The organism is Gracilinema caldarium, from assembly GCF_029265695.1.
GTDB classification, from domain to species: Bacteria; Spirochaetota; Spirochaetia; order Treponematales; family Breznakiellaceae; genus Gracilinema; species Gracilinema caldarium_A.
This window is the reverse complement of the sequence record NZ_JAJUHW010000001.1, coordinates 1-57,671: the sequence shown is the minus strand read 5'-3', so window position 1 is coordinate 57,671 and position 57,671 is coordinate 1. Positions and strand designations below refer to the sequence as shown.

Below are 57,671 nucleotides of genomic sequence, written 5' to 3'. Positions count from 1 at the left end.
TGAGCGTGATGCGGGGTGGGCCTTTGAATACCAAAACATTGCGGGGTGGGAACCATTCCGCAAGACCCTCTCCCGTTATGCGGCAGAAACGCTGCAGATTCAGGCTGATCCTTCCACTATCTGGGTCGTATCCGGTGCCCAACAGGGTATAGATCTCACCGCCAAGGCACTTTTGCATCCTGGAGATCGGGTCATTGTAGAACAGCCCACCTATCGGGGTGCCCTCGGGGCATTCTGGTCCCGCGCTGCGGATACTATTTCCTTAGAAATCCACGAAGAGGGCATGGATATGGAAGTCCTGGAACAACGACTGATACATACAAGGCCGCGGCTTTTGTATATACAGAGCCGTTTCCAGACCCCCACGACCTATAGCTGGAGTGCAGAAAGACTGCATCGGCTACTTGAATTGGCAGATCAATACGATTTTTATATTTTAGAAGATGACCTCCTATCGGATCTCTATTTTCATCAGCCTCCTCAGCCGATTACCCTCAAATCGATAGATAAAAATAACCGGGTACTCTATGTCCGAGGTTTTTCCAAGGTTTTATTCCCCGGGCTCAGGCTTGGGCTTCTGATTATTCCCCCAGCCTTGCAGTCCCTGTATGAACAGGCAAAACGCAGTTCCGACATTGCCACCGATGGCTTTATGCAGCGGACGGTGGATCTCTATTTGCAGCGGAATTACCACAAAAGCCGCATGGAAGAATTGCGTGTACATTTCCGAGACTTGCATAATATTATGTACCAGGCGGTGCAAACACACCTGGAACCCTTAGGCTGTACCGCCCATTTCTGCGACGGAGGACTGCACCTCTGGGTAAGACTCCCTCCAGAATTTAAAAGCACCGCATTATATTACAAAGCCCTGGAACAGGGGATCCGGATCACAAGCGGAGAGGCTTTTCATGATGAGTCCCACATCCGCCTGAGCTATGTCTGTATTGAACCGCGCTCTATCGATGAATCAATCTACCGGCTTTCTTTGATTATGAAAGGTATTGCAGGAGAAAAGTAAACTTGGCCTTTCAGTGGGCATTAGGTTTTTATATTGCTCTATTGCGGCCCTTAGCCCCAACTGGTACAGTAGAGCCCAAGGAGTACTTACATGCCAGAGATTCTGCCCAAAAACTATAAACCCTTATTAAGTCTTAAACAGACCGAACAGGCAATTAAGCTTGTAAAAGATTTTTTTGAACGCAACCTTTCCGCGGAACTGCAGCTATCCCGGGTAACCTCTCCCCTCTTTGTACCCCGTGGTTCGGGTATCAATGATGACCTCAATGGTATAGAACGACCGGTGCGATTCCCTGTTAAAAACCTTGGAGACAAGGAGATGGAAGTTGTCCAGTCTCTCGCAAAATGGAAACGCATGGCGCTGGCTGATTACGGCTACAAGGAAGGAACCGGCCTATATACAGACATGAATGCCCTGCGTCCCGATGATGACATTGATGCAATCCATTCCATATACGTTGATCAGTGGGACTGGGAACTGGTGATGAAACAAGGCCAGCGGAACCGGGCGTTTCTAAAAAAGATAGTAGAAAAAATCTACGAAGTGCTAAAACGTACCGAATTTGTAGTCAGTGAGCACTACGAAGAAATAACGCCGGTCCTTCCTGAACATATTACCTTTATTCACTCAGAAGAAGCCCTCCGCCGGTACCCCAAACTGAGTCCCCAGGAGCGGGAACGGGAACTGGCACGGGAATACGGCGCCATTTTTATCATCGGTATCGGCGGCAAGCTATCCGATGGGACCATACATGGAGGCCGGGCTCCCGACTATGATGACTGGACTACCATCGCCGAAGATGGGACTGCGGGCTTAAACGGTGATATTATAGTCTGGGATCCGGTGCGTCAGGATTCGCTTGAACTTTCATCCATGGGTATCCGGGTAGATGCGGAAAGCATGAAACGCCAGCTTGCACTGACAAACACAGAAGACCGTACTAAACTGTACTGGCACAGCCGGCTCTTAGCGGGCGAATTCCCCCAGACGATCGGTGGCGGAATCGGCCAATCCCGGCTCTGTATGTTCTTTTTGCGCAAGGCCCATATCGGAGAAGTACAGGCTTCGGTCTGGCCCCAGGAAACTTTAGATCTCTGCAAAAAACAGGGTGTACACCTCATGTAAAATAAAAGGGGGATGTCCGTGTATGGTTCTTGGTCATCCCCCTGCTTAATTCAAACTCACCGGAGCTTATGCTACGTAACTTTCCAGATACTGTTTCCGTGCAGGATGCTGGAGCCTTTTAAGGGCTTTTTTTTCAATCTGCCGAATCCTTTCTTTAGTAAGATGAAACCTTTCCCCGATTTCTTTGAGGGACATGGGAGCCGTTCCGTTAAGACCAAAGCGGTACCGAATGATTTCCGCTTCCTTTTCTGAAAGGGTCTGAAGCACCATTTCAATGTCTTCCCGTAATGCAGACTCGATCGCCGCATCTTCCGGAGCTTTGTAGGTCGTATCTTCCAGGAAATCGCCCAAAATAGAAGAATCTTTTTCGGTATACACTGGACTTTCTAAGGACACCAGGTCACGGCTTATATTGATGAGATCCGCCACATGTGAAGGATCCATATCAAGCAGCCGGGCAACCTCGTTAATTTCCGCATCGCTTGATGCCCCGCCCTGGAGTACCTTGCGGGTCTTTTCAATCTGTACAAGTTCATTGGCCCGATTTAGGGGCAGCCGGATCATACGGGATTTTTCGCAAATCGCTTTAAGGATTGCCTGCCTTATCCACCATACCGCATAGGATATAAAGTGATACCCCTTATCCACATCGTACCGTTCAATGGCATTCAAAAGCCCAATATTGCCTTCGCTGATTAAATCCGAAAGAGATAGGCCCTGATTCTGATACTTTTTAGCCACATTAACCACAAAGCGCAGATTGGCAGCGGCAAGCTTGTCCCTGGCAGCCTTGTCGCCCTTAGCTGCAGCACGGGCTATTGCATCTTCCTCTTCTCTGGTCAAGAGGGGAATCTTGTTTATTTCTTTGAGGTATATGGAAAGAACATTTTCATCGTTCATGGTTTCCTTTTTTGACTGTTTTGAAAGAGCTGTTTTTTTTGTAGCGGTCATATTGTACCTCCTGAATAGGTACATATATTTAGCAATTATCATGCCAAGCAATAAGAAACAAAAAGCATCAAAAATATTTTAAATATCTATTTATATGATAAATACTTAAATGAATGCAGATTTCGGTGCACAACAGAAATGGATAGCATTATTTGCAACGGCATGCAAAAATGTGGGTCTAAATGATACAGGGCCTGAAATTTCGTAAATTATTGGTTCCTAATGACACATTTTTAGACATCTAGTGCCTTGGGTTGGCATACTCCTGTTCTGTACACGAATAGAGCCTTCCGCAGCACATTCTGCGGGGCAGCCCTGAACCGCAGGAACAGGGATCGTCATCGGTTAAGCGAACAGAAGAGACTGAATGTTTTTGCCTAAAATTACCTATTACAGGATCACAATCGGTTTGGAAAACATCTTCTATGTACAGGTAGGGAAAATCTAACTTAGCTTTCCTAAAAATTGCTAATTTTTCAGTACACGAAAGGGAATAAAGCACCTTACTTTTCGATATAAGTTTCCAGGCATCGTCTATTACTGCATAGACTACATCCCGTTCAGCTTCGGAGCAAAATCGTCCTGATCCCCGTTTACTTAAATATCTGAAGACCTGTACAGACTGAAACGCCCGGTAATCATCCAAGATTGGTTTTTCGCTTTTCCGCATGCCATAGCCGTTAATCCACCGTGAATACAAAGACACAAAGGGACCAGAACGAACGAGCTTTCTGGCATTTACCCAGCTTTTCGTCGCCAGGCCTGGCTGACCAGAACGGTCCAATGCGAGTCCAAGGTAATAAAGGATTCGAGCCAACTCTTTAGATGCCCGGACCGGACAGAGTTCTGCAGCTTTCTTGAATTCCTTAATTGCATAGGCTGTTTTATGTTTTGCCAGGGCTTTTCGGCCCCGTTCAAAGGGTCCAAACCAGTCTTTCATACTCACCACAAGGATAAGATACCAATAATTTTCTTAATAAGCAAATTCAAGTTACCGCCGATTTTTGTTGACCTTTGCTGGTCTTTTTCCGTATATTTAAATCGTAATATCCATTACTACAACAATATCTGTACCTCAGGAGGAATTATATGACTGTAAAACCCTTAGACGACCGTGTCATGGTAAAGCTTGAAAAAACCGAATCCAAAACTGCTGGGGGTATCATTATTCCCGATACTGCCCAAGAAAAGACCCAGACCGGTGTCGTTACCGCTATTGGTGATAACAAGGATATTATCAAAGTAGCTGTGGGGCAGAAGGTCATGTATGACAAATATGCCGGCACCCAGATTAAGGTTGATGGTGTTGAATACCTTATTCTGAAAATGTCCGATATCATTGCCATTATCGAATAGTAAGCAACTGACTTTTAAAAGTGGTACTACGGAGGGATGTCCATAAAGTTAAGGACATCCCCTTTTTTTATCAATAAATCAGCATCAGCGCGGATTTATCATGCGAGCATTCAGCTGCTGGAGTGCAAATACGGCTTCCATATTACCAGGATTCAGCTGGATCGCATATTCATAACTTCTGCGGGCTTCAGACAATTTATCCAATGAAAGGAAACAATCTCCAATCTGATGATACAGGCGGGATTCAATTTTTGTATCTTGAGCTAATGAAGCGGCTAATTGATACATCTCAATGGCGTTTAAGATTCTGTAGGTTTTTTGGTACAGCTTCCCCAGGTTAGCGGGAATATACCACTCCGTACCTGGAAATGAAGAAAGCAGCTGCTGGCCTGTTTCAAGCTTGCCCTGTTCCAGAGCACGCAAAGCGGGATATAAGACAAGGGATGGATGCTGTATTCCCTTTTCTTTAGCCATGGCAAGCAGTTTCTCAAGCTCCTCTATATTTCCTATAGTGTAAAGATACCATGCTCCCCAGTGATAGAGCCGTTCATCCTGAGAAAATCTGTTCAGTAAGATCCACAAAGATCCGGGTACAAAGGGCCGGTGTGCTCCAGAATATTCATACCTGAGTGCTTCGAGCTGCAAGAGAGCATGGGTTTTGTAGATCGGTAAGGAGCGCAAAAAGCTCAGGGCTTCTGTTTCAGGCAAGAGCCTAGCGTACTGCAAAACACCATATTCATGGAATTTATCAATGTTTAATAAACGCAAAAAATAGTATTTCCGTTCAGCAGGATCAGCGCTCGTGGATCCTTGGTTATACAGCACCGTAAGCAATGCTGGACCGGAAAGGTTCGGTTCAAGTTCTTTCCAGACACCGCGGGCTTTTTGAATATCTCCACTTTTTATAAAAGCATCCGCTTCATGAAGCAGGTACTTGTAGTTTCCGTCCTGCTCATAGAGTTGACGGAATAAAAGGGCAGCTTCTTCCGGGGAACCAAAATCATACAAGAGATTGGAATAGAGGGCATCAAAACTCATCGTTTTTCCTACCGCACCTTTTCCTGCGGCGAGAGCAGCCTGAATATTTCCGGAAAGTATGAGCGCCACAACTACATTGTTTGTAAAAATCGATGAACGAGGAGGGTCTGCATTAACCAGCAGCTGGTTCAGCAATTCTATTCCATAGGGAATCTGCAAAAACCGCTGAGGAGTATCTATAAAATGGGCTTTATGCAGCACGAGCAGGAGGAGCGAAGCATTTTCAGGCGAAAGATCCCGGGGATCCAGATGGAGTAAAAACTCTATCTCAGCTTGCGACAATTCATGGGGCACAAGAAGGCAGCTATCCAGAAATAAAGACAAGATTGCATCTTGTTTGGGATATTTCTCGGAAAAATCCCGGGCTTTCGCAGTATAGACATCGTATCGGAGACCTTTAAGAGCTAAAAGTCGGTACCGTTTGAGAAGGGACAATGCGGTAGCTGATCCAATCTGTTCTTTTTCATAGCTCTGAAGGGTTTTTAAAATCTTATCAGGGCTGGACACGCCATCCCAGGCATCTATTTGGCTATCCAGATAGGTAAAATCGAGTTTATTAGTGAGGCTTTGGGGGCGTTTTATGATAAAAGTAAGAAGAGCGGCCAGGACCGCAGCGCAGCCGAGGCCGATAATAAGAAGCCGAGGATTGACAGCGAACCGAATAGGGAACCGGTTCTTGCTCGTCATACTCCTAAACCACCCTGAATATCCTTTTTAATTGCATCCAATACACCGTTAATAAAACGGAACGAATCGTCGGTACCATATTCTTTTGCAATATCTATGGCTTCGTCTATTACTATGGAGGCTGGAATATCCTCTTGGTATTTGAGTGAATAGACACTCATACGCATAATTGCCAAATCGACCCTATTAAGACGATCAAAGTTCCAGTTCTTTAAATGAGCCTTAATAAGGCTGTCGATGGTTTCAATGTTTTCTATAGTTCCCGCAATCAACAACCGTGCGAATACAGCGGTTCCTTCATCAAGGGCATCTCGTTTTTCCTGGTCTAACCAGGAAAAACTGACCAGTTCCTGAACACTTGCCCCCGAGGCTTCCCAGGAAAAGAGGGCCTGGAAAGCCAATATACGCGCTTTTCGTCTCGATGCCATAATTAATATGCTATGTTCTTTTCAAAAATCTGGAAAGATTTGCCGCCAGCGCGGAGTTCATCAACAAGCTCTTTACTTGCCTTATCAAAAATGGCCTGCTGATTCTGCTGATAAAGGAGATTGCCAATATACTCCCGCACGGTAATCTTGTTGCCCAACTGATAAATATCATCCAGGTCCAGGTTTTTTTGACTGTAGGCTTCGGTAATTTTGATTATCTGGTACCCTTTTGTATTTTCGATGAGCCGGGAGACTTCTCCCTGTTTGAGAGAAAAGGCTACGTTCATGAAATCAGGGCCAACAATACTCTGGGCTTCTGCGGTTTTCGGCAGATAGCCGCCGTCGCCGGCCTGATAGCCCGCAGATGGGGACTGACCCCGGAGGACCGCTTCATCAAATTTGGATGGGCTTGTCCCAATGTCTTTCACAAGCTTATCTGCCAGTTCTTTGGCCTTGGCCTTGGAAGCTGCATCGCTGCCATAGGGGACGAAAATCATGGAAAACCGCACCGTATCGGGCCGCACCAGTTTTGCCTTATTGAGCTCGTAAAAGTTTTTAATTTCGTTCTCGGTCGGCTTTTTAATAGAATTTATAAGGTCTTGCTTTTTTGTCATGAGGTATTTCTGAACCGTCACGAGCCGTTTCATCTGTTCCTTATATGAGGCCAGGTCCATGCCGGTTTGCTGCTTAATAGCCGCTTCGAACTCAGCATCTGTAGGCTGCCGGCCCAGGCTCTGGGCCATTGCAGTTCTGGCTTGCTGCAGCTGCTGGTTTATTTCAGCATCGCTTACCGTTACTTTGTCCCGTTCTGCAGCCTGCAGGGCAAGCCGCTCATTAATCATCACATCAAGAACCTGTTTCCGTTCATCAATGGTAAGGGCTTTTCCGGTCTGGGCTTCGATTTTTTGAACCTCTGCCTTAAGCTGTTTAACCGTAATTGGCTCTGTTTTGGTTAACTTTACCAGAGCTACGGACTGTAAATCGGCCTGGGCACTAACGAGGGCTGCCACAGCAAGGGTAAAAAGCATCACAAGTACATTGCGTTTCATATGTATCCTTCTTAAAAATAGAATATATCAGATGCTCAAAGGTTACGGAATATTCCCTACTCCAGTACAGCCCTGATCCGGCGTACACCGGCGGAGGAAGATTGTTCCTTCTGTATCTTAAAGGTGCCAAGCTTGCCAGTCCGGTCTACATGGGGTCCGCCACAGACTTCTTTAGAAAAGTCTCCAATGGTGTACACCTTGACCTGGGATTCGTACTTTTCGCCAAACAGGGCGATTGCCCCTGCAGCCTTGGCATCCTCTAATGACATAATTTCCATAGTGACCGGCAAATCCCGCTTAATCTGCTCGTTCACGATTGCTTCAACCTTTGCAATCTCTTCGGCAGTCATTGGGGAAGGATGGGAAAAGTCAAACCGCATCCGTTCTGCAGTAATGTTGGAACCCTTTTGGGCAACATGCTCACCCAAAACCATCCTGAGGGCCTTATGGAGCAGATGCGTAGCCGTATGGTATTTAACAGCCTGTTCTCCGTGGTCCGCCAGGCCTCCCTTAAAGACCTGTTCGCTGCCAGCCCGGGAGAGTTCCTGGTGCTTTTTAAAGGCCTCATCAAATTCTTCCCGGTTAATGGTCATGCCATGCTCAGCTGCCAGTTCTTCCGTAAGTTCGATGGGAAAACCGTAGGTGTCGTAAAGCTTAAAGGCCAGGCGGCCAGATATAATTTTCCGTGGATCCTTAAGCAGGTTGGGAAGCAGTTTTTCGAACTCATGTTCCCCTTTCTGCAAGGTCTCCAGGAACTTCTGTTCTTCCTGCTGGAGCTCTTCCATGATCCGGCTGCGGTTTTCCGCCAGCTCCGGATAGGGGGCTGAAAATTTTTCGACCACCGCTTCGGCAATTTCGGTAAGGAACAGTGTTTCGATACCGAGCTTACGGCCATGCCGAACCGCACGGCGTATGAGCCTGCGGAGCACATAGCCTGCTCCCACGTTGGAGGGGCTCACACCTTTGGGATCCCCTAGAATAAAGGTAGCAGCCCTGCCATGATCGCAAATAATCCGGACCGACTTGTCTTTTTCAGAATCGGTACCGTAGGTATATCCAGAAATCCGTTCCACCGCCGCAATAAGGGGCGCAAAAATTTCCGTATCATAGACAGACTTCTTACCATTCAGAATGGTAACGGTCCGCTCGATGCCCATACCCGTATCCACGCACTTTCTTGCCAGGGGCTCATAGGTACCCTCTGCGGTCTTGTTATACTGCATGAACACGTCGTTCCAAATCTCGAGCCATTTTCCGCATTTACAGCCCGGCCCGCAATCGGGACCGCAGGAGGGCCGCCCCGTATCGATAAACATTTCCGTATCGGGACCGCAGGGGCCAGTGGTACCTGCAGGTCCCCACCAGTTGTCCTCCCGGGGGAGGAACCGGATCCGTTCTTCCGGGATACCAAGCCGTTTCCAAATTGCCGCCGATTCTTCATCCCGGGGAATGCCTTCTTCACCAGCAAAGACTGTAACACCAATTTTTTCCAGGGGTATTCCAAGCCATTTCGGATCCGTTAGGAACTCGAAACTCATGGTTATAGCCCCTTCCTTAAAATAGTCTCCCAAAGACCAGTTTCCAAGCATTTCAAAACAGGTCAAATGGCTGGGATCCCCTACCGCATCAATATCGCCGGTGCGGATACACTTTTGATAGTCCGTTAATCTGTTGCCTGCAGGATGGGGTTCTCCTAAAAGGTAGGGCACCAGGGGGTGCATTCCGGCGGTGGTAAACAGAACTGTGGGGTCATTATCGGGGATCAGGGATTTCCCCTGGATCTGGGCATGACCCTTGGATTTAAAAAATTCGATATATTTCGATCTTAATTCATTAGCGTCCATGGTGAACCATAGTAGGGGACTGTAAGAAGCTCGTCAAGAGACCCGGACAGGGAACAGTGAGAAGCCTCATAAAAAAAGCTGGCGAAAGCTAAGTCCGCCAGCCTTTTATTTTAAGTGTCTATCAACTTTTTATCGCTTGCCCGCGTCGTAAATCTCGCCAGCCGCCTTGGGACCCACCGCCTTGCCCGAGAAGAGAATCAGGGCAATGATGGTCAGCACATAGGGAAAGAGATAAAAGAATTCCAAGGGCCAGGAAGCCATAAAGGGTATATCCTTGGCATAATAAGAAAGGGCCTGGGAAAATCCGAAAAACAGCCCCGCGCCGAGCACTCCCCAGGGACTCCATTTTCCGAAGATGAGAGAACCCAGGGCAATAAAGCCCGTACCATGAATGGAAGTCAGGGTATACTGAATATCCTGGGTCAATACCATAACACCCCCCGCGAGTCCTGCCAAAATCCCCGATGCCATGACTCCCATATAGCGCATGCGGTACACGTTTATACCCATAGAGGCCGCCGCCTGAGGATGCTCTCCGCAGGCCCTGAGCCGCAATCCAAAGGGTGTCTTATACACCAGGAACCAGGTAAGCAATACCAAAGCAAGGGCAACATAAAAGGTAGGATACACATGGTCAAAGAGGGTTGGCCCAAGAATCGGAATATCCTTGAGACACGGAATGGTGATTTTAGCAAGACCTGTGGTAAAAGCCTTGGTCCGCTGCTGGCGAAAAATGATTTGGGCCAGATACACCGTAAGTCCTCCAGCTAAAATATTGAGGGCAGTACCGGACACCACCTGATCGGCCTTAAAGTTCACAGAAGCCAGGGCATGAAGAAGTGAAAAGGCCATTCCAGAGACAACACCTACCAGCATGCCTATCCAGGGAGCCCAACCGGGTAGTACCGGTTCCAGCATAACTGTGACAGTGGCGGCCGCAAAACCGCCCACCATCATAATACCCTCCAAAGCCACGTTAACGATGCCAGAACGCTCGCTGAAAAGCCCGCCTAAGGCCGCGATAATAATGGGGGCAGAAAACATCAATGCGATGGGAAACATGTTGATGAGCAAATTCATTTGTTGCCTCCGGTTTTTCGTATGCCAGCCTTGCGGCCTCCATTGCTCCGGCTCATATAATTCAGAGCGGCTTCTATACCCAGCTTCATCGCGACAAAGAGGACAATAGAAGCCTGAATAATGGAAGCAATTTCTCTCGGTATTCCCTGGGATTGCATGAGCGGCTGGGCTGCCTTAAGCAAACCAAAAAGCAGGCCCGATAGGAAAACACCCAGCGCATGGTTGCCGCCGACCAGGGCAACCGCAATGCCGTCCATGCCGTAGCCTTCGAAAGAAGGAAGCACCCGGCCAAAATTAAAGGTCCCCAGGGTAATAACCGCCCCTGCAAGCCCCGCAAAAGCGCCGGATATCATCATGGAAAGGACGATGTTCTGTTCTACCTTCATACCCGCATACCGGGCGGCATCCTTATTAAAGCCCACGGCCCGCAGCCGGTATCCGAAGGTGGTCTTTTCTACCACAAACCAAAACACGATAACCGCAAGGATAACCGGTATGATGCCCCAGTTAAGCCGGGAACCATTGGTAAGCTGGGCAAGGAATTCGCTTTTCAGTGTAGCAGATGGGGGAAACTCGGGGGTCTTAACCCTGTCTACGGAACCAAACTGGAGTAAACTCCAGTTTACAAAATGAAGGGCCGTATAGTTCATCATAATCGATACAACCACTTCATGGACATTAAAGCGGGCTTTGAGAATACCCGGAATGGAAGCCCAAAGGGCCCCTGCCGCCATGGCGGCGAGTATTCCCAAGATAGGATGAACAAAGGGCGGCGCTTTAACCAAGAGGGCAACCGCCACGGCTGCCAAAGAGCCCACCATAAGCTGCCCTTCAGCACCGATGTTAAAAAGCCCAGTCCTGAAGGCAAAAGCAACCGCGAGGCCTGTCAGGGTAATGGGCAGAGCTTGCAGGATAAACTCGCCCACATAACGCAAGTTAATGTCTGTGCGGCCGGTAAAATCGATACCCGTCAAGGTTCGGCCGAGGGCTAAAAACATTCCTCCCGGCGATTTTCCGGTAATGACAATAATAATCGAACCGAGAACAAAACCGAGCAGAACCGCAATGAGGGGTACAATGAGCTGAAGCCGTTGGCTGCTTTTCACTTTTACACCGCCTTCCGTACCGAACCGGCCATATAAAGCCCCAGTTCGTTTTCATTTGTTTTATCAGCATCCACTTCCGCTACGATTTCGCCGTTAAAAATAACGGCGATACGGTCGGAAAGGTCCAGAATTTCATCCAACTCAAGGGAGACGAGCAGTATGGCTTTACCCTTGTCCCGCTCTTCCACAATTCGCTGATGAATATACTCTATGGCGCCTACATCGAGGCCTCGGGTTGGCTGGGCTACGATCAGCACTTCAGGTGACCGGTCAATTTCGCGAGCCACGATAGCCTTTTGCTGGTTACCGCCTGAGAGGCTGCGGGACGGGGTAGCTGGACCTTCTCCTGAGCGAACATCGAACTCTTTTATGAGCCGTTCGGCGTTTGAGCGAATAGAGTTATAGTTCAGAACGCCAAATTTAGAAAAGGGCCGTTTTTGGAAATTGTGTACCACCATATTTTCGTCCAGGCGGAAGTCCAGAACAAGGCCGTGCTTGTGCCGGTCTTCAGGAATATGGCCGAGCCCCGCCTCAAGGCGTTCACGAACCGGCAGGTGGGTTATATCCTTACCGTCCAGGATGATTTTACCCCCTTCCACCGGGGCGAGGCCAGTGAGGGCATAGACGAGTTCGGTCTGGCCGTTGCCGTCGATGCCACAGAGGCCAAGAATTTCACCCCGCCGCACTTTAAGGGACACGCCTTTAACGCCTAGAACCCCTTTCGAATTCTTTACCTTAAGGTCCTGGATGTCTAAAAGGACCTCGCCGGGAACCGCAGGTTTCTTGTCCACGGAAAAACTGACCGCCCGGCCGACCATCATTTCTGCGAGCTGGGCTTCGGTGGCAGTCTTGACCGGAACGGTTCCGACAAGGCGACCCCGCCGCAGGACGGTACAAACATCCGCTACGGCTTTAATTTCCTTAAGTTTGTGGGTTATGAGCAACACCGTCTTTCCTTCTTTAGTAAGGCGGCGCATAATTTCCATAAGTTCGTTGATTTCCTGCGGCGTAAGCACCGCTGTGGGTTCATCAAAAATAAGTATATCCGCATTCCGGTACAGCATTTTAAGGATTTCTACCCGCTGCTGCATACCGACCGTAATATCTTCAATCTTTGCCTTGGGATCTACCTCAAGGCCATAACGCTTTGAAATGTCGGCGACCCGTTTTTCCGCACTGGCAATATCGATCAGGGGGCCCTTCCGAGGCTCCAGCCCCAGTACGATGTTTTCGGCCACTGTAAAATTATGCACCAGTTTAAAATGCTGATGCACCATACCGATCCCCAAATCATTGGCCGCATTCGGATCGGTTATGCGCACCTCTTTTCCGCGCACCTTAATAACACCAGAGTCGGGCTGATACAAACCAAAAAGAATGCTCATTAAGGTGGATTTGCCCGCGCCATTTTCGCCCAACAGCGCATGAATAGAACCCTCTTCTACCTGGAGGGTAACATCATCGTTTGCACGAATACCCGGGAAGGTTTTTACAATATTAAGCATTTCGATGATATAAGCCATCGACTTCCCCTTTATAAAAAAATTAGCCCCCTGTCATTCATGCAGCTACCGGGGGTAAGGAGCTCAAGAACAAAACGGGGTGTTCCGGAACGAAATAATCCAGAACACCCCGTCTGTTTGCATCCTACACGAACTTATTTTGCAGGAGTTTCAGAAACCTTGAGCTCGCCGGAAGCGATCTTGGCTTCGAATTCTTTTACTTTAGCGACAATGTCGTCGGACAGGTTAGGATTGGTCTCGGGGATGCCAACACCCTGGTTAGCTACAGAGAAGACCAGGGTCTGTCCGCCGGGGAATTTGCCTTCCATGGTCATTTTGGCTACGTCATGGGCAGCAACGTCAACCCGCTTCATCATGGAAGTGAGAACCGCGGACTTCTTGTTGGCTTCGTCATAGATACCATCGGCATACTGATCCTTATCAACACCGATAGCCCAGCGAACATCGCCCTTAGCGGTCCGTTCCTTAGCTTCTTTGATCATACCGTTTCCGGTGCCGCCAGCGGCATGGAAAATGATATAGGCGCCCGCATTGAACTGTTTCTGGGCGATAGCCTGGCCCTTATCGGGAGCGCCGAAATCACCGGCATAGTCCACGAGGATCTTGCATTCGGGATATACGGCCTTAACACCCTGTTCAAAACCGGCCTGGAATTTTTCGATCAGGGGGAACTGCATACCACCCAGGAAGCCGACGATCTTCTTGCCGTCAGCCTTTGCCTTGAGACCCGCAGCAACACCGACCAGGAAGGAGCCTTCATGCTCAGCAAACACAGCGGAGGCAACATTCGGCTTGGCGACTACAGAGTCGATAATCAGGTATTTGTTGTTCGGATACTTGTCGGCCACTTCGGTCATGGATTTTTCGAAGAGGAAGCCGGGAGCGGCGATAAGATCGAGTTTCTCGTCAGAGAAGGTGGACAGGTTGGGGATATAGTCGGCTTCTGCAGCGGACTGGAGATACTTGTAATCCCCTTCCTTAAGCCCTGCTTCTTTTGCAAAGCGGACAATACCTTCCCAGGTGCCCTGGTTAAAGGACTTGTCATCGATACCGCCGATGTCGGTTACGAGGCCAACCCGGAAGGCAGGAGCGGCAGCAGCAGCGGGCTTCTTCTGTGTACAGGACACAAAAGCCATAGAAATCACAGCGAGGGTTGCAATAGCAGCAACGAGTACACGTTTCATAGTTCCTCCTAAAAAACTTGTAGGGCTTTTTTGAGCCGGACTAGTATTATACGCGCTTTAAATAAGTGCGTCAAGAAAATTGTATACAATCTGGTATAATCAGTTAAGTGCGGACTATACCAGAAACAGCCAATTATTCCGGAAGTTCCGCAACGATAGCCACACCGGAGGATGTTCCGATACGGTCAGCCCCCGCTTCGAGCATGGCAATCGCATCGTGGTAGGACCGTACGCCGCCAGAGGCCTTCACCTTCATGGTATCCCCCACGGTTTTCCGCATGAGCTTAACATCCTCAACCGTCGCACCGCCGGTACCAAAACCGGTAGAGGTTTTTACAAAGTGGGCGCCGGCCTTCATAGCCGCTTCGCAGGCTATCCGTTTTTCATCGTTGGAAAGGAAGCAGGTTTCGATTATTACCTTAACCGTTGCTTTGCCGGCGGCCTTAACCACCGCCCGGATATCTTCTTCCACCGCTTTATAGTCACCGCCCTTCATGGCACCCAGATCAATGACCATGTCCACTTCCTGGGCCCCATTTTTAACAGCCCATTTGGTCTCTTCCACTTTTATATCCGTTGGATTGGCACCCAGGGGAAAACCGATGACGGTACACACCAGCACATCGCTGTTGTTCAGTTCCTTGGCAACCAGGGGAACCCACCGGGGATTTACGCAGACCGAGGCAAAATGGTTTGCCCGGGCTTCCGCACACAGTTCGCGGATCTGCTCTGCAGTAGCGGTAGATTTTAAGAGGGTATGATCAATAGTCTTGGCTATTGAAGCTTTCGTCCATTCTTTCGACATAATTTACTCCTTCCTCTTGTAGGGGCTACTATCATATACAATAGCAAAGGCTTTGCCAACTCTGAACGCCTGCGGTACTATTCCCGTTCGCCGATAAGGGACTTAAGCTCTCGGATATCCCGCACGAGCTTGGTCCGGTCCAGGTTCTGAAACCGCTTAGGAACCATTTCTTTGGAGGTGCATTCCAGCACCGCCACCAGGTTTTGCAGTTCTATTTCGTAGGGGTACGCGGGAGGCACAAAGTCCGCCATGGCCTCTTCCAGGTCTTCCCGGGTAACGAAGGACCGTTCGTCCATAGCGGCCCTGAACTTGGCCCGGATGAGGACAGCCTCCAGGTCTGCCCCGGAAAATTCGTATTTAAATCGCCGCAACACATCGGTAATAGGAAATTTCCGGATGGAAAGATCCAGCTTGCGTACCAGGGTATCAAAGAGGGCAATCTTTTCTGCCTCCGTTTCAGGATAAAACAGCGCAAGGTGCTCTTCTGCCCGGCCCTGCCGCTTAAGGTCAATAGGAATCAGGTCCGGCCGGCAGGTAATAAGGAACCAGATGATTTTACCCCGGTACTCCGTATTGCCCATAAAACTGGCAATCTGGGCAAACACCCGGTTGCTGGTACCCGAATCGCCCTCCTGATCCCGGTCGCCGAGAAACGCGTCAGCCTCGTCGATCATGACCGCCACGGGGGCCATGGCCTTTAAAATATTCAAGACCTTTTCCAGATTCGATTCGGTAACCCCCTGCCACTTGGAACGGAAATTACGGAACTTTACCATAGGAATACCGATTTCCCCTGCAAAGGCGCTCACCATAAAGCTTTTTCCCGTCCCCACCGGCCCCGCAATAAGGTACCCCATAGGGAGAACATCGAGCCTGCCCTGTTTTATCGCCCGAGCGGCATTTTTAAAGCGCTTTTTTACAAAATCATGACCCGACACATAGGAAAGATCATGGTTTGTTTCCATAAATTCCAGGAGCCCCGCCGCCTCGTTTTCGATAATTTCCTTTTTTTTCTGCCGAATATATTCAAGGGAAAGGGGCATATCCTCCTGGTAACTTTCCGAAGCAAGGCGGTTCAGATTCATGAGGTTAAGACCACTCGTTACAGCCGCCACCCGCCGGCAGTCCAGCCCCCGGTCAAGGAGCAGGGTCCCCTGTTTCTCTAAGAACTCAAGAAACTGCTGGCGTACCTCCTGGTCTGGAATAGGGATACCCACCTTTACGGTAGAAGGGGACCCCACGAGCCGGGGCGACAGGTCTGCCAGGTTTTCCGTGAGCAAAAGCACCGACACATCCCCTTTGGTAAAAATGGGGTCATGGGACCAGCGGTTTAATGTCACCAGGCAATACCGGTCTTCTTCGCTAAGCCGGGCAATATCGCTGGAAGGCACCATCGTTTCGGCGTAATCGATAATGAGCACAATCCGCCGCTTTTCGGGGATGTTCATTAAAAAGTATTTTTCCAGATAAAAAAAACTCTTTTCCGGGTCCGCAGACACAAAGTCCGCCACATCGACATCGGGAAAACGGGCCGTCATAGCCTTCTGATAATCCCGGGCCATTTCCTTCGTACAAAAGGAAACACCGCTTGACCGGTCATAAAAAGCAATAATATCCCGGTTACCGAAGAGAACCTCAGCGATATACTCCTGAATGCGGACAAAGATAAACTCTCCTTCGTTCATCTTGTGGGGCAGAAAGTCCCGGATATTGCCGTGAATCAGGTACAGGTTCGCTGTCTTGGAACAGTACTTATAAGAAAGCTCCTGGGCCCAAGAAGGAAGAATTTTTATAAACCCCAAGTTTTTAACTATAAGCTGTTCAGCCATGAATACTACTCCTTGCACTCCGGTTCTGCACTTATTTTTGCAGTAAATCTATCTTTTTTTCCAGATCCTCAAGCATATGGGTCGCCGTATTCATCCTGAATTCCAGAGAATTGAGAACCCAGAACACAAAATGGTTGAACTTTTGGTTCGCGTGAATCATCCAGACAATTTTCATGGAAACTAGGAACACACCGATTTCTATGGAAACCGTGGTCGGCAGGGGTTTAAACACAAGCTCCACACTGAAAAAACCCACCACCAAAATAATAAAAAGAATATTCACCACCGTGTCTGCCTTAGAATACTGAATGCCTCCGATTTTGCCGATTGCATCCCGTATCCGCTCCCGTTCGCGGTAAAAGTTGTTAATCTCTTCCAGCATCCGGGAATCCACAATGTTATTCTCCTTATCATTACCCATGGCTCACCTCCTCGCATGATACTAGTATAGGTTATTTTTTATTGCCAGCAAGGAATTTCCGGTCTACACTGGATGTATGAAAGATACAGCACAAACACAAATCATACCGGGCGCTGAGCCCTTTTATTTTGTAGGCGAAAAAAATGCACCAGGGGTGCTCCTGATTCACGGGTTTACAGGAACCCCTAAGGAGATGCGCTGGATGGGAGAATACCTTAATAAAACAGAGGGATTTTCCTGTCTTGGACCCCGACTTGCAGGACATGCAACAAACCTGGATGACATGATCAGGTCTACCCACCGGGACTGGATGGCGTCGGTGGAGGAAGCCTATTATCTTCTGCGGGACAGGACAAACACCATATATCTCGCGGGACTTTCTATGGGGGCTGCCCTGGCGCTCCTTTTTGGCAGCCTATTACCGGTACAGGGGGTAATCGCTATGGCGTCCCCCTACGCCCTTCCCGACGACTGGCGGCTAAAGTACACAAAGATTCTCAGCAAGTTTCAGCCCCTTATGACTAAGGAGCATGCGGATCCAGAAAGGGGCTGGTTCGATAAGGAAGCAGCCCGGGACCATATTTGTTACAGCCACAACCCCCTGCGGTCTATTGGAGAGCTCAACCTGCTTTTAGGCACATTGCGGGACGCCCTGCCGCGGCTTTCGGTACCGACCCTGCTCATATACTCCAAAGACGATAACGCCCTTCCTTTGGGCAGCGAGTTCTGCCTGGAATCCATTTATGGAGCGCTGGGCAGCCCCAAAAAAGAAAAAATCCTCCTGTCGGGGTCCGGCCATGTACTGACCAGGGACGCTCAACGACAGGAGGTGTTTCGCCGTGCGGCGGAGTTTATAAAGAAGAATACTACTCTTTAACTCCGCCCAGGTTCATACCGATGACAAAGTACCGCTGAATAAAGGGATACACGAGGATTATTGGGGTGGCCGCAATGACCGTTATGGCCGCCCGAATACTTACCGGGGTTACCATATTAGAAGACTTTGAAAGCGCCATGGCCCCAATGTCTCCGGCACCTCGGGACTGGGCCTGGCTCGACTGAAGGAATTCCATCAACTTGTATTGCAGGGTGTGCAGGTTCACCTTGCTGGATGCATAAATCAGGGTATCAAACCAGGAGTTCCATGCGCCAACGGCCACAAAGAGAGCCACCGTTGCCAAAACGGGCTTACTCAGGGGCAGAATGATTTTGAAAAAAATAACAAAATCGCTTCCCCCATCGATCCGGACCGATTCAATAATGCTTTCGGGAATGCTTTTCAGGAAGGTACGAATGACAAGGAAATTAAAGGCACTTACCATGCTGGGAATAATATAGACCCAGAATGTATTAAGGAGCCGCAGGTTTTTAATCAAAAAATAGGTTGGAATAAGACCTGCGTTGATGTACATGGAAATGACCAGGATTACCGTAAAGGATTTCCGGAATACAAAATTAGGCCGGGACAATACATAGGCGATCATGGAAGTAAAGAAGACATTGGTCACCACATTAATAACCGTACGGGCTACGGATACAAAGAAGGCGTTAAAAATTGTACCGGTAGAAAAGACGAGACGGTAGTTCTGCAATGTAAAACGCCGGGGGAACAGGGTAATGCCGCCCCGGATAGTATCGACCGCCTCGTTAAATGACACAGCAATTGTATTCCAAAAGGGATAGAGCATTACCACAGAGAATAGAACCATGAGTGTCGTGTTAAAACTGTTAAAGACTATCTCGTTGTAATTTATTCTTCTTTTCATATCAGGCGCTCCTCTCCGGTCCGTTTGACCAGTTCGTTTGCCGCGAAGATGAGGGTCATGTTCACCACATTTTTGAACAGTCCCGCAGCGGTTGCCAGGGAATAGTTGGAACGCTGAAGTCCGAACATGAGAACATAAATATCGATAGTATCTGAAACGTCTTGAACCAATCCGTTGCGCAGGAGGTACTGCATTTCAAATCCTGCATCGAGGATATGGCCAATACTGAGGATAAGCAAAATGACTATGGTCGGTTTAATACTGGGCAGCGTAATATACCACATTTTTCGCCATCGTCCGCAGCCGTCTATCTCCGCCGCTTCGTAAAGGGTCGGATCAACACCAGCAATTGCAGCCAGATAGATGATGGTATTCCAGCCTAATTCCTTCCACACATAGGTTGCTCCGACGACACCCCAAAAATATTTTGGTTCCGACAGCCAGAGCACCGGCTCTTTAATAAGCCCCAAGAACATAAGTACGTTGTTGACGGCTCCGTCTTCGACAGAAAGCATGGTAGCCACAAGACCGGTAACAATAACCCATGAAAGGAAGTGGGGCAAATAGGAGATCGTTTGGGTAACACGTTTAAAGGCAACACTTTTAATTTCATTCAAGAGAAGCGCAAAACCTATGGCAGACACAAAACCTAAGGTTGTGTTGATGATACTCATCATCAATGTATTGCGAACTGTCCTGAGGAACACGGGATCAGAAAAAAGGAACTTGAACCACTTAAGCCCAACCCATTCTTGCTGAAAAAAGCTTTTAGAAGGCCGGAAATTCTGGAATGCCATGGTCCAGCCCCAAAGCGGAACATAGCTAAAAAGAATGACATAGAGAATTATGGGGACCGACATGATGAGCATTTGCCGCTGCGTCACCATGGTTTTTATAAGCTTACCGCGCCGTACAAGGCGTTGGGTACCGTCGTACATACAACCTCCGGGATTGGGCTAAAAAACCCCGATTACCATCGAAGCTAAATCAAAACTCAGAAAGTTTTGATTTAGCCCCGATTGGAAGGTACCGGGGTGAATGATTAACTTCTAACTATTTTTTCTTGCTCCAGGCTGCGACCCGCTTCTTTACCTGGTCTTCCATATAGGCTTCATAGATTGAAATACCGTTGGCCTTCATCTGGTCCACATATTCGGCCCAGACCTTTTCGAAGTCCGCAGGGGCGGAAAGGATAATCTTTGGCAGATACTTCCGCATAGTTTGGTCACAGCGCTGCAGGGCAATCTGGGCGTCCGAACCATCAGGAGGATTCGGTAGGGTCCAGGTGGGATACCAGATCGGGTTTGGCGGAGGATTCTTATCCATAAGTTCAGCGTAACTTGTTACCCCATAGGCTGCCCAGAGTTCCTTATCTTCAGGCCGGGTCAGGGCTTCCCGTTCAGGATAGTAGTAAGAGAGATCCCAGGGATAACCGTCGTTAAAGGAACCTTCCCAGTTCGGGAAAATATCCCGGACTAAAAGCGCCCGGTTCTGTTCCTGCCAGGTTACATTTTCCCAATTCTTCCGCTGTTCGGGAGTCCGGTAGGGTTCGCCCTTTTCGTTCCGTTGCCAGTCTTCTCCTTCGATACCCCACTGCATCATCCGCTGTACTTCTTCGCTCAGAAGGTCGTTGATGAACTGGATAATCCGGACTGGATCTTTTGCCTTCTTGCTGATACCTACGCCGCGGCCCAGGTTGGGAATGGGATAATCCCGGTAATGGGGCCGAATGGATTCATCAAACACAACGGGGAGCGGTGCAAAAGTGCGGTTGTACATGCCTGCATCACGGAGAGAATCATCGGCGTTCTGGAACTGCCAGCGCTGATCGTGCATACCAAGGACACGGCCGGAAGCGAGTTTTGCAAGATACTGATCGTAGTTATCGGTAAAGGCGGCCCGGTCAATATACCCTTGAGCATTCAATTCGTTCAGCTTCTTGAACCATCTTTTGGAAATATCCATGGTAAAGAAGGTCTTGTATTGCAATGTATTAGGATCTACAATACCGTTTCCGTCGTTCGGATTGCCCGCGAGGAAGTTGGGCGGATTCCACATACAGAATGCGTGCCAGTCATAGGTAAGAATGGTAAAGGGAATAGTTTTCTGGCCGTTAATGGTGGGGTGTTTTTTAGCATAGTTGACCAAAAGATCAAAATACTGATCCATGGTAACAACCTTGGGGTATCCTGCTTCTTTAAGGACTTCTTTCTGCACCCACATGGCGGAGGCGCCGTAGTAGGGGCTCTGGTCCTTGTTCCGGATAATACCCCAGTTAGTCAGGTAATAGATGTGGCCGTCGGGGGAACGGAGTTTATCCCAATGTTCGCCGAAATGGGCTTTGATATTGGGGCCGTATTTTTCCACCAGATCTTCCAGAGGAATGAGGGCTCCCGCATCGATAAACTGGGTTTCGTTGATTTCAATCATATCAGGATAGTCTTCGCCGGCGATCATAACGCCCCGTTTCTGAGCTACTTCGCCGACCAGAATATCCCATTCAAAGGTGACACCAAGCTTCTCTTTCAGGTACTTGTATGCCTTGTTGTCCGGATTTGGCTGCTGCCGCGGCTGGATTGTAAACACCGATATCTTAATCGGTTTCCGCGCCGGAATAGCAGAGCCGGTATTTTTCTTTTGAGCGCATCCTGTGGCTAGTGACAGCACTACCAGGGCGGACAAAAGACCCGCTAAGCGAATAGATCTTTTCATGCTTCATCCCTCCATTTGTTTTTAACGGGCTTACAGCCCTTTCACCAAAAACGATGATTTGAGTAACTGTAAACCGCTTATGGAGGATTGCGCATAGGTAATAAGACCTATTTTTATTATAGGTGATTAGGCTTATGGGTAAGACCTATGAATTGTTCTCAAAATACTTCCGTACAAAGGCAATAAATTGGTCTTCACTCCCATAAGAGACAAATAGGTCAGGAAAGTCTTTGAATATATCTTTCTTTAACTCCCATTCGTTAAGTTCAGCTTCTACCTGTTGACGTTTATATTTACCGATAAACTGGGAATATTCACGGGAAGAAAGTTCCCCGGACTTTAATAATGCTTTAAGCCGTTTCTTTTTTTCTAAGAATTCGGTGCGAAGTTTAGCTCTCTGAGCAACAGACTCTGCAATCTTAGGATCCACAGCACGTATTTTCTGATAAATGGCCTCTTTATTGCGGAATAGAAACTCTGCCTGTTCATAGGCGGTAATCAAAGCATCTTTACTGGCCTCTAAGCCCTTTTCGGTAATTTTGCCATCGATGACGTTCTGATTTCTTTTGTACATCGCAAAAGCAGGTGTATGTAACCCTACCTCTATTCCCGAAAAGGGCGAATCTATCATAACACAGTAATCTGAAGGACAGAGATAGGTGAAATGTCCTTTTAACAAAACGCCATCGTATTCCACTTCGATTTCTAAAGGATAATCGAAGTAATCGCAGAAATTTTTTTGGGGATCATACTGAGGGATTTGTAGTAAAGAGAGGTTCATAAAAAACTCCTTTTAGCAGTATTTGTTGAATCGCCCGCAAGTTGGTTAATAAATCGGCGATGGAATCAATTTCAAAGGTCGGTAACCTTTGAAATTTTCTTAAATATAATAACACAATAGATCAGAAGTCAACTTAACAATAGTTATGAAATGACATGAAAAGTCCAAAGGGCTTGACAAGCCTGCGGCGGGCCGGGGGCTTGGGGGCCGCGAGCTATTTGGCAATGAACATGGGCTGCGTGGTGGCATTCTGCAAAAGAGGTGCCCCCGGAGAAGGGGGTGGGCCGGGACTGCGGCCCGGCGCCGGGACCGCGGCCCGGCCCAGGGGGAAGGGCTTCCCCCCTCCCCTACTTTTTGAGATCCTATTTGATGCGTTTGTAGTTCTTAATCTCGGTGCGGATCCGCTCGGCAAGCTGAGCGCGGGGTACGCGGACCTGTTCCATGGAATCCCGGAACCGGAGGGTAACGGTGTTGTCTTCCTTGGTCTGGTAGTCGATGGTGATGCAGAAGGGGGTGCCCGCTTCGTCCTGGCGGCGGTAACGGCGGCCGATGGCGCCTGACTGGTCGTAGTCGGTGGCAAAATCTTCCTTGAGCTCGGTGCGGATGTCCTGGGCGAGTTCCGCGAGGCCGTCCTTTTTCATGAGGGGGAGTACTGCCACGGTGACGGGGGCCAGGTTCGGGTGGAAGCGGAGGACCGTGCGGATGTCGTCATCGTTGCCGTTGTCGGCGACTTTTTCTTCGTCGTAGGCGTCGCAGAGGAGCATGAGGAGGCTCCGGGTGAGACCCGCGGAGGTTTCGATGATGAAGGGGATGTACCGTTCGTTGCCGTTGTCCTGGTCGATATACTGCAGGTCCTTGCCGGAGTACTGCATGTGCCGGGAAAGGTCGTAGTTGGACCGGTTGTGAACCCCTTCCAGCTCCTTCCAGCCCATGGGGAAGAGGTACTCGATGTCGTAGGCGTCCTTGGCATAGTGGGCCAGTTCATCCGGACCGTGGCGGTGCCAGCGGAGGTGGTCCATTTTAACGCCCAGTTTCTGGTAGTAGGCCCAGCGGCGTTCCCGCCAGGTGTTGAACCATTCTTCGTCGGTGCCGGGTTTTACAAAGAACTGCATTTCCATCTGCTCAAATTCGCAGGTGCGGAAAATAAAGTTTTTGGTAACAATTTCGTTCCGGAAGGCCTTGCCGATCTGGGCGATGCCGAAGGGAATTTTCATCCGGTTGGACTGGATGATGTTTTTATAGTTTACATAGATGCCCTGGGCAGTTTCGGGGCGAAGATAAATAACACTGGAGCTGTCCTCTACGGCTCCGATGTTGGTCTTGAACATGAGGTTAAACTTGCGGGTGTCAGTGAGCTGGCCGCCGCATTCGGGGCATTCTTTTTTGGCGAGCTTTTCTGGGTCAATCTGGTCCGCCCGGAAACGGGCTTTACACTTTTTGCAGTCCACCAATGGGTCGGTAAAGTTTTCCACATGGCCCGAGGCTTCCCAAACCCGGGGATGCATAAGGATTGCCGCATCAAGGCCGACGATGTCGTCGTGGAGCTGGGTCATTTCCTTCCACCAGGCCTGGGCGATGCGATTTTTAAGCTCTATGCCCAGGGGGCCGTAATCCCAGGCGCCGGCCTGGCCGCCGTAGATTTCCGACGATTGAAACACAAAACCACGCCGCTTGGCGAGGGACGTGATTTTCTCCATTGTTGCGGGACCTTGATAGTCGTTCTGCTGTTCAGCCATGAAATACTCCTAGCGCCGCCGGTCCTGCCGACGGCTAGACCCCCTTGGTGTGGGGGCCCTTGGTTGTGTATGGTCCGGCGGTCATAGATGCGGGATGCACCGTGCCCCGGACATGGGCGGAATTATAGTAAAGCAGAACGGGCCTGGCAAGGGTGGCGGCGAAAAAGCTGAGTGCAGCGGATTAAGGATTAAGGCAGCGGAGTGCTCGGCATACCGGGGCGCTAGGCCCCGGCGCCCCGCCGAGCGGCGCATCACAGACAGCGGCCTAAATAGCGGGAATATAGAAAGAGGGCTGCGGTCATGAGGGCGTGGCCCATCTCTTCGCCACCCACAAAGTTAATTGCTTCGTCCTCCGGAACAAGGAGGACCTGGATATCCTCATGTTCATCCAGATGGGGCTCCCGTACGAGATGACAGTCTTCGGCTACAAAGGCATGAAAGTGGTTAGTCATCATGGCAGGATTAGGGGAAAGGGAGCCTAAGGGAATAATCATGTCCGCCGCATAACCAGTTTCTTCCAGCAATTCCCGGGAAATGGCCAAAACAGGGTCTTCGCCTGCATCGATAATACCGCCGGGGAATTCGATAGAGCGGCGGCCCGTACCATGACGGAACTGCTGGATCATGACAAATTTTCTGCCCTCAGGGGTATTTACCACCGGAATAACTCCAGCCCAATCGGGGGCATCGATGAGGTAAAATGTACCAGGCTTGTGATCGTCGCATTGCCGGATAGCTTCCTGTACGGAAAAGATGCGACAGTCAATGAGGTGACGGCGGTTAAGCTCGCGCCAGCAGGGTTCTTTGCTCACCCTACCAGTCTAATACAAAAAAAGCCCCCTGCAAGGGGGATGAACCTTGCAAGGGGGGTGCTCACTGAATGAGAGCTAAAATAAGAACTGATCAATAAACTTAGAACCGTACTCGGGCGCCAAACTCAGCACCAAAGCCGAAACTGGGGGACGGATAAAGCGGAATGGCGATAACCGGAGCAAAAAAAAGCTCAAACTTCTTGACCGGCCAGAACTGAAGGCCAATCGGCATGCGGAGCCCCATGTCAAAAGCTGCGTTTCCGCCGTTTGATCCGCCGGCAATGCCTGCATAGGCACCAACGCCGAGGAAGTAGCTCAGATTAGAAGCCAGGCCTTCGGCATCGATTACATAGTAATCAAGGGATGCATTAAAGCGGCTGGCGTTAAAATCATATTTGAGCCCGACTACCGGGAAGCTTCCCCATTTTAAGGAAAGGCCAATGCCGCCGCCGAGGGTGCCTGCGGTAGAGCCCAGGCTGCCGTACACACCGAGACCGGTGAGTCCCGCCGGACCTGATGCGGCAAACACCAGGGTTCCCGTAGAGAGCGCAGCTAATAATACTGCAAGTATTCCAAAACGTTTCATAGAGCCTCCAGAACTTACATTATAGTTTGTACCCACGGTACGTTTATCAATAATCATAATTATTTTTTGAGAATAATTCCAATCATTTTCCAGTTTTTAATACAATTTAGCGCCCAAAAGACGGCCTGCGATTTCCACAGCCATTCGAGCAGTCTGGTTCCGCACATCCAGCACGGGATTCACTTCCACAAGTTCCGCAGAAGCAAGCAGGCCGGACGCAGAGAGCTCTTCGGCCAGAAGGAGTACCTCCCGATAGGAGAAGCCGCCGGGAAGCGGAATGCCGACGCCGGGAGCGATCATGGGATCCATGACGTCCATATCAACGCTCACATGGAGCCGGTCGACCCGCTCCCTAAAGAAGGCCACAATCCTGCGGGCTGTCTCTGCAATACCAAGCCGGTCAACCTCGGTCATGGTATAGACCGTAAGGCCCGCTGTGCGCATATTTACCTTTTCCAGGGCATCCAAATCCCGCACGCCCACGAGGGCCACATTGGCAGGGTCAAGCTTGCGGAAAGAGCCGTACAGGTTTACAAGGGACTCATGACCGTAGCCGCAGGCGATAGCCAGGGACATGCCGTGGATGTTCCCTGAAGGGGTCGAGTTAGGGGTATTAAAGTCTCCATGGGCATCCACCCACAGGGTACCCCAGCGAAGATTCCGTTTTTTATACGCCGCTCCAAGCCCCGCAAGGGTACCGATAGCAATAGAGTGGTCCCCGCCCAATACCAGGGGAAAAGCGCCGGCATCCACCGCCTGTTCGACCCGTTCCGCAAGGGCGCTGCAGGCTTCCGCAATAGGAGCCATAAAACGGACCCGCGGGTCCCCCTCTTCCAGGAATTCCTGGGCGGGAACCGGTATACCGGGAAAAGACTCCTCGCAGGTGTGGCCCAGTTCGGTCAGGACCTGCTTAAGACCTGCAAGCCGCATGGCCGAAGGGCCCATATCGCTTCCGCGGCGGCTTGCGCCAAAATCCAAAGGCAGTTCTATCACACGGATGTTCATGGTAAGGTCTCCAATAAATTGACAAACCAGTTTTTAAGGCTTATAGCCCGCCGATACAGCGGGGTCTCCACAGCAGCGGCGGAGGGTATGAAAAGGTAAGAACGGACACTCCAGGCGGTGTACACAAATGAAGCATTCCGCTCCATCCCATAGACAATATCGACCAGTGCCTGCCCCGGAGGCACCGCGGGAAAAACCAGATATGAGAGGGGATCCAGATTAATCATTTTAAGCACAATTTTAGCATCATCATATTCCAGCTGGGTTTTAAATTTGATAGTGCCAAACTCGGTATCCTCTACCTGAATAACTGTTTCCAGCGTTCCAGGGTCCGGTGGCGTCACAAATTGGACACTTTTAAATAACAGCACCGGACCGCCCCGTTTACGGTTGTAGCTTAAACCAGCAAGGGTCGGCGCTTGCTGTAAAAGCTGATAAAGGTGTTTTTTTTCGGTTGATATGCGCCGGGCGGGCAAGACAAACAGGGCTTCCTGCACGGCGTGGGGCTGGAGTTTTTCATGGCGGCGGATAAAGGCTTCGCGGCCTGAAAAATAGGGTACCAGGTCTAGGGTCTGTGGCTTCATCCGAAAAGAAGTGACAAAGCCCGATTCTTTTAATTCCTTTTGATAGGTGGGAGATAAAAAAGACACATCAAGGCTGGGCTTAGATCCAGAAGCCATATTCGTCTGGCTGAAGAGCCTGGGAAACATGAGAAAACACAGACTAATACAAGCCAGACTACGCTTCATGGAAAACCTATGATTTTAAATACTCCAAGGCCCGGTCTACCCTGGCGAGGGATTTTGTTTCGCCCAGAAGCCGTATGGAACCAAACAGGGGCGGACTGACCCGGCTTCCGGTAATGGCAACCCGGAGGGGCATCATAAGATCCCCCATTTTCACCTGTTTTTCTTCGGCAAACTGCTTTACAAGAGCCTCGGAAGCCTCGTCGGACTGACATGCCATGGCTGGTACAAGTTCGCGAACCAGGGTAAGCAGATTAATGGCCGTTGCCAGGTCCGCCTTTTTCGGCAAGAACTCTTCCTTTTGCGGCAGTTCCGGTTCGGCAAAAAGGTAGCCAAGCTTGGCGGGGGCTTCATGGAGGAAACTGAGCCGCTCCTTGATTAATGGCATAGAAGCTACAAAGAGAGCCCGCTGCTCTGCTGTGGGCGGTGCGCCTGCTGTGCCAAAGAGGCCCGATGTTACCGCATAGGGCTCTATGAGGAACGCCAAATCTTCATCGCTTTTCATCCGGATATATTGGCCGTTATACCACTCGAGCTTCTTATAGTCAAAAATGGCAGGAGCCTTGTTGAGCTTGTCCAGGCTAAAGCGTTCTGCCAGTTCTGCCACGGTGTAGATTTCCTTCCCTTCTTCATAAGACGCACCAAGGAGGGCCACATAGTTGATGAGCGCCTCCGGCAGGTAGCCCTGGCGGCGGAATTCATCAATACTGGTAGCTCCGTGGCGCTTGCTTAATTTTTTACCGTCCTGGCCCATAACCATGGGAAGATGGCAGTATTCGGGGTGCTCCCAGCCAAAGGCCTTGTACATTATGACATGGAGCGGCGTAGAGGGTATCCATTCCTGGGCGCGGAGCACATGGGTAACCTGCATCAGGTGGTCATCTACCACGTTGGCCAGGTGATAGGTGGGGAAGCCGTCGGATTTAAGCAGCACCGGATCGGGGTTTACGTCGTCGTTTTTCCACTCAATGTCACCCAGGAGGTGATCATGGAAGCGGGTCACTTCGCCGAGGGGTATTTTAAGGCGGATCACATGGGGTTCCCCTGCTTTGGCCCTTTTGGCTGCCTCTTCCGGTGACAGGGAACGGCAGTGCCGGTCGTAGCCGGTCTCGCTCGATTTAGACTCTTCCCGCTCTTTTCGGATTTTTTCGAGCCGTTCTTCGGTGCAGAAGCAGTAATAGGCCTGGCCCATGGCAACAAGCTTTTCTGCGTATTCCTTGTACAGCGCAAAACGCTGGGACTGAATATAGGGGGCTGCGGGGCCGCCTACGTCGGGGCCTTCGTCCCAATGAAGGCCAAGCCAGTCAAAGGTGTCGTAGAGGTTCTGTACATATGCAGGGTCATAGCGGGTCTGGTCCGTATCCTCCAGGCGGAGAATAAACTTACCGCCCTTAGACCGGGCAAAAAGGTAGTTAAAAAGGGCGGTCCTGACACCGCCGATATGCTGAAGCCCCGTCGGCGAGGGAGCGTAGCGAACACGAACTTCCATGGGTTTCTCCTGGATTATGATGCAGTGATTATATTTAAGAGGGTTTATTATACCGGACCTGCGGGGTACGCCGCAAGAGCGAAGGATTCACCTTATGGGGTGTGCAGCAAGAGTAGCGGATACACCTTAAGGAATGGGTAGCAAAGCCCGTCTCCGCTCAGTGTTTTCTTTTTCTTTCACTGGGATTATACTTTGCTATTGGAGGCTTTAGTATGAAAGCAATTGTGAAACATGAAGCTGGCGTGGGAGTTAAAATGATGGATGTTCCCATGCCGCAGGTGGGGCCCAACGACCTCCTTATTAAAGTAAAAAAGGTAGCGATTTGCGGCACCGATGTACATATCTATAAATGGGACGCCTGGTCCCAAAAACATATACGGCCACCCATGGTGATTGGCCACGAATTTGTGGGTGAAATTGTAGAACTGGGCTCCTCGGTCACGGGATGGCAGGTAGGTGAGCGGGTCTCCGGCGAAGGGCACATTGTCTGCGGAACCTGCCGGTCCTGTCTTGCAGGCCGACGGCACCTGTGCCCCAATACGATCGGTGTGGGGGTAAACCGGGATGGCTGCTTTGCAGAGTACCTTGCGTTGCCGGCAACGAACGCATGGCGGGTGCATCCGGCTATTCCCGATGATGTGGCGGCCATTTTCGACCCCTACGGAAATGCGACCCATACGGCCCTTTCTTTTGAGATGATCGGCGAGGATGTACTCATTACCGGCGCAGGCCCCATTGGCTGCATGGCCGCCGCAATCAGCCGCCATGTGGGGGCCCGGCGGGTTGTGGTGACCGATGTAAACTCCTGGCGGCTTGAGCTGGCCTGCAAGCTCGGGGCGACCCATACTATTAATGTCAATGAAGACTCGGTGAAAGCCTTTATCGAACGGGAAGGCATGAAGGGCTTTGATATAGGGCTAGAAATGTCCGGTTCAGGAGCTGCCTTTGAGTCCATGCTGGAAGGCATGTATCCCGGAGGCCGTATTGCCCTCCTGGGGATCCTGCCACCGGAGACAAAGATAGACTGGGACCAGGTTATTTTTAAGGGCCTCCACCTCAAGGGTATTTATGGCCGGGAAATCTTTGAAACCTGGTACAAAATGCAAGCCATGCTTTTAAGCGGCCTCAATATTGCCCCCATCATTACCCATCGGCTCCCCTTTGACCAGTTCCAGAAGGGCTTTGACGCCATGCTGAGCGGCCAGAGCGGCAAGGTGGTGTTGAGCCTCGATTGAAGAGCCTAGGCTAATCGGCCTTGACTAAGGGGCACAAAGGCAACGCCGTAGTAGGTATCGGTAATTGTCCTGCGGCCCTGCTCGGCACTTACAAACAGGCTGCCATGCGGGGCTCGCTGCAGGTCTGCCCATAACCGATAGGGAGGGGCTCATCATAATAAAACACAGCCAGGTCTACATTGAGCATAGCATTTATTACCTGGGCAGAGCGGCCCTCTGTATCCAGATCATAGGGAACCCGCCTGCGTACAAAGTTCACTAAATCAGCGTTGGTCACAATTTAAGTATATATCAATGTAGCCGGGGCTTTTGAAATCGGTTCATCATGTATTTTGAATTTTTTTTTTACCGGGCTATAATTAAAAAAACGGAGGGTACGGACATGAAAAAGTGGTCTCCTCTCGGTTTTTTTGTATATGCCGCTGCGATTCTTTGCATCCCTTCGTGTTCCAACAACGAAATTACCGAGACAGAAAACGCCACCTGGCAGGTTCTTGGCAGCAAGGGAACCGGTGTTGTCATTGCGAACGCGGTCGCCTTGGCGTTAGACGCAAACGGATTACCCGTAGTAGGGGTTCAGGATTCCATAAATGGAACCAAAGCCACGGTCATGCGCTTTGATGGGACGGTCTGGGGCCTCCTGGGAGCTGGAGCCGTCTCGGACGGGGAAGCCCAATATGTTCAGATAGCTGCGGACAGCTCTGGGCACCCAGTCATTGCCTTTAGGGACTGGGTACACAACTGTAAGCTGACCGTCATGGCATATAAATGAGCCCCGAAGGGGGCACAGAAGTATATAACTATGACGGTGTCGGTGCCCACGCAATCGTGGTCCAGTAAAAGCCCCTCTATGCCGGCTTTTACCCCAGACGGCGGCGGAGCTCGGCGATTTGGGCTGTAACTGCTTGCGGGGCGGGGCCGCCGGACCGAGAGCGGTTGCGGAGCGCCGCGGCGGGGCGGATGACCTCGTAGAGGTCCGCGTCGAAGAGGTCGCTCCGGCTGCGGAGGTCCGCCAGGGTCCGCTCGGCGATACTCCGTTGTCCGGCGGCCACGCAGTCCCGCACGACCTGGGCGGCTACCTCATGGGCTTTCCGGAAGGGGAGCCCCTTACGCACCAGGTATTCGGCCACATCGGTGGCTTCCAGGAAGCCGCCGACGCAGGCTGCTTCCATCCGGTCCTTACGGAACCGGGCGGTGGCTATCATGGGACGGAACATCCTGAGGGTAGCACGGGAAGTGTCCAGGGCATCAAACAATGCTTCCTTATCTTCCTGGAGATCCCGGTCATAGGCATAGGGAAGCCCCTTAAGCAGGGTAAGGAGACTCACCAGGTTCCCAATCTGGCGCCCCGCCTTACCCCGGATAAGTTCCGCAAAGTCGGGGTTTTTCTTTTGAGGCATAATCGAGGACCCGGTACTCCACTGCTCTGCCAGATCGATAAAGCCAAATTCTTCCGTAGCCCAAATGATGATATCTTCGCAAAACCGGGAAAGGTGGGTGGCCAGTATGGCAGCTGCCCCGGCCAGTTCCAGGGCAAAGTCCCGGTCAGCCACAGAATCCATAGAATTCACCGTCGGCCGGGGGAAACCGAGGGACCGGGCAACCGCCTCACGGTCCAGGGCAAGTGTGGTCGTCGCAAGGGCCCCCGAACCGAGGGGACATTCATCAAGCCGGGAAAGGGCATCGAGGAAGCGTTCCCGATCCCGAACAAGGCCAGCGGTCCAGGCGGTAAGATGATGAGCAAGGCTCACGGGTTGGGCTCGCTGCAGGTGAGTGTAGCCCGGCATGACTGTTTCCAGGTGCTGTTCCGCCACTGTAAGGAGGGTTTCGCAGGTGTCCCGGATTTCCTCGGCGATTTCGGGGACCACCCGCTTAAGGTACAGGCGCAGGTCCACCGCAACCTGGTCGTTCCGGCTGCGGCCGGCATGAATCATGCGGCCCGCGTCACCGAGTCGTTCCGTGAGGACCCCCTCTATAAAGGAGTGAATATCCTCCGCATTCTGGTCAATGGCGAGCTTCCCGCTTTCTAGTTCAGCAGAAATCCGCTTGAGTTCTTCATCGATAGCCCGGGCAGCCTCGGCGGGGATTATGCCCCGCTCCACGAGCATGGCCACATGGGCGCGGCTCCCGGCTATATCTTCCTGGGCAAGCCGGGAATCTACCGAAATGGATGATTCAAAGGCAAAGGCTTCTGCTTCGGGTTTTTCTTCCAGCCTGCCGGACCACAAGACCTGTGCCATCTATTACCCCGCCACGCCGCTCGACTTGGCTTCAGTTCCATCAATATGCTGGGTTCCCTTTACAAATCCCTGCTCCATGAGGGAGCGAACCAGGATGGGAAGCCCATAGAGCCGGATAAAGCCCTTGGCATCCGCATGGTTATAGAGTTCGCCGGTGGTAAAGCTTGCGATACTCGTATTGTACAGTGAATAGGGAGAGCGGGAGCCCGCGGCGCTAATGGAGCCCTTGTACAGCTTGAGCCGCACGGTGCCGCTCACGGTCCGCTGGGTGGAATCCACAAAGGCGCTCAGGGCTTCCCGGAGGGGGGTAAACCAGAGGCCGCCGTAAATGACTTCCGCCATTTTCTGGCTCACCATTTGCTTGAACGCATAGGTCTGCCGGTCCAGGCACAGGTGCTCCAGTTCCTGGTGGGCGTAGTACAGGATGGCACCGCCGGGTGTTTCGTAGACCCCGCGGCTCTTCATACCCACGACCCGGTTTTCTACCAGGTCAACGATGCCGACCCCATGGGCGCCGCCGATTTTATTCAGGGTTTTGATGAGGCTCACACCGTCCATTTTTTTGCCGTTGACCGCCACGGGGATGCCTTTTTCAAAATCTACTTCCACATATTCAGCCTGGTCGGGAGCCTTTTCGGGCGGAACGGTCATTTTAAGCATCCGCTCCAGATTGGGCTCGTTGGCCGGGTCCTCCAGTTCTAACCCTTCGTGGGAAATATGCCACAGGTTGTCGTCCCGGCTGTAGGAATCGCTCTTTTTCATGGGCACCGGAATGCCCCGTTTTTCGAGGTATTCGATTTCTTCTTCCCGGCTCTTAATGTTCCAGGTCCGCCAGGGGGCGATGATTTCCAGGTCCGGCGCAAAGGCCATGATGCCCAGATCAAAGCGAACCTGGTCGTTGCCCTTGCCGGTAGCACCGTGGGCGATGGCGACGGCCTTTTCCTTGCGGGCATAGTCCACAAGGACCTTGGCGATGAGGGGCCGGGCTGTGCTGGTCCCCAAAAGGTACTTATCCTCGTAGACCGCACCGGCTTTGAGGGCGGGCCATACATAGTCTTCCACATATTCTTTTTTAACGTCCGCCACATAGCATTTTTCGGCTCCGGTGGTAAGGGCCCGCTGTTTTATAGTTTCCCAATCCGCCTCCTGGCCTACGTCCACGCAGACAGCAATGATTTCACAATCGTAGTTTTCCTTGAGCCAGGGAATGATTACCGTGGTATCCAGACCGCCCGAATAGGCAAGCACAATTTTCTTTTTCATCAATGTTCTCCTTATATAGCCGCCCTTATTGGGGTGGCAAATTGTCCAAGACTGATTTGAGGATTCCAAGTCCTTCTTTAATTTCCGCATCGCTTATGATATAGGGCGGGAGGAGCCTTAAGGTTTTCTGGCCCGCTGAAAGGAGGAGTAGCCCCTTTGCGAGGGCAGCCTCCAGCACCGGCCAGGCATCGGAAACGATATCGATGCCGATCATAAGGCCCCGGCCCCGGATTTCCCCGACCTGGGGATGCTGCCAGGAGCGGACCGTTTCCATAATAAGGTCTCCTTTCCGCCTGATCTCCGCCAGCATTTCAGGCCTATTCACCGTATCCAGGACCGCAAGCCCCGCTGCGGCTGCCAGGGGATTCCCGCCGAAGGTACTCCCATGGTCCCCCACGCCGAGGACCTCCGCTGTCCGGCCCCCTGCCAGCACGGCCCCCACCGGCACGCCCCCTGCTAGCCCTTTTGCCAGGGTAATCACATCAGCCTCTACCTGGAACAGTTCCGAGGCAAGGAAAGTGCCGGTTCTGCCCACGCCGGACTGGACCTCATCGAACATGAGAAGTACATCCCGCTCCCGGCAAAGCTGGGCTACAGCCTGAACGTAGGCCCTATCCAGGGGCCGGATGCCGCTTTCGCCCTGAATGGGTTCCATAAGCACCGCCGCAACGGTTCCGTCCAGCGCTTTTTCCATGGCTGCAAGGTCATTCCGCTCCACAAAGATAAAGCCCTCCGTATAGGGAGCAAAACTGTCAGGATGAAAGCGGTCCTGCCCCGTGGCCGATAGGGTGGTCAAGGTTCGGCCATGAAAGCTCCCTTTCAGGGTGACGATCCGGTGCCGGCCATTGCCGTACCTTGTCTGGGAATATTTGCGGGCTATTTTGATAGCCCCTTCGTTGGCTTCAGCCCCTGAGTTGCTTAAAAAGACCCGCTCCATGCCGAGGGCTTTGCAGGCCGCCACGAGCCGGTCAGCAAAAACAAGGGAGGTATCGCTTAAAAAATAGTTTGATGTATGGATGAGCTTTGCAGCCTGGCTGCTAACAGCCCTGACCAGGGCCGGATGGTTATGGCCAAGGCAGTTCACCGCAATGCCTGAGGTAAAGTCCAGGTAGGTTTTGCCAGCCTGGTCTGTAAGCTGGGCTCCCCTCCCCTCGGTAAATACCACCGGCAGCCGGTGGTAGGTATTCATAAAACAATCGTTCATTGCTTATCCTTTATCCACATCGGAAACCACCTGGGTGCCGATGCCTTCGTCGGTAAAAAGCTCAAGAAGCAGCCCATGGGGAATCCGGCCGTCGATGATATGGGCCTTCCGGACCCCCGCATCTAGGGCAAGGCGGCAGCAGTCTACCTTGGGGATCATCCCCTTGCTCACGATGCCTTCTTTTATAAGACCATCCAGTTCACCCCGCCGGATTTCCTGGAGGAGAGATTCTGGATCGTTTACATCCTTTAGTATGCCCCGGACATCGGTCATGAGGATAAGCTTTTCCGCCCCCAAAGCAGCGGCAATCTGGGCTGCCGCGGTGTCCGCATTAATGTTAAGGGCCTGGCCCATAGCGTCTTCAGTCCCCTGGGCGACGGTGGATACCACGGGGATATAACCCCGGTTAAGTACATCCTCCAGGACCGCGGTCCGCACTGCGATAATTTCACCCACAAGACCCAGGTCTTCTCCGTCGGTCCTTAGTTTGCGGGCCTGCAAAAGCCCTCCATCAAGCCCGCAGAGGCCCAGGGCCTGGCCGCCGGCCTGCTGTATTAATGAAACAATATCCTTGTTTACCTTACCCGCCAAGACCATTTGGACAATTTCCATGGTTTCTTCATCGGTATAGCGCAGACCCTTAACAAAACGGCTCTCCTTACCAATTTTACGGAGCATAAATTCAATTTCAGGGCCGCCGCCGTGAACCAAAACAGTGCGGATGCCCACACAGGCCATGAGAACCACATCCTGGATAACCGCGGACTTAAGCTCCTCGTTGATCATGGCGTTGCCGCCGTATTTGACCACAATGGTCTTGCCCATAAATTTCTGGATATAGGGCAAGGCTTGAATAAGTACCTTTGCCCGGTCTTCGTTTCCTATGGTAAAATCCTTCACAATTTATGCTCCTTATTTTTAGTCTTGCGTGCCCGCTCAGGACCGGTAATCGCCGTTTATTTTAACATAGTCGTAGGTCAGGTCACAGCCCCAGCAGGTAGCGCTGGCAGCCCCGGCATGTTCAAAGTCCACGAGAATGTCAATTTCTTCCTCGGAAAGCACTGCCTTTGCAAGGCCCTCCGAAAAGGGAATGGAGGAGCCGCCCTTACATACGAGGACTTCCCCGGCTTTGCTGCGGAAACGAACCGAAACGGTTTCCGGTTCAAAGTCAGCGCCCGAATATCCCATGGCACAGAGAATCCGGCCCCAGTTGGCATCGGCGCCGAAACAGGCGGCCTTGACGAGGCTGGAGCCCACAATCGCTTTAGCCAGGGTTTCTGCGTTTTTTTCATCTATAGCGCCGCTTACAGTACACGAAACGAGCCGCGTCGCCCCTTCCCCATCCCGGGCAATCGCACGGGCCAGGTTGATGCACACCTGTTCCAGGGCTGCGCAGAAGCGGAGATAGTTGGCGTCGTCCTTTTCTATAGGAGCATTTTCGGCCATACCGTTGGCAAGGATGACGACCATATCGTTGGTGCTGGTGTCTCCGTCCACAGTAACGCGGTTAAAGGAGCGGCTCACGGCGAGGCGGAGGGCGCTATCGAGGAGGGCCGGCGCAATGGCCGCGTCGGTGGTAATAAAGCTCAGCATGGTTGCCATATTAGGGTGTATCATACCCGCGCCCTTGGCGATGGCGCCGATTCGGACAGGCTTGCCGTCCAGCTCAATTTCCAGGGCGATTTCTTTTTTGCGCGTGTCGGTGGTCATAATGGCTTCCAGGGCCGCCGCATGGCCCTTGTAATCTGCGGAGAGGGAACAGACCAGGTCCGGCATGGCAGCCTCTACCTTTTCTACCGGGAGGGGGACACCGATAACGCCGGTTGACCCGACGGCCACCAGGGCTGGATCGATGGAAAGGGCTGCGGCTGCGGCACGGGCCATGCGGCGGGCGGCGTCGAGCCCCGCCTCGCCGGTGCAGGCGTTGGCATTTCCCGAATTGCAGATCACCGCCTGACAGCGGCCTGATGCAAGGTGTTCGCGGGTCACGAGAACACTGGCTGCTTTTACTTTATTGGTCGTATACATGCCAGCGGCGGTACAAAGGCGGTCGGAAACGATCAGCGCAAGATCCCTCTTATCATTCTTTTTACGAATCCCGCACCACACACCTCCGGCTCGAAAGCCCTTGGGTGCGCACAGGCCGCCATCAATCTGTTTCATATCCGCTCCTTATTAAGTTTATTTATATAACTCCGTTGTGCTAAAGTCATTGCTCAGACGAGAAAAGATCCGCCGCAGTCTATCCTGAAGCGGTGCATAGAGATGGGTTAGGGTCTACGGAGGCGTCGATGCCTTAGGTTCATAGGTATAAATATGCATAAATATAAATTTCTGTCAACGCTGTTTAAGAACATTAAAAAGAGCCTTGAAATTGGAGAAATATGACATATTTTTATCTTATAAGGAATAATATCATTAAATACAAACAATTCTCATCATTTTTTTATCATTTTGGCCCCAGGTTCCCCTTGACCTTTCATCAATTTTAGCATATTTATACAGCAACTTTAGCAAGACAGCAGCAGCTAAAATTTGACTGTTCCGCTAAAGGGGGTTATACTTCCAACATTAATAAAAGGGGGAAGGCTATGCTGGACACCATGATATCGGAAGTTGAGGTCGAACCGCTGGGTGCGGACTTTGACGATGACACAGCTCTGAGCGGCAAAATCTACTGCGCAAACTGCATTCACTGCAAGGTTGTGCCCTCCAGTCCCGATGGGGATGAACGGTATTTCCTGCGGGTACGCTGCGATGCGGGTAAATGGCGCAAAAAGCTTGGCGAAGAAAAGGTATACAAGTACTGTACCGTTGCGCGCCGGAGCCTTGACCACTGTGATGCCTATGAAGAGATGGGAGACCCCCGGGAGTTTTTGCGGGAATTAAAGAAAACCTTGCCGGTAAAGGATGAATTATACGTCCGGTAACATAATCGGCCAGTTGTAGAAGCCCTCGTGGACTTCTCAACTGGCCTTTTTTTATATTGTTGTGAGCATGCGGAAGGCATGAACTTGTATTTCTCCTGTAGTCGTGGTATATCCTTAGCTATGCGTAAAACAATCGAGAGATTACTTTGTGCGGCCCTTCTCTTATCGGCAAGCCTGCTTGTATCCTGCGCCTCCGCCCCTGCAGCGGTTCCTGAGGGACTTACACCCATGGAGCTTATCCAGCGGGCCCAGGATGCTACGGACAAAAACCAGTATAATGTGGCGATCCAGTATTACCAGGCGATTCTTGACCGTTATCCCGATGACGAGGAAATGGTGTGCGCCGCTGAATATGAAATTGCCTTTATTAAATACAAACAAAAGAAATACGCCGAAGCCAAGGCTGGTTTTTATGCCCTTTTGGATCGGTATAAACAGGTAGATGCGGAATTCCTGCCCGCCCAGTATAAAATTTTGGCCGAAAAAGTGTTGGCCAAAATTGAGCTGGAAAAGAAATAAATAGTAGACCAAGCTCTGTTTGAATCAGCCAGGGATTACCCGGCGATGAGCCTGTTCTCTCATTGCGGCAGAATCATAACGTTGATTTTCAGTTCCCGTTCTGCCGTAGCCTTATCCACCATTTCTTTAGTAATGTCTCCCCGGGGCCGCGGATGGGGCGGCGCGTCCCCAATCAATATGACAAGCTTTTCTTCTGCAGACCAGGGGAATTTTGTACAGGCCGCATGGAGGGCTTCATAAACCGCTTCGGGGATGTCCCTTCCGCCGCCTACCCGGATCGCGTTGAGGGTCTTCTGGAAGCTTGCAAAATCGCTTGTAAAGGGAATAATCTTGTTGAGGTATTCTTCGAAATAATCCTTATAGAGTACCATACCGATACGGAAGGACACAAATTCCCGGATAATATCTTGGAGCATGGGGATCAGCATGGCCCGGACCGCATCTATATCGTCCCGCATGCTGGCGGTCGTATCCAAGGCTATTACCAGGTCCACCGACCGGCCCCGTACCGTCTCGAGCACCTTTTTAATCTTTGGCACTATATCTTCCACACCGGTAGAATAGAGGACCTGGCCCTTTGCGGCCGCGGCAATTTCGGTAAAACTTTCTACCGTATCCTTCATAAAGTTGCCTTCCGGAGGGCCTTCGAGGGGTTTTTGGATGACCCGAAGCACAAAGGGATTATCCTTAAAAGATCCGGCATAGTCTCCATAGGGTTTTTGGAATGCCCGGAGATTTAAATAGGTGCCGTCCACCACATACACTTCTCCATGCCGGGTCCAGCTGTAACCATAGTTAAGGATATAGGGGATATAAATGTGGAAAGCCTCTCCAAATTGTCTGTCCGGCTCCGGACTTGAATCGATGAGGGACCAAATTTTGCTTTCCCTGGGAATCGGTTTTCCGTCTAAATAACGGATTTCATCGCCGTTGATCGGGTTCCAGTCGGGAGCCCGGTAGGCATAGTTATCTGCCTTTAAGGCCGGATCCCGGGTGGATTCGGTAAGCAGTACTGAAGCAATGTCGGGCTTTTTACGGATAAAAAGGTGATAGCCTCCGTCCACCCGCTGTTCTATCCTGAGGTCCCCGGGTCCTATGGTTAAATCAAGAGCCCCAAGGGGTAAGAGAAGAACACAGATCTGAAACAGTAGGATAACGGAACATTTCTTATCCATATTTAGACTATCGGCACATTCACTTCTTGTATAAAAAGAAATAGCCAAGTAGAGTACTACCTCTATGATACAGCATGATGAAAAATCCTTGCAGCGGGGCGCCTTGTTTGCCTTTGCGGCCTACGGTTCCTGGGGTCTCTTGCCTCTTTTTTGGAAACTGCTTTCTTCTGTGGAATCCACCCAAATTCTATCATGCCGGGTTGTTTTTTCCCTGGTATTTGTGTGGTTTATTTTAGCTCTGCGGGGAAAGGCCCGTTGGTGGACCCTCTTGCTCAATATGCAAAATCTTAAGGCTCTGGCGCTCTCTGCTCTTTTTATTTCCCTAAACTGGGGGCTATACATCTGGGCGGTAAATAGCGCCCACACCGTGGAAGCCTCGCTGGGCTATTATATCAACCCACTGGTAAACGTGCTGCTGGGGCTCCTCTTTTTCCGGGAGCGGCTCTCGCCGCTGCAATGGGGTGCGGTGGCCCTTGCGGCGAGCGGGGTTCTCCTTATGACCATATTTTCCGGGGTTTTTCCCTGGATTTCACTGGCCCTCGCCTTGAGTTTTGGATTATACGGCTATGCGAAAAAGAAAATTGACCTTACTTCGCTGGAAGGGCTCGCGTCGGAAACGTTGCTCCTTGCTCCGCTCGCTATCGGTTTTCTGTTGTTCCGCCAGAGCCATGGGAACGGAGCCTTCTCCGGAGGGAGTATACAAATCACACTGCTGGTTTCCTCTGGGGTCATAACCGCTTTACCCCTGCTCTGGTTTGCAAGGGCGGCAAAACTGCTTCCCTTGTCTACCCTGGGCTTTATTCAATTTTTATCCCCTACCCTGCAGCTTGCCCTGGGGGTACTTGTTTTTGGAGAAGCTTTTCCAACCCGTAATATTATCGCCTTTGCATTTGTCTGGGCCGGAGTACTTTTATACAGCGTTTCGTATATCAGGCGAAAAGTATAAATAAAGTCGTTATATGGGGAATCGAAGTATACTTTCGGTTCCCCTGTCTACCTTAACGGTAAATGTACCTTTTAATTCTTCTGCTAACATTTTTACTATCGTTAACCCAAAGCCAGCAGAACCGTTTTTCAGAATCTGTTCATCGATTCCTATGCCGGTATCTTTTATGCGAAGTATAGCTGCAGCTTCCTGTTTTTCCATATTAATCGTGATTTTGCCCTTTTCAAAACCTGCAAAAGCATATTTAAGGACATTGGTAAGGAGTTCGTTAAAAATGAGCCCCAGTGGTACGATTTTTTTGGAATTAAGCAAGAAATCTGCTATTTCTATTTCTATTGTTATATAGTGGGGTAGTACAAAAACCGAAAGAATTGAGTCTGCCAAATCTTCCAAATAGTTTTTAACCGAAATTTCTGAATAATTGTCGGTTACCAGCAGTTTTTCGTAGAGGGTCTGCATGCTTGCGGTCCGCGCAATGGCGTTCTGGAGACCCTGCCGAACCTCAGGATTATCCGTTCCCTCCGCCTGAAAACTCAGAAGCGTTTCCAGCGTAGCTAGATTATTTTTAACCCGATGATGCACTTCCCTGAGCAGTGTTTCTTTAACAAGAAGCTCCTTTTGCAGCTTTTCTGAAATATTCTTTAAATGGGTAATATCCTGATGGGTGCCCATCATGATGAGAGGCTTGCCATCGCTTGTCCATTCAGTCACTTTGCCTCGGTCGAGGATCCACACCCAGGAACCGTTTTTATGGCGCAAGCGGACCTCAGCTTCATAATAAGGCAATTCACCTGAAAAGTGTTTATCCAGAGCACGTTCACTTTTATCCCTGTCTTCTGGGTGCAAAAAGTTGTTCCAGGTATCTATGCTGGTAGGAGCTAGTTCATCCAGTGTATAACCTACCATCTCAGCCCATCGTTCATTTAAAATTGTTTCTCCAGTTTGAACATTCCACTCCCAGGTGGCTGTCTGGGTTCCTTCGATAATGTTTGCAAGCCGGAGTTCTGCCCTTTTTAGATCGGTTACATCTTCTACAAAATCAAGGAAGAGATCTTTAGATATGGGGATCCACCAAACTTTGTAAAAGTGTCTATCCATTTCGACTATATCGGTGACCGGTTTTTGGTTTTCCAGCGCTTCGGCAGCCCGGCAGAACCGGCATGCCCCATCTGGGGGACAGGTGCCAGTTTCTTTGTATTCGCTGTACTGTGCAGGCTTTAGCCATTTGCCATCATGAATAGCAGCCCAGCAAAGTTTACCTGACTGGGAATGAAACAACTCCTCTGCTTTTTTATTCTGGGAGACAATATTCTTATCCCGATCGATGAGCCATCCCGGATAGGGAAGACTTTCTAAAAGCTTCTGTAGGTTCTGATTGCGATCAAGGAGTTCCTGTTCAATGCGCATTTCTTTCAGTTTTGCATGGAACAGTTTAAGCGCAACCTGGATGGCAGCGTCCAAAACAGCGATACCGCTCTGTTTATCCACAAAGCCATAGGCTTCTATATGCTCAGTCTTTGCAACAAAGTCTTTATCGACATGGGAAGATATCCATATCAAGGGCAGTGATAGGCTTGACACAAGGCGTTCCGCCAATTCTATTCCCTGAGCTTCGGAACAGGAATCCATATCGATGATGATAAGATGTACAGGTTCGCTGCTTTCGGCGAGTGTATGCAGAGTTTTCTCATTACCTTGAACCTGCAGCACCCGATATCCATAGCTTTCCAGCTGTTGTTTTTCACCTTCGATGGGAGGAGCGCTGTTTTGAACCAAAAGAATAGTTATCCGTTTCCGTTCCATATTATCCATTCTCCCGATTTTTAATCTCTTATTTTAAGTTAGTTAATCATTACAAATGAGGGTACTCCCGTATTGTAGGATTGTCAAATGAGACTTTTTTTAATTTCCCCCCTTGCGCATTTAATAAAATAGGCTTATATTTGAAATACTATCGTAAATATTACGAAAGAGGTACGAAAATTGAACGAAAGCCTAAGTGAAAGAGAACGACTCATTTTAGATAAATTATCCCAGCGAGGGACAATTTTGGTAAGCGAATTGGCAGAGGAACTGGAACTGTCTGAGGTAACCATTCGATCGGATTTAAAAACATTAGAAGAAAAAGGTTGGCTGCAGCGAACCAGAGGAGGTGCGGCTCCGGCATTTCACCGGGATATTCTGGAAAGACAGCGACTCCATATTGATGAAAAACATACTATTGCACGAGCCGCAGCTGAACTTGTGCAAGATGGGGACGTGATCATGATAGAGGCAGGTACCACCACTGCTCTTATAGCCCGCTATCTCACAGGAAAACGAGATATACATATAGTTACTAACTCGACCCTGGTATTTTCCTATGCCCGCATGAATCCTGCCCTTCAGATCACCATGACTGGCGGAGAATTCCGCAGAACCACCGAATCATTAGTAGGGCCTATCGCGCTAGAAACGATTAATAAGCTTAACGTGCGGCTTGCCTTTGTTGGAACCGATGGTTTTAGCCTTAACCGGGGCATGACAACCCACCTTGTAGAGGGGGGGGAAATAGTCAAGGCCATGAAAGCCCATGCAGAACAGACTATCCTCGTAGCCGATTCCAGTAAATATGGAAAGATTGGCTTTGTAAGCGTCCTGCCCCTGAGAGAAGTCGCCATGATTATTACAGATAATAAACTGAGCCCCCAAGCAACGGAGGAATTAAAAGAATCTGCTATTTCGGTACGGATAATATAAGGGAGGTATGATGGCACATATTGTGATTATGCCACGGCAGGGAAACACGGTTGAATCCTGTGTAATTGTTGGATGGAACAAAAAAGAGGGAGATACGGTCCAAGCAGATAGCCCACTCTGTGATGTAGAAACGGACAAAGCAACTTTTGAAATAGTAGCAGGTGCTGAAGGAATAGTATTAAAAATACTGCACGAAGCTGGGGATGATGTTCCGGTACTGGAACCAATAGCTGTTATTGGAAAGATCGGCGAAAATTGGCAGGATGCATTAGCAGCCCATGGACCATCTAGCGGAAGCAGTGCATCTGCCGGCCATACCGAGATGGCATCTTCGGGCCTTAAAAGTGAACCGCTTTCACCCGTGTCAACAGCGGCTGCTTCGGTTCCGACAAATTCGCTGTCTTCGGCGGCTGCCGTGTCTCCACGGGCGCGGCAACTGGCGGCCCGGGCAGCGGTGGACATTTCAAGCGTAGCCGGTACCGGGCCGGGTGGCAGAATTATCGAGAGGGATGTGCAAGCGACCTTGGAACATCGCCCGGCTTTGACAGCCGCTGCCCGGGCCGCCCTGTCCAGTGAGGGCGCCGGGGCTGCGAACCTGGCAGATGCTGGCACCGGTATTGGAGGTAGACTCCGAGAAGCAGACCTGGGAATCACAAAAGAAAAAGTGGATAGCTCTATTGCAGCATCGGCATCATCGCAAGCTGCAGCCTTAGGAACACCAGAACAGATTGAAACTCCCTTAAAGGGCATTAGAAAAATAATATCCGACAGGATGCTCCAGTCCCTTTCCTCAACTGCTCAATTTACCTTGAATAGCCGTGCCAGGGCAGACAAACTGCTAGAACTGCGGCAGCGCTTTAAGACATCAAATCAAGATCTTGGATTATCGGGGATTACCATTAATGATCTCGTGCTTTTTGCTGTTTCCCGTGTTCTGTCTCATTACCCCTTCATGAATGCACATAAAATAGATGATCGCATTATCACCTATCGGTCAGTTCATCTGGGGCTTGCGGTGGATACAGAACGGGGTCTTATGGTGCCGGTGATACGAAATGCAGACAGGCTGAGTCTAGTACAAATTTCATCAGAAGCAAAACGGCTTGCTGCGGCCTGCCAAAATGGCACTATTATGGCGGATGAACTGAATGGTTCTACCTTTACAGTTACAAATCTGGGATCTTTGGGCATCGAAAGCTTTACACCGGTCATCAATATACCGGAAGTCGCAATCCTGGGGGTCTGTAACATCGAGCTTAAACCAATAGCGAAAGCTCAAGGAGACCCAGATGGCATCGAGTTTGTACCCCATATTGGCTTGAGCCTTACCATTAACCATCAGGTTGTAGACGGAGCGCCGGCTGCCCGGTTTTTAAAGGCCCTTTGTGACGCAATTAGCCAGATAGATCTTTGGCTTGCACACTAAGAATGTTAGCAAAGGAAGCGAATCAACTATGTATGATGTTATTATTTTAGGTGGTGGGCCTGCAGGGTACCTGGCAGCAGAGCGGCTTGGTCACCATGGGAAAAAGGTTCTCATAATAGAAAAAAGTTTCCTTGGTGGTACATGCCTTAACGTGGGCTGCATTCCTACGAAAACACTACTCAACTCGGCAAAACTATATAGCCATGTACTCGAGGGAGATCAATTCGGTATTCACTGCGACAAGGTTTCCTATGACTGGAAGGCTATACAAGCTTGGAAAACCGAGGTGGTGGAAAAATTACATTCGGGCATCTCAGGGATGCTAGAAAAATACAAAGTAACAGTCAAAGAAGGCAGAGCTGAACTTATCGCACCGCCCGGGGGCAGAGATGGCGCCAGAGTTCGCATCAGCAATACAAAGGATGAAGTCCAAGAAGCTGAAGGCCGGACTGTACTTATTTCTACCGGTTCCGTTCCAACCATGCCACCCATTCCCGGGAGTGCGGGCAATGAAAAGCTTGTAGACTCTACAGCCATCCTTTCGGTTCAAGAGGTGCCCACAGCATTAACCGTGATCGGTGGCGGGGTCATTGGTGTAGAATTTGCATCCCTTTTTTCGGCCCTGGGTAGCAAAGTAACAGTTATTGAAATGCTGGATGAAATCCTCCCCTTTATGGACCGTGAACAGGCACCGCTTATGCGGCGGGCAATGAAGACTGTGAACTTTAAGCTTGGCTGCCGGGTAGAACAAATCGATGGGGGAAGAGTCTTTTATAGAGACAAGGCAGGAGAGGCCCAGCACGTTGATGCGGACTTGATTCTCATGGCGGCGGGCCGACAGCCCGAACTCCAGGGCTGGGGAGCAGAACGACTTGGCCTTGATTTAACCCGGCAGGGAATTGCCGTGGATGATCGTATGCGAACCAATCTGAGCGGTATCTGGGCCGCCGGTGACGTGACCGGCAAAAGCCTCCTTGCCCATTCTGCGTACCGGATGGGGGAAGTAGCGGTAACCGATATTCTTGCTTACCTAGACCGGCTGGAGGGAAAGCAGCCGACAGTGCCCACAGACCGGATGCGGTACGACGCGGTTCCATGGGCGGTGTACGGTATTCCCGAAGCGGCCGGTGTGGGACTTACTGAACAAGAAGCAGAACAGCGGGGATTGGCCGTTAAAAAAGGAAGTCTCCCCATGCGGATTTCCGGCCGCTTTTTGGCGGAAAACGGCTTTGCCGCCCCCGGTTCCTGCAAAGTAATTGTCAGCAACTCTAACGATCGGATCCTCGGAGTTCACGCGATTGGGTCTTATGCTTCGGAATTTATCTGGGGTTCAGCGGTCCTAATAGAACAGGAGCTGCGCATTCAGGATGTTCGGGAAATCATTTTCCCCCACCCTACGGTAAGCGAAATAATCAGAGACGTCGTATGGACAATGTAATTTTTTTCTAAAAAGGAGTTATATAATATGCCCAAATCACTTTTAGTAAATCCCGCGGAAGTACGTAAAGCCCAAATCATAAAAATAAAGGATATTCCGGTTAACCAATACAAGCCGGACATTAAGAAAGAACTCGCTATCTATGGCAAAGAGCGGCTTATCCGGGTCTGGTACGATATGGTTACCATCCGGGAATTTGAGAGCATGCTCAATTCTATTAAGACTATGGGATCCTGGAATGGTATTGAGTATAACCACAAGGGACCAGCCCATTTGTCCATCGGCCAAGAAGCTGCCGCGGTAGGACAATGCATCAATCTAAACATAGATGACTTTATCTTTGGAAGCCACCGGAGCCACGGAGAGATTCTCGCCAAATGCTATTCTGCCATTTGGCAACTGGATGAAAAGGATCTCGAAACTATTATGAAGGGTTTTCTGCACGGAGAAACCCTAGGAATTGCCGAAAAAGCGCCCTACAACAATATAAAAGACCTGGCTGAGAATTTTGTTCTCTACGGAACTTTGGCAGAAATTTTTGCCCGTAGAGCGGGCTTTAACCGAGGGCTTGGGGGCTCTATGCATGCATTCTTTACCCCCTTTGGTTCCATGCCGAACAACGCCATTGTCGGGGGGTCGGCGGATATAGCGACCGGCTCGGCCCTGTACAAACGGATAAACCGGAAGCCAGGTATTGTTATCGCCAATATTGGCGACGCTTCCATGGGCTGCGGTCCTGTTTGGGAAGCCATGATGCTGGCTTCCATGGATCAGTACCGGACCCTCTGGCCAAAAGAAGCGGGAGGGGCTCCACCGATTCTCTTTAACTTCTTTAACAATTTTTACGGTATGGGTGGCCAAACCATGGGTGAAACCATGGGTTACCAGGTACTTGCTCGGGTCGGCGCAGGGGTAAACCCAGACAATATGCACAGTGAACGGGTGGATGGTTACAATCCCCTCGCCGTGGCAGAGGCAATAAGCCGGAAAAAAGAACTGCTTTTAGCAGGCAAGGGGCCTGTATTGCTGGATACCCTGACTTACCGAATATCTGGCCACTCTCCTTCGGACGCTTCAAGTTACCGCACTCAGGAAGAAATTAAACTCTGGCAGGAATCAGATGCTATTGAGAATTATGGAACATACCTGATGGAAAACGGCCTTGTAACAAAGGCAGAATTAGAAACCCTACGGACCGCCATCGATGCCAAGCTGCGGGAAATCGTAAAACTCGCCACAGATGATAACATTTCCGAACGGGTGCAGGGCCAATTTATCGAATCGGTTATGTACTCTAACGGTAAGGTTGAAAAAATGGAAGACCGACCAACGGAATTGCTCCAGAAGCTGGAAGACAACCCACGGGTAAAGGCGCTGCAGGGAAAGGCTCGGTATGGCTACGACAGTGAAGGAAAACCGGTATCGAAAAACAAGGCATTCCAATACCGGGATGCTCTTTTTGAAGCCCTGGCATATCGGTTTACCCAGGACCCCACCATGGCAGCCTGGGGAGAAGAAAATCGAGATTGGGGTGGTGCCTTTGCAGTTTACAGGGGACTTACGGAACTGCTTCCCTATTACCGGCTCTTTAATAGTCCAATTTCCGAAGCTGCCATTGTTGGAGCTGGTGTAGGCTATGCCCTATCAGGAGGCCGGGCGGTAGTAGAGCTTATGTACTGCGACTTTATGGGACGGGCGGGAGACGAACTCTTTAACCAAGCATCTAAATGGCAAGCTATGTCAGCGGGGCTTCTTAAAATGCCGTTGGTAGTCCGGGTCTCGGTGGGTAACAAATACGGTGCCCAGCACAGCCAGGATTGGTCTGCCCTGGTAGCCCACATTCCAGGTCTTAAAGTCATGTTCCCTGCAACACCCTACGACGCAAAAGGCATGCTGAACCTGGCACTGCGGGGAACGGACCCGGTTATTTTCTTTGAAAGCCAGCTTCTTTACGACATGAGTGAACAATTTGAAAAAGGAGGAGTCCCCGAGGGCTATTACGAGGTTCCCGAAGGAGAACCAGCGGTTCGGCGCCTCGGTAAGGACCTCACTATTGCAACCCTCGGTGCAACTTTGTATAAGGCTATGGAAGCGGCAGAAACACTGAAGCATACCTGGGGACTCGAAGCGGAAGTGATCGACCTCAGATTCATCAATCCATTGAACTATGAAAAAATTATAGAATCGGTAAAGAAGACGGGAAAGCTGGTTCTAGCCAGCGATGCGGTAGAACGGGGTTCCTTTTTGCACACCGTAGCTAGTACAGTTCAGACCCTTGCCTTTGATTACCTTGATGGCCCTGTGGCGGTGGTGGGAAGCCGGAACTGGATAACTCCAGCGGCGGAAATGGAAAGTCTTTATTTCCCCCAGAAGGAGTGGATCATCGATACTATTCACGAACGCATACTGCCGTTGGCAGGTCATGTACCAAGTACAGTACAGACCATGGGGGACATTCTGCGCCGTGCTCGGTTAGGGGTATAAATCGTGTTCGATATTATTAACGATCCAAACCGGACATCCCATGAGCGGCTTAAAGCCCTTGCCCACTATGTTGCGAACCAACCAGGGGCACAAAAAACTGGGGAGGTTAACAACCACATCCATACGATTTACAGTTTTAGCCCCTATACACCTGCCATGGCAGCCCTGCAAGCGTGGCGGGCGGGACTTGAGGCAGCAGGATCGGTAGATCACGACTCTTTGGGAGCCGCAGAGGAGATGCTCTTGGCCTGCGAAATACTGGGTATCGGAGGCTGTGTTGGTTTTGAAGTCCGGGTGAGTTTTAAGTCCGGGTCTGATGGCAAACTAAGTCCTTTTGCAGACCGGAAAATTAACAATCCCGATTCGCCAGGCTTGGTCTATATGACTGTCCAGGGAATTCCGCGGCATTTTTATAGCAAAGTACACAGCTTCCTTGAACCCCTGCAGGAAGCCCGAAACCGGCGGAACCGAGCCATGACAGAAAAGATAAATCAGAAGCTCTCCCGAGCAGGATTTGATCCCCTTTCCTATGAGACAGATATTGTAAACCATTCTAAGGCGGCTGAGGGGGGAAGCATTACCGAACGGCATCTTATGGCTGCAGTAGCCCAACGGCTCATAACTGAATATGGTAAAGGCTCTGCTCTTGCAGAAGCCCTTGGATCACAGTTCGGCATTGTCATACCTCCTAAACTCGTACCACTTCTTACAAATGAAGCAAATCCCCACTATCTGTTTGATCTCTTAGGACTATTAAAAACCGACTTTCTCCCAGAAGTATTTATCCAGCCGGGAGAAGACGAATGTATTCCCGCCGAAAAGGTAGTTACTTTTGCCCGCTCTATCGGAGCAATTCCTGCTTATGCATACCTGGGAGACGTGGCCGACTCGCCTACAGGAGATAAAAAAGCGGAGCATTTTGAAGATGCATTCCTGGAAGAGCTCTTTGCTGAGCTGAAAAGGATTGGTTACCAGGCGGTCACCTATATGCCGCCCCGGAACAGCCGTGAACAGCTTAAGCGGGTCCAGCAGCTTTGCTTTCAATACGGCTTTATGGAAATTTCAGGCGTGGATATTAACAGCTCTCGCCAATCCTTTCATTGCCCCGAGGTGCTGGAGCCGGATTTTCGGCATTTGGTGGACACTACCTGGGCGCTCATTGCCCATGAGCGGCTTGCATCTATCAACTTACAATATTCTCTCTTTCATCCAGACAATCCTCTAGCACAATTAGATTTATCAGACCGAATTGCCGCCTATGCTCAGGTCGGCAGACAAATAGATCCAAAGCATAGCGAGACAAGCTGCCGGAAAATGATTCGTCAAAAGGTTTTGGAGGCCTATCAAAATGGAAAATCATGAATTGTCTATGGCTCCCCTTCTGCGGGGTTTATACTTGCACAACGCAGGCCGGAGCGTTGTGGTGCTCCGGGGAGAACAGCAGATAAACACCGACTGCCAGATTGATGTACGGCCAGCCTTTGCAGACGGCACCTATAACGAAGGTCTGGCTGCTAAAATCGGGGCAGAAGCCTGTGCGTCCTGGTTGTTTGAACATGGACCATCAGGCGCAGGTGCCGTACAGGGGAACCAAAAGCCGATCACTTTACCCTCCTGCCTGAATGTACAAACAGACTCTGAATTAGAAACATATTGGGTAGACTGGGATTTAGACAGCTGTCGGAGACGGATGCAAGCAGGGGATACGGGAACTTTGGAAGTACCGATCAAGAAAAATGGGACTAAAATAAGAACGATTGGTGCTGCGACTGATACCTACCAAGCATTAGTACAGGACCGGTCCCGGTTTGCGGAAGGGAAAATAGCTCTTGTAACTGGAGGGGCCCAGGGCTTCGGGGAAGAACTAGTGAGGGGACTCATCGCAGCAAGAGCCCTCGTTTTTATAGCGGACTTAAATGGTGAAGGGGCTGCAGCGTTGGCTGAGCGGCTTAATACCCAATACGGGAAAACTGTTGCCTTGCCTGCGGTTTGCAATGTAGCCGATGAAGAATCGGTACGGGACCTTTTTTCCCACATAGAACAGCAGGTTGGCGGCCTTGATATCTGCATAAGCAACGCGGGTGTACTTAAAGCTGGCAGTGTCCTGGATCAGGACCTCGGAGCTTTTAAACTGGTAACCGATGTTAATTATACCGCCTTTTTTCTGGTAACCAAATATGCAGCCCGCCTTATGCGGCTCCAGGCGATGACTGCCGGAGATTGGTACACAGATATTGTCCAAATAAATTCAAAATCGGGACTGGAAGGTTCTAACAAAAACGGAGCCTACGCGGGGAGCAAATTCGGCGGTATAGGGCTTGTGCAGAGTTTTGCTATGGAACTAGTAGATTATCGGATCAAGGTAAATGCCATCTGCCCGGGTAACTTTTTTGATGGGCCCCTATGGTCGGATCCGGAAAAGGGCCTTTTTGTACAGTACCTTGCGGCAGGAAAGGTACCGGGAGCTAAAACGGTGGCAGATGTCCGAGCTTTTTACGAAGCTAAGGTGCCCATGAAACGGGGCTGTACTGGACCAGATGTGCTCAAAGCCCTTTTTTATATCATTGAGCAGGAATATGAGACGGGCCAAGCAGTCCCAGTGACAGGGGGCCAGGTAATGCTTCATTAGGAGTTAGCCATGAAAGATGCCATTGCGGTTATCGATATCGGAATGACCAATAAAAAAGTCGCAATTTACGATGAAAACCTTAAACAGCTAGAAGCGCGGTATCAAACCTTTGATCCTGTTCCAGTTAAGAACTGTCAAACCCACGATCTGGCAGCCATGGAATCCTGGTTTATTGATGAGCTTCGCCAGACAGCTGCAATGTATCCGATTCGGGCCATTACAATTAGCACCCATGGGGCTACCTTTGTTTGTGTGGGGGAAGATGGAATGCCTTCAGTCCCCTGCGTCTACTATACTCATGAGCCTGGGGATGCATTTCACAATGCTTTTTATGCCCGTTTTGGTAACCCCGAAACACTCCAAGAAGAAACGGGGACACCCTATTTCAAAGCCCTTATTAACCCAGCTAAGGGGATACTCTTTGCCCAAGAACAATTTCCCGAAGGATTCCGACGGACAAAATATATCCTCAATTATCCTCAATACTGGGGTTACCGTTTTACAGGTCAGATTGGGGCAGAAAACACCTATGTGGGCTGTCATAGTTATCTTTGGGACTGGAACCGAGGGACATGGTCAAATGTCGCAAAGGGACTGAATATTACTCATCTCTTACCAGCAGAACTTAAACATTCTTGGGATGTGCTGGGACCCATCAGTGATAGCTTTGCTAAAGCAACAGGACTTGTACCAGACACACTGGTTACCATGGGGATCCATGATTCTAATGCGTCGCTTCTCCCTCACTTTGCAAAAAAAGGTCAACAAGGTTTTGTACTTAACTCTACTGGGACCTGGTGTGTCATTATGAATCCTGTAGAACACTATGGCTTTAAAAAGGATGAACTGGGTAAAGTAGTCTTTTTTAACCAATCTGCCTTTGGAACACCAGTAAAAACAGCGATTTTTCTCGGTGGTTATGAGTACGAAACCTGGTACAAACTCATTCAGAAATTACACCGCCGACAAGACCTGCCCCCATATCGGAGTGAATTGTACCGATCAATCCTGGCGGAACGAAAAGTATTTTTACTACCGGAACTAACCACCGGTTCTGGTCAGTTTCCCAGATCAAAACCACGGATTGTTGAAGATGGGGTAGCATATTCTTACCACGACATAATGGCCGGAAAGTGTGTTCCCCCTTGCTTTTCTGACTATGAAAAGGCTTTTGCAGTTCTTAGAATTTCCCTGGTTATGCAAACTCTTACCGCCTTGGAACGAACGGGGCTTGAACCAGGACAAGAAGTTTATACCGAAGGGGGCTTCAGGAAAAACGAAGCCTATAACAGCCTGCTCTCGGCGGCCCTGCAAGACAATCCCCTAGCTCTTACTGACATTGCAGAGGCTACCGCCTTTGGAGCAGCTATGACAGCAAAAATGGCTTTGACTGGGAACAGTCTTGAGGACCTTAAAAATGATTTTACCGTTGAATATCAGCAGGTTCCTAAAGCTTCGTTTCCAGATCTTATACCTTACCGAGAAATGTGGTGCACCTTTGCTGAGAAGGAAGACTAAACAATTGAGCTAATTTCAGGAGGTACTATGAAAACGACGGCGGTTCGCATCTATGGCGTAAATGATTTACGGATGGAAACCTTTGAGCTTCCAGAACTAAGGGATGATGAAATTCTCGCCCGGGTGATATCTGACTCCATTTGTATGTCTACCCATAAGCTCGCTATGCAGGGCGAAAAACACAAACGGGTCAGGCATAAACTTGCAAGCAATCCAGTTATTGTGGGACACGAATTCTGTGGGATTATAGAAAAGGTAGGTAAAAAATGGGCAGGAAAATATAAAGAGGGTAGCAAATTTGCCATACAGCCTGCTTTAAACTACCAAGGTACACTTTGGGCTCCTGGCTATTCTTATGAATACATTGGAGGAGATGCAACGTATATCATAATACCACGGGAAGTAATGGAAATGGATTGCCTTTTGGAATATAAGGCGGATAATTTTTTTATGGGCTCCTTATCTGAACCGGTCTCCTGTATTGTGGGGGCCTTTCATGCCCAGTACCACACCAAAGCCGGCTCATATGTTCATGAAATGGGCATTAAGGAAGGGGGAGCTTTGGCTCTTCTAGCTGGAGTCGGCCCCATGGGACTGGGGGCCATCGATTATGCACTCCATAGCGATCACCGGCCATCGCTTCTTGTTGTTACCGATATTGATGAGGCGCGCATAGCACGAGCTAAAGAGCTTATTTCGGTTGAGGAAGCTCAAAAACAGGGAGTAAAGCTCCACTATGTGAATACCAAAGATATGGCGGACCCGGTTGCCTACCTCAAAGAACTGAATGGAGGCCAACTCTACGACGACGTCTTTGTTTTTGCACCGGTCAAGCCGGTAATAGAAATGGGGGATCGGCTCTTGGGTCACGATGGATGTTTAAACTTTTTTGCGGGCCCTACAGACCCGGCTTTTCAGGCTTCGCTTAATTTTTACAATGTTCACTACGAATCCCATCACTTAGTTGGCACAAGCGGAGGTAATACAGAGGATATGATTGAATCCCTGGACATGATGGCCCGGGGCAAACTAAACCCAGTCTTTATGATTACCCACGTTGGTGGACTTAATGCGGTGGCCGATACAGTCATCAATCTGGATAAAATTCCGGGGGGGAAAAAACTTATCTATACCAATAAAAAATTGGATTTAGTAGCTATTGCTGATTTTGCAGAAAAGGGCAAAACAGATCCGTTCTATGCGGAACTAGACCGTATCTGCAAACGTCACGATAATCTATGGAGTAAAGAAGCAGAGGATTATATTCTGGCCCATGCACCGGATGTTTAGTATATTTAATCCATGAAATCACCAAAAGAATTGGCCATGGATAAAAAACTCCTGGCCGCTGTGGAGGAACTAGCGGAAAGCGACATACCGGTGCAGGCCACTAAGCTCCTCCTGGAAGATGAAGAAATCCATGCCATGCAGGAATATGCCAATACGGTATCCATAAAACGGCTTGGATATAATGATCATGGGCCAGTCCATATGCGGACCGTTGCATTAAATGCGGTCATCATGATGGGGCTTCTTAAAGAAGATGGAATAAAAACGAGCCTTGAAGCAGAAGAAGCGGGCACCTTTGAAGAAAGCCTTGTATCGGTGCTCTTGGCTTCATTCCTACATGACCTCGGCATGACTATCGGGAGACAAGACCACGAGCTGCACAGCTGCTACCTCGCTTACCCTATCATTGATCGGCTTTTACAGGTCCTTTATCCCCAGGATATACAAAAACGGGTTGTTACTAGGTCTTTAGCTATCGAAGGCATTGTGGGACACATGGCAGGCCGACGGATCCATTCCCTCGAAGCGGGCATTATCCTCATTGCTGATGGCTGCGATATGGAAAAGGGCCGAGCCCGGATCCCCATGGCACTGGCACACGAACCCCGGGTGGGGGATATCCACAAATATTCGGCCAACTCTATAGAAACGGTCAGACTTTCCGCAGGCACCGAAAAACCCATCCGCATCGATGTAGCCATGTCGGCGGAGGTGGGCTTTTTCCAGGTGGAAGAAGTTCTTCTCGGCAAAATTGCCTCCAGCACTGCCAAGGGCTATGTAGAGCTCTACGCTTCGGTAATTGGAGGCGAACCCAAACGATACCTGTAAGTTACAATCTGCGGCCGCGAGCTACGCCTGCAGCCTATGGCCGCCAGCTTCGCCACGAACCTAGAGGTGCAGCAAAAACTCCAGTATCGCCGGCAGCCTCCGGTACCATGCCGCTTCGTTGTGATCCGCGCCGGGAAACAGCTCAAAATGGTAGTCCGGGCCTGCTTCATAATGGGCATCCCTTAGGACCCCATCTAAGGCTGAAACAAAGGGAGCGAGGGTTTTATCGATCCCGCTTTGGCCGCAATCGAGCCAAATACGGGGATAGGCGATCTTTTGCGCAGCAATAGCTGGCAAATACTGGTCCCGACAGAGACTCGTCATACCGCCATCCAGGTTCTGTTCATCCCCCGGCGCATAGGAAAGGGCCGCCGCTAAGCCGAACACATTGGGTCGGGAAAGACTCCAGTATATTGCCACGGTCCCGCCATAGCTTGAGCCTATTACCCCCGTATGATCTCTATCTCTTAAGGTCCTGTATGTTGTGTCGATAAGGGGTTTCAGTACCATGATAACCCAATCCCGGTAATAGGCGGCGATTTCAGCGGCCCGTGCGCCCCCCGGACGCCCTGCTGCAGCAAAACCTGCACCGGCGTACTCTTCGGACCGGTAGCTTGAATTAAAAATGCTTACCACAATAGCCGGGTGAACTCGGCCACTACCAATGAGATCCTTCAATACCCGGTCGGTTTTCCATCCCCCGTAATTGGCTGTACTCGAATCCCATGCATTCTGGCCATCCTGCATATAGAGAACCGAGTAGGCTTCGCCACGGCTCATGTCATAGGCTGGCGGTAGATAAACCAGCACCTTTCGGAGCACAGGCGGAGCATAGCCTGCAGGTTTTTCTCTGCCGGGTATTTCGTAAGGCACTTCTAAATATTCAAACCGTGATGCACCTTTATCCAGCTCTGCGGACCAGAGACTCTCATAAGGAGCTGTTGCGCTGACTGCCCGGTTCAGGGGATCCCGCAGGGTGAGCCGCTCATCCTGAGCGGTTTTTACATTATAATGGTATTGTAAGGTCGCTGCAGACGGTACCGTATAGGTAATCCAGTACCAGTCTGTTCCAGGATACCTTTTCATTTGATCTGGTTCATCACCCTGCTGGGCACTCATCCAAAGGCTAACAGTAATAGCGTTTTCCACTTTAACGGCAAAGGTGAGCTTGCCATCCGCATGGTAAGGGAAACGAATCAAAGCTTCCCCGGCAGCTAAATAATCCACTACAGCCTTGGGCGGTGCATCCTCATCAACACGGGTATACCCCAAAGCATACACGCCGGATCGGGGCTGGGCAGCCTCTGGAACAACCAGGGAACGGGAGGCTGATACAAAGGGATCTTGGCTTTGACAGGCACTTAAAACCAGACTAGCGATTACAAGCGAAATAAATAGTTGAGATAATTCTTTCATAGGGATAGTATAACACCGTTTTTCTTCTTGATTATTAAAAAGCAACCCGCTTCATCCGCAGCTATGTGTTATACTGAAATTATGAAAGAACAATTATTCTTAAAAATAAAGATTATTAAAGTAATGCTTTTATTTGCCATTATGATTCCCCTTGCATGCACATCTGCAACAAAGACAATCGTGGCAAACACTGAGCTAGTAAGTGGGCCTTTAGTCACTGCGCAGGTTAATACTCAACAGTCTGGGGACACCCTGGTATACCAGCAAGATTCCACAGCACTATCGCAAGATCCCATGTTAACCCAGGAAGCTCCTCTACCGCCACCGCAGGAGTCTTTACCGCCCGACACTATAATCCCGGTAAAACTTATTCGTGAAGAGCTCTATACCCTTGGTAAACCGGAACCCATCACGTTTTCAGAAATCTGGGCTTATGTCCAGGCGGGGGAAGAATCAGCCCTGGATCCGTCCTGGCCCATATCAGATGTAGCTTTATTCAGCGCGAGCATCAGCAGTACAGGGAAATTGCGCGGTGTACCAAATAGGAACAAACTTGCCCACTTTAAAGGTAAAGTACACCTTACAATCGTAGAGCTATCAAACTATGCGCTCACCCATTTTTGCCTGAGCCCCGAATTTACCCTTCGCTCCAAACTGATAGAACAAATTGTGCAAGCCGCCAAACCCTATGATGGCATCAATATAGATTTTGAAGCGGTACTCACCGAAGACAAAGAATATTTTATTAGTTTTCTTAAAGCGCTTAAAACAAGAATTGGGAAAAAAACCCTCAGTGTCGCTCTTCCTGCGAGGACGAAAAAAGAAAATGAGGCCTATGATTATGAGCGCATTGCCGCCGTAGCGGACCGCATTATCGTCATGGCCTACGATGAACACTGGAGCGGCAGCCAACCTGGTTCAATCGCCTCACTCCAATGGTGTGAACGGGTTGCAGACTACGCGCTCAAATCAATTGGCGGGAAAAAACTTGTTATGGGCCTTCCTTTTTATGGTCGTGCCTGGGGAGAGATCAATCCGTCTCGAGCTTATCGGTTTTCGAGCCTATCCAAATTGATGGAAGAGAAGGGTATTCAGGAGACCCGCCGAGTCGATGGCAGCGTGTATTTTGAATACAATGAATTAATAAAGGTACAGGTATATTACGAGGATCACCGTTCCATACACCAGCGCGCAGCACTCTATTATAACCAGGGAGTAAACAGTATTGCTTTTTGGCGGATCGGGCAGGAGGACCAGGAAATTTGGAAATTCCTTTTTTTAAAAAAACGTTAACGACCTGCACAACCGATT

General features: G+C 50.1%; 51 protein-coding genes (1 of these 51 running past the window's edge). 19 read left to right on the top strand and 32 right to left on the bottom strand.

Annotated features, from left to right (window positions below; genetic code table 11):
• A protein-coding gene (locus tag Q7P68_RS00255; protein ID WP_304221326.1) for an aminotransferase-like domain-containing protein crosses the window boundary here: on the top strand, window positions 1-1,021 show its 3' portion. The gene continues 383 nt to the left of window position 1, outside the view; 1,021 of the gene's 1,404 nt are visible here — the last part of the coding sequence; its start codon lies off the left edge, out of view; the stop codon is at window positions 1,019-1,021.
• A gap of 90 nt (window positions 1,022-1,111) precedes the next feature.
• Window positions 1,112-2,146 (top strand): aspartate--ammonia ligase, encoded by a 1,035-nt coding sequence (gene asnA, locus Q7P68_RS00250; protein WP_304221323.1) that lies wholly within the window; start codon window positions 1,112-1,114, stop codon window positions 2,144-2,146.
• Between the two features lie 66 nt (window positions 2,147-2,212).
• Here asnA and Q7P68_RS00245 read toward each other — a convergent pair whose 3' ends face one another.
• The gene (locus Q7P68_RS00245; RefSeq protein ID WP_304221321.1) at window positions 2,213-3,097 is read right to left on the bottom strand and encodes a sigma-70 family RNA polymerase sigma factor; all 885 of its coding nucleotides are present in this window, start codon (window positions 3,095-3,097) and stop codon (window positions 2,213-2,215) included.
• A 241-nt stretch (window positions 3,098-3,338) separates the two neighbouring features.
• Window positions 3,339-4,037 carry a hypothetical protein gene (locus tag Q7P68_RS00240; protein WP_304221319.1) on the bottom strand — a complete coding sequence of 233 codons (699 nt, stop codon included), beginning with the start codon at window positions 4,035-4,037 and terminating at the stop codon, window positions 3,339-3,341.
• 149 nt (window positions 4,038-4,186) lie between these two features.
• Here Q7P68_RS00240 and Q7P68_RS00235 point away from each other — a divergent pair, with 149 nt between their 5' ends.
• Window positions 4,187-4,453: a co-chaperone GroES gene (locus Q7P68_RS00235; RefSeq protein ID WP_304221316.1), complete on the top strand. Its 267-nt coding sequence runs from the start codon at window positions 4,187-4,189 to the stop codon at window positions 4,451-4,453.
• Between the two features lie 84 nt (window positions 4,454-4,537).
• On the opposite strand, the gene Q7P68_RS00230 is transcribed toward Q7P68_RS00235, so the two are convergent.
• From Q7P68_RS00230 to Q7P68_RS00180, 11 genes are all read right to left on the bottom strand, one after another.
• On the bottom strand, window positions 4,538-6,178 hold the full coding sequence (locus Q7P68_RS00230; RefSeq protein WP_304221313.1) for a tetratricopeptide repeat protein: 1,641 nt from the start codon (window positions 6,176-6,178) through the stop codon (window positions 4,538-4,540).
• Entirely contained in the window at window positions 6,175-6,606 is a 432-nt protein-coding gene (gene nusB / locus Q7P68_RS00225) for a transcription antitermination factor NusB (protein WP_304221310.1), read from the bottom strand. Before nusB ends, Q7P68_RS00230 begins: the two co-directional genes overlap by 4 nt.
• A 2-nt stretch (window positions 6,607-6,608) precedes the next feature.
• Complete coding sequence (locus Q7P68_RS00220) at window positions 6,609-7,655, bottom strand: peptidyl-prolyl cis-trans isomerase (RefSeq protein ID WP_304221307.1); 1,047 nt, start codon at window positions 7,653-7,655, stop codon at window positions 6,609-6,611.
• Between the two features lie 56 nt (window positions 7,656-7,711).
• Window positions 7,712-9,499: an alanine--tRNA ligase gene (locus Q7P68_RS00215; RefSeq protein WP_304221305.1), complete on the bottom strand. Its 1,788-nt coding sequence runs from the start codon at window positions 9,497-9,499 to the stop codon at window positions 7,712-7,714.
• 129 nt (window positions 9,500-9,628) lie between these two features.
• The gene (locus Q7P68_RS00210) at window positions 9,629-10,579 is read right to left on the bottom strand and encodes an ABC transporter permease (protein WP_304221302.1); all 951 of its coding nucleotides are present in this window, start codon (window positions 10,577-10,579) and stop codon (window positions 9,629-9,631) included.
• Window positions 10,576-11,685 (bottom strand): ABC transporter permease, encoded by a 1,110-nt coding sequence (locus tag Q7P68_RS00205; RefSeq protein ID WP_304221299.1) that lies wholly within the window; start codon window positions 11,683-11,685, stop codon window positions 10,576-10,578. Before Q7P68_RS00205 ends, Q7P68_RS00210 begins: the two co-directional genes overlap by 4 nt.
• Window positions 11,686-11,687: 2 nt before the next feature.
• Window positions 11,688-13,208 (bottom strand): ABC transporter ATP-binding protein, encoded by a 1,521-nt coding sequence (locus tag Q7P68_RS00200; RefSeq protein WP_304221296.1) that lies wholly within the window; start codon window positions 13,206-13,208, stop codon window positions 11,688-11,690.
• A gap of 134 nt (window positions 13,209-13,342) precedes the next feature.
• Window positions 13,343-14,392, bottom strand: a complete 1,050-nt coding sequence (locus tag Q7P68_RS00195; protein WP_304221293.1) for a BMP family lipoprotein — start codon at window positions 14,390-14,392, stop codon at window positions 13,343-13,345.
• Window positions 14,393-14,525: 133 nt separating this feature from the next.
• On the bottom strand, window positions 14,526-15,197 hold the full coding sequence (gene deoC / locus Q7P68_RS00190) for a deoxyribose-phosphate aldolase (protein ID WP_304221291.1): 672 nt from the start codon (window positions 15,195-15,197) through the stop codon (window positions 14,526-14,528).
• Between the two features lie 77 nt (window positions 15,198-15,274).
• Complete coding sequence (locus tag Q7P68_RS00185) at window positions 15,275-17,026, bottom strand: ATP-binding protein (protein ID WP_304221288.1); 1,752 nt, start codon at window positions 17,024-17,026, stop codon at window positions 15,275-15,277.
• A 31-nt stretch (window positions 17,027-17,057) separates the two neighbouring features.
• Window positions 17,058-17,447, bottom strand: coding sequence for a hypothetical protein (locus tag Q7P68_RS00180; RefSeq protein ID WP_304221286.1), 390 nt, complete (start codon window positions 17,445-17,447; stop codon window positions 17,058-17,060).
• A 76-nt stretch (window positions 17,448-17,523) separates the two neighbouring features.
• Here Q7P68_RS00180 and Q7P68_RS00175 point away from each other — a divergent pair, with 76 nt between their 5' ends.
• Entirely contained in the window at window positions 17,524-18,324 is an 801-nt protein-coding gene (locus Q7P68_RS00175; RefSeq protein ID WP_304221283.1) for an alpha/beta hydrolase, read from the top strand.
• On the opposite strand, the gene Q7P68_RS00170 is transcribed toward Q7P68_RS00175, so the two are convergent.
• From Q7P68_RS00170 to gltX, 10 genes are all read right to left on the bottom strand, one after another.
• Window positions 18,314-19,213 carry a carbohydrate ABC transporter permease gene (locus tag Q7P68_RS00170; protein WP_304221281.1) on the bottom strand — a complete coding sequence of 300 codons (900 nt, stop codon included), beginning with the start codon at window positions 19,211-19,213 and terminating at the stop codon, window positions 18,314-18,316. The two genes, Q7P68_RS00175 and Q7P68_RS00170, sit on opposite strands and share 11 nt — an antisense overlap.
• A complete protein-coding gene (locus Q7P68_RS00165; protein WP_304221279.1) occupies window positions 19,210-20,151 on the bottom strand; it encodes an ABC transporter permease in 942 nt (313 codons plus the stop codon). Before Q7P68_RS00165 ends, Q7P68_RS00170 begins: the two co-directional genes overlap by 4 nt.
• 115 nt (window positions 20,152-20,266) lie before the next feature.
• Window positions 20,267-21,925, bottom strand: a complete 1,659-nt coding sequence (locus Q7P68_RS00160) for an extracellular solute-binding protein (protein ID WP_304221277.1) — start codon at window positions 21,923-21,925, stop codon at window positions 20,267-20,269.
• Window positions 21,926-22,070: 145 nt separating this feature from the next.
• Window positions 22,071-22,706, bottom strand: a complete 636-nt coding sequence (locus Q7P68_RS00155) for a hypothetical protein (RefSeq protein ID WP_304221274.1) — start codon at window positions 22,704-22,706, stop codon at window positions 22,071-22,073.
• A 362-nt stretch (window positions 22,707-23,068) separates the two neighbouring features.
• Window positions 23,069-24,442, bottom strand: coding sequence for a glycine--tRNA ligase (locus Q7P68_RS00150; protein WP_304221272.1), 1,374 nt, complete (start codon window positions 24,440-24,442; stop codon window positions 23,069-23,071).
• Window positions 24,443-24,693: 251 nt separating this feature from the next.
• Window positions 24,694-25,254, bottom strand: a complete 561-nt coding sequence (locus Q7P68_RS00145; RefSeq protein WP_304221270.1) for an NUDIX hydrolase — start codon at window positions 25,252-25,254, stop codon at window positions 24,694-24,696.
• A gap of 100 nt (window positions 25,255-25,354) precedes the next feature.
• On the bottom strand, window positions 25,355-25,840 hold the full coding sequence (locus Q7P68_RS00140) for a hypothetical protein (RefSeq protein WP_304221268.1): 486 nt from the start codon (window positions 25,838-25,840) through the stop codon (window positions 25,355-25,357).
• A 96-nt stretch (window positions 25,841-25,936) separates the two neighbouring features.
• Complete coding sequence (rocF, locus tag Q7P68_RS00135) at window positions 25,937-26,845, bottom strand: arginase (RefSeq protein WP_304221266.1); 909 nt, start codon at window positions 26,843-26,845, stop codon at window positions 25,937-25,939.
• Window positions 26,842-27,594, bottom strand: coding sequence for a DUF6675 family protein (locus Q7P68_RS00130; RefSeq protein WP_369695287.1), 753 nt, complete (start codon window positions 27,592-27,594; stop codon window positions 26,842-26,844). Before Q7P68_RS00130 ends, rocF begins: the two co-directional genes overlap by 4 nt.
• Window positions 27,595-27,601: 7 nt before the next feature.
• Window positions 27,602-29,080 (bottom strand): glutamate--tRNA ligase, encoded by a 1,479-nt coding sequence (gene gltX / locus Q7P68_RS00125; RefSeq protein ID WP_304221261.1) that lies wholly within the window; start codon window positions 29,078-29,080, stop codon window positions 27,602-27,604.
• Window positions 29,081-29,292: 212 nt separating this feature from the next.
• Between gltX and tdh the strand changes: the two genes are divergently transcribed.
• Window positions 29,293-30,315, top strand: coding sequence for an L-threonine 3-dehydrogenase (tdh, locus tag Q7P68_RS00120; RefSeq protein ID WP_304221258.1), 1,023 nt, complete (start codon window positions 29,293-29,295; stop codon window positions 30,313-30,315).
• A gap of 88 nt (window positions 30,316-30,403) precedes the next feature.
• Here tdh and Q7P68_RS00115 read toward each other — a convergent pair whose 3' ends face one another.
• Window positions 30,404-30,592: a hypothetical protein gene (locus Q7P68_RS00115; protein ID WP_304221255.1), complete on the bottom strand. Its 189-nt coding sequence runs from the start codon at window positions 30,590-30,592 to the stop codon at window positions 30,404-30,406.
• 105 nt (window positions 30,593-30,697) lie between these two features.
• Here Q7P68_RS00115 and Q7P68_RS00110 point away from each other — a divergent pair, with 105 nt between their 5' ends.
• Entirely contained in the window at window positions 30,698-31,087 is a 390-nt protein-coding gene (locus Q7P68_RS00110) for a hypothetical protein (protein ID WP_304221252.1), read from the top strand.
• A gap of 88 nt (window positions 31,088-31,175) precedes the next feature.
• Here Q7P68_RS00110 and argH read toward each other — a convergent pair whose 3' ends face one another.
• Genes argH through argJ form a run of 5 tightly spaced genes read right to left on the bottom strand, consistent with a single transcriptional unit; the run spans window position 31,176 to window position 37,185 of the window.
• The gene (argH, locus tag Q7P68_RS00105) at window positions 31,176-32,555 is read right to left on the bottom strand and encodes an argininosuccinate lyase (protein WP_304221250.1); all 1,380 of its coding nucleotides are present in this window, start codon (window positions 32,553-32,555) and stop codon (window positions 31,176-31,178) included.
• Between the two features lie 3 nt (window positions 32,556-32,558).
• Window positions 32,559-33,818, bottom strand: coding sequence for an argininosuccinate synthase (locus Q7P68_RS00100; protein WP_304221249.1), 1,260 nt, complete (start codon window positions 33,816-33,818; stop codon window positions 32,559-32,561).
• Window positions 33,819-33,843: 25 nt separating this feature from the next.
• Window positions 33,844-35,022 carry an aspartate aminotransferase family protein gene (locus tag Q7P68_RS00095; protein WP_304221246.1) on the bottom strand — a complete coding sequence of 393 codons (1,179 nt, stop codon included), beginning with the start codon at window positions 35,020-35,022 and terminating at the stop codon, window positions 33,844-33,846.
• 3 nt (window positions 35,023-35,025) lie between these two features.
• A complete protein-coding gene (gene argB, locus Q7P68_RS00090) occupies window positions 35,026-35,922 on the bottom strand; it encodes an acetylglutamate kinase (protein ID WP_304221244.1) in 897 nt (298 codons plus the stop codon).
• Window positions 35,923-35,958: 36 nt separating this feature from the next.
• Window positions 35,959-37,185: a bifunctional glutamate N-acetyltransferase/amino-acid acetyltransferase ArgJ gene (gene argJ, locus Q7P68_RS00085; protein WP_304221241.1), complete on the bottom strand. Its 1,227-nt coding sequence runs from the start codon at window positions 37,183-37,185 to the stop codon at window positions 35,959-35,961.
• 440 nt (window positions 37,186-37,625) lie between these two features.
• On the opposite strand from argJ, the gene Q7P68_RS00080 reads away from it, so the two are divergent.
• Together Q7P68_RS00080 and Q7P68_RS00075 are read left to right on the top strand one after the other, a co-directional pair.
• Entirely contained in the window at window positions 37,626-37,952 is a 327-nt protein-coding gene (locus Q7P68_RS00080; RefSeq protein WP_304221240.1) for a hypothetical protein, read from the top strand.
• A 120-nt stretch (window positions 37,953-38,072) separates the two neighbouring features.
• The gene (locus tag Q7P68_RS00075; protein WP_304221238.1) at window positions 38,073-38,471 is read left to right on the top strand and encodes an outer membrane protein assembly factor BamD; all 399 of its coding nucleotides are present in this window, start codon (window positions 38,073-38,075) and stop codon (window positions 38,469-38,471) included.
• Between the two features lie 59 nt (window positions 38,472-38,530).
• On the opposite strand, the gene Q7P68_RS00070 is transcribed toward Q7P68_RS00075, so the two are convergent.
• Window positions 38,531-39,646, bottom strand: coding sequence for a vWA domain-containing protein (locus Q7P68_RS00070; RefSeq protein WP_304221236.1), 1,116 nt, complete (start codon window positions 39,644-39,646; stop codon window positions 38,531-38,533).
• 64 nt (window positions 39,647-39,710) lie between these two features.
• On the opposite strand from Q7P68_RS00070, the gene rarD reads away from it, so the two are divergent.
• Window positions 39,711-40,592 (top strand): EamA family transporter RarD, encoded by an 882-nt coding sequence (gene rarD, locus Q7P68_RS00065; protein ID WP_304221233.1) that lies wholly within the window; start codon window positions 39,711-39,713, stop codon window positions 40,590-40,592.
• 9 nt (window positions 40,593-40,601) lie between these two features.
• On the opposite strand, the gene Q7P68_RS00060 is transcribed toward rarD, so the two are convergent.
• Window positions 40,602-42,395, bottom strand: a complete 1,794-nt coding sequence (locus Q7P68_RS00060) for a PAS domain-containing protein (protein WP_304221230.1) — start codon at window positions 42,393-42,395, stop codon at window positions 40,602-40,604.
• Window positions 42,396-42,575: 180 nt separating this feature from the next.
• On the opposite strand from Q7P68_RS00060, the gene Q7P68_RS00055 reads away from it, so the two are divergent.
• From Q7P68_RS00055 to Q7P68_RS00015, 9 genes are read left to right on the top strand one after another with little or no spacing between them, the layout of a single operon-like run.
• Entirely contained in the window at window positions 42,576-43,331 is a 756-nt protein-coding gene (locus Q7P68_RS00055) for a DeoR/GlpR family DNA-binding transcription regulator (protein ID WP_304221227.1), read from the top strand.
• A 10-nt stretch (window positions 43,332-43,341) separates the two neighbouring features.
• Window positions 43,342-44,757, top strand: coding sequence for a dihydrolipoamide acetyltransferase family protein (locus tag Q7P68_RS00050; protein WP_304221653.1), 1,416 nt, complete (start codon window positions 43,342-43,344; stop codon window positions 44,755-44,757).
• Between the two features lie 28 nt (window positions 44,758-44,785).
• Window positions 44,786-46,195: a dihydrolipoyl dehydrogenase gene (gene lpdA / locus Q7P68_RS00045; protein ID WP_304221225.1), complete on the top strand. Its 1,410-nt coding sequence runs from the start codon at window positions 44,786-44,788 to the stop codon at window positions 46,193-46,195.
• 27 nt (window positions 46,196-46,222) lie between these two features.
• Complete coding sequence (locus tag Q7P68_RS00040) at window positions 46,223-48,679, top strand: alpha-ketoacid dehydrogenase subunit alpha/beta (RefSeq protein ID WP_304221222.1); 2,457 nt, start codon at window positions 46,223-46,225, stop codon at window positions 48,677-48,679.
• 3 nt (window positions 48,680-48,682) lie between these two features.
• Entirely contained in the window at window positions 48,683-50,041 is a 1,359-nt protein-coding gene (locus Q7P68_RS00035; protein WP_304221220.1) for a PHP domain-containing protein, read from the top strand.
• Window positions 50,022-51,308 (top strand): SDR family NAD(P)-dependent oxidoreductase, encoded by a 1,287-nt coding sequence (locus tag Q7P68_RS00030; protein ID WP_486187658.1) that lies wholly within the window; start codon window positions 50,022-50,024, stop codon window positions 51,306-51,308. Before Q7P68_RS00035 ends, Q7P68_RS00030 begins: the two co-directional genes overlap by 20 nt.
• Window positions 51,309-51,317: 9 nt before the next feature.
• Window positions 51,318-52,826 (top strand): FGGY-family carbohydrate kinase, encoded by a 1,509-nt coding sequence (locus Q7P68_RS00025; protein WP_304221216.1) that lies wholly within the window; start codon window positions 51,318-51,320, stop codon window positions 52,824-52,826.
• Between the two features lie 27 nt (window positions 52,827-52,853).
• Window positions 52,854-54,116, top strand: coding sequence for a zinc-binding dehydrogenase (locus tag Q7P68_RS00020; protein ID WP_304221214.1), 1,263 nt, complete (start codon window positions 52,854-52,856; stop codon window positions 54,114-54,116).
• Between the two features lie 12 nt (window positions 54,117-54,128).
• Entirely contained in the window at window positions 54,129-54,944 is an 816-nt protein-coding gene (locus tag Q7P68_RS00015; protein ID WP_304221211.1) for a phosphohydrolase, read from the top strand.
• A gap of 60 nt (window positions 54,945-55,004) precedes the next feature.
• Here Q7P68_RS00015 and Q7P68_RS00010 read toward each other — a convergent pair whose 3' ends face one another.
• A complete protein-coding gene (locus Q7P68_RS00010) occupies window positions 55,005-56,360 on the bottom strand; it encodes an alpha/beta hydrolase (protein ID WP_304221208.1) in 1,356 nt (451 codons plus the stop codon).
• Window positions 56,361-56,441: 81 nt separating this feature from the next.
• On the opposite strand from Q7P68_RS00010, the gene Q7P68_RS00005 reads away from it, so the two are divergent.
• Entirely contained in the window at window positions 56,442-57,653 is a 1,212-nt protein-coding gene (locus tag Q7P68_RS00005; RefSeq protein WP_304221205.1) for a glycosyl hydrolase family 18 protein, read from the top strand.
• The last annotated feature ends 18 nt before the right edge of the window (window positions 57,654-57,671 follow it).

Bases quoted from the DNA above. Each gene is read 5' to 3' on its own strand.
- Q7P68_RS00160 (WP_304221277.1), bottom strand. From the start codon at position 21,925: ATGAAAAGATCTATTCGCTTAGCGGGTCTTTTGTCCGCCCTGGTAGTG.
- Q7P68_RS00025 (WP_304221216.1), top strand. From the start codon at position 51,318: ATGAAAGATGCCATTGCGGTTATCGATATCGGAATGACCAATAAAAAA.
- argJ (WP_304221241.1), bottom strand. From the start codon at position 37,185: ATGAAACAGATTGATGGCGGCCTGTGCGCACCCAAGGGCTTTCGAGCC.
- Q7P68_RS00200 (WP_304221296.1), bottom strand. From the start codon at position 13,208: ATGGCTTATATCATCGAAATGCTTAATATTGTAAAAACCTTCCCGGGT.
- Q7P68_RS00175 (WP_304221283.1), top strand. From the start codon at position 17,524: ATGAAAGATACAGCACAAACACAAATCATACCGGGCGCTGAGCCCTTT.
- Q7P68_RS00180 (WP_304221286.1), bottom strand. From the start codon at position 17,447: ATGGGTAATGATAAGGAGAATAACATTGTGGATTCCCGGATGCTGGAA.
- Q7P68_RS00110 (WP_304221252.1), top strand. From the start codon at position 30,698: ATGAAAAAGTGGTCTCCTCTCGGTTTTTTTGTATATGCCGCTGCGATT.
- rarD (WP_304221233.1), top strand. From the start codon at position 39,711: ATGATACAGCATGATGAAAAATCCTTGCAGCGGGGCGCCTTGTTTGCC.
- Q7P68_RS00075 (WP_304221238.1), top strand. From the start codon at position 38,073: ATGCGTAAAACAATCGAGAGATTACTTTGTGCGGCCCTTCTCTTATCG.
- Q7P68_RS00240 (WP_304221319.1), bottom strand. From the start codon at position 4,037: ATGAAAGACTGGTTTGGACCCTTTGAACGGGGCCGAAAAGCCCTGGCA.
- asnA (WP_304221323.1), top strand. From the start codon at position 1,112: ATGCCAGAGATTCTGCCCAAAAACTATAAACCCTTATTAAGTCTTAAA.
- Q7P68_RS00010 (WP_304221208.1), bottom strand. From the start codon at position 56,360: ATGAAAGAATTATCTCAACTATTTATTTCGCTTGTAATCGCTAGTCTG.
- Q7P68_RS00170 (WP_304221281.1), bottom strand. From the start codon at position 19,213: ATGAAAAGAAGAATAAATTACAACGAGATAGTCTTTAACAGTTTTAAC.
- Q7P68_RS00210 (WP_304221302.1), bottom strand. From the start codon at position 10,579: ATGAATTTGCTCATCAACATGTTTCCCATCGCATTGATGTTTTCTGCC.
- Q7P68_RS00040 (WP_304221222.1), top strand. From the start codon at position 46,223: ATGCCCAAATCACTTTTAGTAAATCCCGCGGAAGTACGTAAAGCCCAA.
- nusB (WP_304221310.1), bottom strand. From the start codon at position 6,606: ATGGCATCGAGACGAAAAGCGCGTATATTGGCTTTCCAGGCCCTCTTT.
- Q7P68_RS00100 (WP_304221249.1), bottom strand. From the start codon at position 33,818: ATGAAAAAGAAAATTGTGCTTGCCTATTCGGGCGGTCTGGATACCACG.
- Q7P68_RS00235 (WP_304221316.1), top strand. From the start codon at position 4,187: ATGACTGTAAAACCCTTAGACGACCGTGTCATGGTAAAGCTTGAAAAA.
- Q7P68_RS00130 (WP_369695287.1), bottom strand. From the start codon at position 27,594: ATGAAGCGTAGTCTGGCTTGTATTAGTCTGTGTTTTCTCATGTTTCCC.
- rocF (WP_304221266.1), bottom strand. From the start codon at position 26,845: ATGAACATCCGTGTGATAGAACTGCCTTTGGATTTTGGCGCAAGCCGC.
- Q7P68_RS00150 (WP_304221272.1), bottom strand. From the start codon at position 24,442: ATGGCTGAACAGCAGAACGACTATCAAGGTCCCGCAACAATGGAGAAA.
- argH (WP_304221250.1), bottom strand. From the start codon at position 32,555: ATGGCACAGGTCTTGTGGTCCGGCAGGCTGGAAGAAAAACCCGAAGCA.
- Q7P68_RS00195 (WP_304221293.1), bottom strand. From the start codon at position 14,392: ATGAAACGTGTACTCGTTGCTGCTATTGCAACCCTCGCTGTGATTTCT.
- tdh (WP_304221258.1), top strand. From the start codon at position 29,293: ATGAAAGCAATTGTGAAACATGAAGCTGGCGTGGGAGTTAAAATGATG.
- Q7P68_RS00185 (WP_304221288.1), bottom strand. From the start codon at position 17,026: ATGGCTGAACAGCTTATAGTTAAAAACTTGGGGTTTATAAAAATTCTT.
- Q7P68_RS00155 (WP_304221274.1), bottom strand. From the start codon at position 22,706: ATGAACCTCTCTTTACTACAAATCCCTCAGTATGATCCCCAAAAAAAT.
- deoC (WP_304221291.1), bottom strand. From the start codon at position 15,197: ATGTCGAAAGAATGGACGAAAGCTTCAATAGCCAAGACTATTGATCAT.
- Q7P68_RS00215 (WP_304221305.1), bottom strand. From the start codon at position 9,499: ATGGACGCTAATGAATTAAGATCGAAATATATCGAATTTTTTAAATCC.
- Q7P68_RS00220 (WP_304221307.1), bottom strand. From the start codon at position 7,655: ATGAAACGCAATGTACTTGTGATGCTTTTTACCCTTGCTGTGGCAGCC.
- gltX (WP_304221261.1), bottom strand. From the start codon at position 29,080: ATGGAAGTTCGTGTTCGCTACGCTCCCTCGCCGACGGGGCTTCAGCAT.
- Q7P68_RS00015 (WP_304221211.1), top strand. From the start codon at position 54,129: ATGAAATCACCAAAAGAATTGGCCATGGATAAAAAACTCCTGGCCGCT.
- Q7P68_RS00080 (WP_304221240.1), top strand. From the start codon at position 37,626: ATGATATCGGAAGTTGAGGTCGAACCGCTGGGTGCGGACTTTGACGAT.
- Q7P68_RS00230 (WP_304221313.1), bottom strand. From the start codon at position 6,178: ATGACGAGCAAGAACCGGTTCCCTATTCGGTTCGCTGTCAATCCTCGG.
- Q7P68_RS00020 (WP_304221214.1), top strand. From the start codon at position 52,854: ATGAAAACGACGGCGGTTCGCATCTATGGCGTAAATGATTTACGGATG.
- Q7P68_RS00095 (WP_304221246.1), bottom strand. From the start codon at position 35,022: ATGAACGATTGTTTTATGAATACCTACCACCGGCTGCCGGTGGTATTT.
- Q7P68_RS00070 (WP_304221236.1), bottom strand. From the start codon at position 39,646: ATGGATAAGAAATGTTCCGTTATCCTACTGTTTCAGATCTGTGTTCTT.
- Q7P68_RS00005 (WP_304221205.1), top strand. From the start codon at position 56,442: ATGAAAGAACAATTATTCTTAAAAATAAAGATTATTAAAGTAATGCTT.
- Q7P68_RS00140 (WP_304221268.1), bottom strand. From the start codon at position 25,840: ATGAAACGTTTTGGAATACTTGCAGTATTATTAGCTGCGCTCTCTACG.
- lpdA (WP_304221225.1), top strand. From the start codon at position 44,786: ATGTATGATGTTATTATTTTAGGTGGTGGGCCTGCAGGGTACCTGGCA.
- Q7P68_RS00245 (WP_304221321.1), bottom strand. From the start codon at position 3,097: ATGACCGCTACAAAAAAAACAGCTCTTTCAAAACAGTCAAAAAAGGAA.
- Q7P68_RS00060 (WP_304221230.1), bottom strand. From the start codon at position 42,395: ATGGAACGGAAACGGATAACTATTCTTTTGGTTCAAAACAGCGCTCCT.
- Q7P68_RS00050 (WP_304221653.1), top strand. From the start codon at position 43,342: ATGGCACATATTGTGATTATGCCACGGCAGGGAAACACGGTTGAATCC.
- Q7P68_RS00165 (WP_304221279.1), bottom strand. From the start codon at position 20,151: ATGTACGACGGTACCCAACGCCTTGTACGGCGCGGTAAGCTTATAAAA.